A 56825-nucleotide genomic window follows, 5' to 3' on the forward strand; every position below is an offset into this window, starting at 1 on the left:
GGCGGCCAAGATCCCTGGCGACGTCACGGTGCAGAAGCTGGATCTGGGATCGCTGGCCTCGGTCCGGGAGGCGGCCGGCCAGCTGCGCGACGAGTTCGACAAGATCGACCTGCTGATCAACAACGCCGGCGTGATGTACCCGCCCAAGCAGAACACCGCCGACGGGTTCGAGCTGCAGTTCGGCACCAACCACCTGGGCCCGTTCGCGCTGACCGGGTTGCTGCTGGATCGTCTTCTGCCCGTTGCGGGTTCACGCGTGGTAGCGGTGGCCAGCATTGCCCACCGGATCCAGGCTGCCATCCATTTCGACGACCTGCAGTGGGAGCGCGGCTACAACAGGGTGGCCGCCTACGGGCAGTCCAAGTTGGCCAACCTGCTGTTCACCTACGAACTGCAGCGGCGGCTGTCCAGCCATCACAACGCGACCATCGCGGTGGCCGCCCACCCCGGGATCTCCAACACCGAGTTGATGCGGCACACCCCCGGCAACGGGTTGCCCGGCGCCGCCACCCTGACCGGACTGATGACCAACAGCCCACAGGTGGGCGCCCTGGCGACGCTGCGGGCGGCGACCGATCCGGCCGTGCGCGGTGGCCAGTACTACGGCCCGGCGTTCCCCGTCGCGTCGTTCGGGCTCATCGGGCATCCGGTGTTGGTGACCTCGACGGACCAGTCCCACGACGTCGATCTGCAGCGCCGGCTGTGGACGGTCTCCGAGGAACTCACCGGCGTCACGTTCCCGGTCTAATGCGTACGGTCGACGAACACCAGCGCGTCATCGCTGGCCTGATCACGCCGCGTGCACCCGTCGTGGTGCCGCTGGCCGACGCGCTGGGACTGGCACTGGCCGCCGACGTGGTGGCGCCGCTGTCACTGCCCGGGTTCGACAACTCGGCGATGGACGGCTTCGCCGTGTACGCCGACGACATCGCCGGCGCGAGCGCCGAACACCCGGTCAGCCTGCCGGTCGCCGACGACATCCCGGCCGGGCGCACCGACACCGGCACGCTGAAAGCCGGTACGGCGCAACGGATCATGACCGGGGCCCCACTGCCGGCCGGGGCGACCGCGGTGGTGCCCGTGGAGGCCACCGACGCCGACTTCGCGACCCCCTCCTCGGCGGTCGCGATCCGGACCGCCGCCCGGGCCGGCCAGCACATCCGGCGCGCCGGCGAGGACGTCACGGCCGGGACGACGGTGCTGCGCACCGGTCAGGTGCTCACCCCGGCGGCACTGGGCCTGGCGGCCGCGCTGGGCCTCGGCGAACTGACGGTGCTGCCGCGGCAGCGGGTGCTGGTGATGTCGACCGGCTCGGAGTTGGTGGCGCCGGGCACGGCGCTGCTGCCCGGCCAGATCTACGAGTCCAACGCCGTGATGCTGGCCGCCGCCGTCCGCGACGCCGGGGGGGAGGTGGTCGCCTGCCCGATGGTGGGTGACGACGTCGACGCCTTCCGGGACGCCCTGCGCAGCTACGCCGCGGCCGCCGACCTGATCATCACCACCGGAGGGGTCAGCGCGGGCGCCTACGAGGTGGTCAAGGATGCCCTGTCCGGTGAGGTGGAGTTCGTCAAGGTGGCCATGCAGCCCGGCATGCCGCAGGGCTCCGGCACGGTGGCCGGCACGCCCATCGTCACGCTGCCCGGCAATCCGGTGAGCTCACTGGTGTCCTTCGAGGTGTTCGTGCGGGCCCCGCTGCGCGCAGCCATGGGACTGGTTCCCGACCGGCCCCGGCGCATGGTGACGCTCACCGATGACCTGACCTCGCCGAAGGGCAAACGACAGTTCCGCCGGGGGATGCTCGCGGGTGACACCGTGACCAGTTTCGGGCCACCGGCCTCGCACCACCTGCGCTGGCTGGCGTCGTCGAACTGCCTGCTGGACATCGACGAGGACGTCGAGCAGATCGCGGCCGGATCGGCCGTCCGGGTCTGGGACCTGTCAGTCGGCTGAATCCACGTAGAATCGGGAGCCGCCATGGCCAGACCTGCCCGCCCCTCCGACGACACCGCGTCCGAAGTGGAACGCTTCGCCGACCTCGTCCGCTCGACCGTCCCTCCGATCCACCCGGCCGGCCTGCCGTTCATCGCCGGCGGCCTGGGCATCGCGCTCGCCGGCCGTAACCGGCGCTGGCTGCGCAACACCGGCCTGTCCGCCGCGAGCTTCTGCGCGCTGTTCTTCCGGCACCCGCCCCGGGTGCCGCCCACCCGGCCGGATGTCGTGGTGGCGCCCGCCGACGGCCGGATCACCCTGATCGACCAGGCGGTTCCGCCGGCCGAGCTGGGTCTGCCGGACACCCCGATGACACGGATCAGCATCTTCCTGTCGCTGTTCGACGCCCACGTGCAGCGCGCCCCGGCGGCCGGCGAGGTGGTGGCCGTGCGGCACCGCCCCGGCCAGTTCCAGTCCGCCGACAAGGACACCGCCAGCGAGGCCAACGAACGCAACAGCCTGCTGATCCGCACCCCGGACGGGGTCGACGTGGTCGCCGTCCAGATCGCCGGCCTGCTGGCCCGGCGGATCGTCTGCACCGCCCGCCCCGGCGACAAACTGGCCCTCGGCGAAACCTACGGCCTGATCCGCTTCGGGTCCCGGCTGGACACCTACCTGCCCGCCGGCGCCAAGGTGGCCGTCGAAATCGGGCAACGCGCGATCGGCGGCGAAACCGTGTTGGCGCAGCTGTGATCAAGGCCCGGATCAAGCCGCCGGCGGTGAGCCTGCGGTTCCTGCCCAGTGCGATGACCGTCGCCGCCATCTGCCTCGGACTGTCGGCGGTGAAGTTCGCCCTGGACGGCCGGCCCACCGAGGCGATGGCGCTGCTGGCCGTCGCCGCCATCCTGGATGCGCTCGACGGCCGTACCGCCCGGATGCTCAAGGCCACCTCCCGTATGGGTGAGGAGATCGACTCACTGGCCGACGCGGTGAATTTCGGTGTGGCCCCGGCCTTCATCGTCTACGCCACGCTGCTGTCGCATTCGCAGATCGGCTGGATCGTGGTGCTGTTCTACGCGGTGTGCATCGTGCTGCGGCTGGCCCGGTTCAACGCCATGCTCGACGCCGATCTGCCGGCGTACGAGAAGGAATACTTCATGGGCATGCCGGCCCCGGCCGGTGCCATCGGCGCGATCGGCCCGATCGCGGTCAAGATGCAGTTCCCCGGCGACTGGTGGAACACCCCGGCCGCCGAATGGGCGGTGATCGCGTGGATGATCGGCGTCTCGCTGCTGGTGGTCAGCGCCATCCCGATGCGCAAGGTGCACACCTTCTCGGTGCCGCCGAACATGGTGGCACCGCTGCTGGCCCTGCTGGCGATCGGCGTCGCCGCCTCGGTGCTGTATGGCTACGTCGTGATCATGGTCATCATCGTCGCCTACGTCATCCACATCCCGTTCGCGGTGCGCAGCAAGCGCTGGGTGGCCGCCCATCCGGAATCCTGGAACGACAAACCGCGCCAGCAGCGCGCGGCCCGGCGGGCCATTCGGCGCACCCAACAGCCGCACCGGCGCTCGGTCTCCCGGCTCGGCCTGCGTAAGCCGCCCGGGCGGCAGTGAGCCTCACCGGGATGACCCTGACGCTGACCGCGCGCCTGAACACCTCGGCACTGGATTCACGCCGCGGCGTGGTGCGTCTGCATCCGGAGGCCATCGCGGCACTCGGTATCCGGGAATGGGACGCGGTGTCGCTGCTGGGTTCGCGGTCCACCGCCGCCGTCGTCGGGGTGGCCCCGGACGGCACGCCCGCCGGGGTGGCCCTGCTCGACGATGTCACGCTGTCCAATGCGGGCCTGCGCGAGAACGCCGCGGTGGTGGTGGAGCCGGTGACGGTGCACGGCGCGAAATCGGTCACGCTGACCGGATCGCGGCTGGCCACCCAGTCCGTCTCCCCCGCCACCTTGCGAATGGCCTTGCTGGGCAAGGTGATGACGGTCGGTGACACCGTGTCGCTGCTGCCGCGCGATCTGGGGCCCGGCACCTCCACATCGGCGGCGACGACGGCGCTGGCCACCTCGGTGGGCATCACCTGGACCTCGGAACTGCTCACCGTCACCGGCGTCGACCCCGCCGGGACGGTCAGCGTGCAACCCAATTCGATGGTGTCCTGGGGCGACGGTGTCTCCGAGCCGGTTCCGTTGCGCACCACCGCGGCGACGGCCGCGATACCGTTCGACGATCTCAAGGGCGCCCACGTGCAGGCCGGCAAGCTGACCGAATGGCTGAAGCTGGCCCTCGACGAGCCGCAGTTGCTCGAAACCCTTGGCGCCACAGCTAATCTCGGGGTACTGGTGTCCGGGCCGGCCGGCGCCGGCAAGGCCACCCTGGTGCGCGCGGTGTGCGCGCACCGCAGGCTCATCGAACTCGACGGCCCCGAGATCGGGGCCCTGCGCGCCGAGGACCGGCTGTCCACGGTGGCGGCGACGGTGGCCAAGGTGCGCGACGGCGGCGGGGTGCTGTTGATCACCGATATCGACGCGCTGCTCCCGGCCGCCGCGGAACCCGTCGCGACCCTGATCCTGGCCGAGCTGCGCACCGCGGTGGCCACCAAGGGGGTCGCGTTCATCGCCACCTCCGCGGTACCGGACAACGTGGACAACCGGCTGCGCGCACCCGACCTGTGCGACCGCGAGCTCGGGGTGAGCCTGCCGGACGCCGCCACCCGGGCGGCGCTGCTGGAGGTGCTGCTGCGCGACGTACCGGTCACCGATCTTACGTTGGACGAAATCGCTGAGCGCACACCGGGTTTCGTCGTCGCCGACCTCGCCGCGCTGGTCCGGGAGGCCGCCCTGCGGGCTGCGGCGCGGGCCAGCGGTGACGGTCAGCCGCCGACACTGACCCAGGACGACCTGACCGGCGCACTGTCGGTGATCCGCCCGCTGTCCCGGTCGGCGACCGAGGAGGTGGCCGTCGGCTCGGTCACCCTCGACGACGTCGGCGACATGGTGGCGACCAAGCAGGCGCTGACCGAGGCCGTGCTGTGGCCCCTGCAGCACCCGGACACCTTCGCCCGGTTGGGGGTGCAGCCGCCGCGCGGCGTGCTGCTGTACGGACCGCCCGGCTGCGGTAAGACATTCGTGGTGCGCGCGCTGGCCAGCTCCGGCCGGCTGAGCGTGCACGCCGTCAAGGGCGCCGAACTGATGGACAAATGGGTGGGCGCCTCGGAGAAGGCGGTGCGCGAATTGTTCCGTCGTGCCAGGGATTCCGCGCCGTCGCTGGTGTTCCTCGACGAGGTCGACGCGCTGGCACCGCGGCGCGGGCAGAGCCATGACTCCGGTGTCACCGATCGGGTGGTGGCCGCGTTGCTGACCGAATTGGACGGTATCGAACCGCTGCGCGATGTGGTGGTGCTCGGCGCCACCAACCGGCCCGACCTCATCGACCCGGCACTGCTGCGGCCGGGCCGGCTGGAGAAGTTGGTCTTCGTCGAACCGCCGGACGGCCAGGCGCGCAAGGATATCCTGCGCACCGCAGGCAAATCCATCCCGCTGGCCCCGGATGTCGACCTGGATGCATTGGCCGTGGAACTGGACGGCTACAGCGCCGCCGACTGCGTGGCCGTGCTGCGCGAGGCCGCGTTGGCGGCGATGCGCCGTTCGATCGACGCCGCCGACGTCACCATGGACGATGTCGCCAAGGCCCGCGAGACCGTGCGGCCCTCGCTGAATCCCGAGCAGGTGGCGTCGCTGCGGGCGTTCAGCGAGAACCGCTGAACGCCGGTCCCGCACTGAAGCCAAACGTACCGCACGACTTGGCCCTAACCTGAGTAGTCCACTACTCGAATCCTCTCACCCACGACGCCAGATACTCGGTGTGGTCGCTGCTGTACCTGGTGGCAGTGACCAGAACGAGAGGAAAAGCCATGACTGCAACACAACTCGAATCAGCGATAGCTGATCCTTCGAACGGGCACGAGCCCGCGGATTCCGCTATGGAGGTCGCCTGCAGCATCAGGCGTCTGCCGCTCCGGCTGGCCGAACGTGCCGCAAAGGTGAGCATCAGTCTCAACCCAGCGAACGCACCGCTCCTGGAATTTGCGGATATCGCTTCGCCCCTTCCCGATTCGCCGCTCGCACTCACCTTGCTGACGACGAAATACTGGGGTCCTGCTCAGCGAGCGTTCTCGGTGAGCTTCATGGAGGCCACGCCTGCGGACCTGCGGACCCGCATTGTCAGCCATCTCAACGCCTGGAGTCTGCGGACCGGCGTCTCTTTCGCCGAAACCGCAGGTGTCGGCGATGTCCGCATATCTCGCGGACCGGGCGGCTACTGGTCCTACCTCGGCTCCGATATCAAGCTCGTACCGGCGAATCGGCAGACGATGAACCTGCAGGGCTTCACCATGAACACACCGGATTCGGAGTTCCGGCGAGTCATCCGCCACGAAGCAGGCCACACCCTCGGCTTCCCGCACGAACACATGCGCAAAGAGTTGGTGGAACGAATCGACCCGGCGAAGGCGTATCCGTACTTCCTGGCCAACCAGGGCTGGTCGAAGGAGATGGTCGACCAGCAGGTGCTGACGCCGCTGAACAGTGCGTCGATCCTCGGAACTGCCGCCGACCAGGACTCGATCATGTGCTATCAGCTGCCGGGAGCCATCACATATGACGGTCGCCCCATTCGGGGTGGCACCGATATCAACGCGACCGACTACTCGTTCGCCGCACGGATATACCCGAAGTCCCGTTCCGCGGGTAGCCAAGCCGGCGCCGCCGATGATTGGGGCGTAGAAGAAGACGTAGACATCTCGGTGTGACGGTAGCGTTCCGGGCATGGCCCACTACGTCGATATCGCGCGCGAGCCGGGACCACCACCGGCTCACCTCACCGTCGACGTCGACGACGTACTCCGGTTTTCGGCGTCCGGAGCCGTCGTCCGGGAGGGGGAAAGTGTCGAAATACTCGGCATTCTCAATGAGGCCATCGTCGCCACAAACGGTGAGCTGCTCGCCCCGCAGGGCCCACCGAACGTCGTCCTGGTCCGCGCATGTGCCCCCGGTAGCGCATCGCTCGAGATCATCGCCGGCGATCCCTTTCAGCCATCGGATAGCCGACGGACCGTGCGTATCGTGGTCAATTGAGCCGAAACTATCGACGACGCGCCGTGTTACCGAAAACCGGGGGCCGCTGAACCATGGTGACGTGAGCATTCGACCGCCAGATCTCCACTCACGGGCTACATTGGGCCCGTGAGCCCGCAAGGACGGCCGCTTTCCCCGTTCGAGTCGATCCACGCGTTGGTGTCCGAGACGACGGTGATGGCGATTCGGGTCACCGAACCGCTGGACCGGGATGCGCTGGGGCGCGCGTGGGAGCTACTGGTGCAGCGCAATCCGGTGCTGACCGGGCGGATCGAGTTCGGCGCGGCGGGCCTGGAGCTGACGGTGGATGGGGCCGCACCCGAGCCGGTGAGCACCGGCCGGGTCGACCCCGAGCACACCACCACCACCCCCATCGCGTTCGGTGCCCCGGTCGCGGGTCTGGATATCACCGGCGACTGGGTCAGCCTGATCACCCACCACGCGATCGCCGACGGCATCCTGATGTACCACTGGTTCCGCACCCTCTGCGAGAACTACATCCAGATCGTTTCCGGTGCAGAGATTTCGGCGCCGGATCCGGCACCGGTCCCGGCGGCCACCGAGACCCTGCTCGCCGACCGCGGTGTCACCAAGGGCAGCCGCACCGGCGCCGAGCGGCTCGACGGGGTACCCGTGCACCCGTTCCGGGACCCCGTCGGCCGGGCCCCGGGCGCGGACCCGTTCGCCCTGCACCGGTTGATCACCGTGTTCAGCCCCGACCAGACTGCCGCCCTGCGCGCGTCGGCCAAGGCCCACCACGAGACGTTGCACGGATTGATCTGCGGTGCGGTCCTTTCCGCCGAGCGTGAGTTGCTGGAGCCCGACGGTGCGCTGCCGCTCGGGCTGATCTCACACGTCAACATCCGCAGGTGGCTGACGCCGCCGGCGCGGGACGCCGACGGCACCAACGTGCAGGGCTATTCGTGCGCGCAGGTGTCCGTCGGCCGTGGCGACGACCCGCGCGTGATCGGCGAGCAGATCCTGGCGCAGCTGCACACCGACCTGGACGAGGGGGTGGTGCAACAGACCTGCCTGCACATCCCGGAGATCATCGCCCGCTGGGCCAGCAGCGACAACCTGGAACCGATCTCCGTCTCGAACATGGGCGATTTCGGATCGCTGCCGGTGCCGGCCTCCGACTTCCGCGTCCGGGGTAACGCGAACTACGCCGTGCTGGCCGCCGGCGGCCCGCCGGAGAACCTGCCGCTGTCCACCGGCCGGCACCACGCCGTGTTCAGTTACGGCGGCCGGCTCAACATCCAGACCACCTATCCCGCCGCGGTGCTCACCCCCGACCGGGCGCAAGCCTTCGCCGACCGGATCAAGGAACTGCTGCTGGCGATGCTGGATGACTGAGATACCCACCGCAGCAGGACGATTGCCGGTTCTCGGGCATGCACACCTGGTCGCCGGCGACCCGCGGAAATTCCTGCTGTCCCTACCCAGCCACGAGCCGATCCTGCGGGTCTATCTCGGCCCGCAAGCCTCCTATCTGCTCACCACTCCCGAGCTGATCCGCGATGTCAGCCTGGGTCGCGCGGGCAACTTCCACCGTGAGGCACTGCGGGAAGCCATCGGCGATCTGGTCAGCGGGGCCACCAATGTGCTCAGCGGCGACGAGCACGACCTACGCCGCAGGCTGATCGCCCCGGTGTTCCGGCAGGGCCGGCTGACCGAGTACACGCAGACCGTGGCCGCCATCGCCGAAGAATGGTCGGCGTCCCTGGCCACGGGTCCGTGCGCAGATCTGCGGATCCGGGTACACGACCTGGTGACCCGGACCATGTTCGCCACCCTCTTCCAATCCGACACCGGCGACGGTGAGATCGGCCTCATCCGGGAACGGGTGCCGTGGCTGCTGTCCGAGGTCATCATCCGCGGTGCGCTTCCCAAACCGATTCGGCGGCTTCGATTCTGGGCCGACCGCAGATTCGTCGGCCAGTCCCGCGAGGTGCGCGCCGCCATGAAATCCTTGATCCGGCAGCGCCGTGACGACCCCGACCGCGGCGATATGCTCTCGGCCCTGCTGCATCATGTCGACGCCGAGACCGGCGCGACGTTGTCCGACGACGATATGGTCGACGAACTGCTGCTGGCGCTGGCCGCCGGTATCGGCTCGCAATCCTCGATGTTCTCCTGGCTCATCTACGAGGTCGCCCGGGCGCCACAGCTGGCTGAACGGGTGTACGCCGAAGTGGACGCCGGCGCGGAACGGCCGTTGCTGCGCAATGTGCTCACCGAGACGCTACGGGTGTGGGCGCCGTGGATCAGCCTGATCACCTCCGACGGACCGGTGCGCATCGGCTCCGCCGAGTTCCCCGACGGGACCAACATCCTGTTCAGCCCCTACCTGGTGCACCACCAGGAACGCTACTTCCCGCGTGCGGCGGTCTTCGACCCGGACCGATGGGATGGCGACACCGGCGACCGGCAGGCCATGATGCCGTTCGGGCTGGGCCAACGGCATTGCCCGGGAAGCCAGTTCGCGCTGCTGTCCATCACCGCGCAGGCGTCCGCGTTGTTCTCCCGTTGGCGGGTGACACTGCCCGACGACTTCACCGTGACGGCCCAGGGCAAGGACTTCGTGCTGTCGCCGACCACCCTGCCGGTGACGTTGACGGCGCGACGCTAACCGGCGGCGGTCTTCTCGGCGATATCGCACACCCGTGGCACCCCGTCCCCGGTCGCCCGCAGCCGCTCACCCAGCGCAGCCGCCGCGGCGCGGGTCCGCTCGTCCAACAGGGTGTCGATCGCACCGCTCAAGGTGTCGGCGCCGAGCTTGGTGAACGGCACGTGCGCGCCGACACCGAGGCGCTGGACCTGGTTGCCCCACAACGGCTGATCGAAGGACACCGAGCACACCAGGGTCGGCAGGCCGGCGCGCAGACTCTCGAAGAGGGTGCCGATGCCGCCGTGGTGCACCGCGGCACCGCAATGCGGGAAGATCAGATCGTGCGCCAGGGCGTCCACGATGAGCAGGTTGGATCCGGTGTGCACGGTGTCGGCGCCCAACGTCGCGCCACCCATGCTGATCAGGGCCCGCTGCCCGGTGCGATCGCAGATCCGCTGGATCAGGCCGATCACCGATCCGAAGTCCTGGATCGGCAGGCTGCCGAACCCGAAGAAGATGGGCGGGGTACCGGCTTTCGCCCATTCCAGTACCTCGGTGTGCCGGTCGGCCAGCTCGCCGATCGCTTCTCGCGCCGACCGAGGCAGCCACAGGAATCCGACGAAAGGCCGTGCGGCGCCCCATTCCTCGGCCAGGCCGGGTACCAGCGCGGGATCGTACATCTGCAATTCGGGCACCTGGCGTCGGGCGAGCAACGCTTCGGTGCTGGATCTGGACTTCGGCAGGTCCAGCTTGGTGCGCAGGTTGTTGAGGTATTTGCCGAACACCGCGGTGCGCAGCCGCTCGACCGCCGACCACGCGGCGCGGTTCACCACGCCGGGCGTCGGCCAGTGATGCGGCAGCGCCCCCGGTGGGGCGTAGCTACCGTTGCGGCGACTGGGGTAGGTGTGCAGGGTGACCATCGGGATATCGCGCGCCTCGGCCAGAATCACCGACCTGTCCTCGCTGAAGGTGGTGCAGATGATCATCTCGGCGTCCTGCGCGATGTCCAGCAGCTCGTCGTCCATCCGGTCGGCATAGTCGGCCATCTGGCCCGACACCATCGACATCAGTTTGAACGAATTGCCGGCGGCCAGCGCACGCTGCCCCTCGGGTGACGAGTACAGGGCATGCACGTCGGGGCCGAATTGGCGGGCCGCCAGACCGGTTTTGCCGACGAAGTCGACGAAGTTCGGCGGCGCGCCGATGATGACGGTGTGTCCCCGGCGTTCCAGCTCCAGGCCCAGCGCGATCCCGGGCTGGACGTCACCGCGGCTGCCGACAAGGGGGATGAGGATGCGCATGAGATTGCACCTTTCTAGCCGATCAGGCCCGTGACGATGATGCTGAGGTAGAAGGTGATGACGAAGACCGTGGGCCAAACCACGGGATGTTCTTCTGGTCGCCGGCGCAGGAAGATCCACAGTCCCACACAGGGCAGCACCGCCGGCGCAAGCACCAGCCGGCTCCCGGTCACACCCGCCGCCAGCAACACCGCACAGACGCCGAATGCCCATGCGGCCCACGCACTCCCATTCACACCGAGGATGCGGGCATAGGAGTGCGGATCATCGGCTGCGACGCATCGCGAGGTCTTCCTGGCGAACTCCAGATGCAGAAAGGCGCCGGTGAACACCAGCGGTACGGCCGGCGCGGACAGACCGAGGCCGGGTTGGCCCACCATGATGAATCCGGTCACCAGAAACTGGGCAGGGCAGACCACCGCGAGATTGACCAGTGGGTTGTCCCGGATCGCCGGGATCCGGGATTCCGCCCACCACAACGCCAGCCCGTACCCCAGGGCCGATGCCAGCACGGCCGCCGACGGGAGTGACACCGCGGCGGCCAGCAGCAGCGCCGCCATGGCGGTCGGCGCCATCGCCACCTGCAGTTCCCGCGTGGTGATGCGCCCCTGCACCAACGGGCGCGACGGGTTGTACCGCCGGTCGTAGTCGAGATCCTTCTGATCGTCGACCATCCGCAGAAACGCCCCGGCCGCGATGAGCGCCAACGCTTTCAGCGCGGTGTCCCAGGTCGGCCGCCACCCACCCGGCATCCCGGCCGACACGTGCGTCATGCTCTCGACGGCGAGCACCCACAACGTCAGGTAGACCGGGTAGACCGGTAGGTACCGCTCGGCCAGGAATCTAGATATGGTCATCGGCGGCGAAGGCCAGTTCGATGGTCGCTCGCGTCTGCCCGGACTGGGTGACCGCCCCGCGGAAGGTCAGCGCATCCTCGCCGGCCGGCGCCATGGTGACGGTGCTGGGCGCGTCGAGTTCGGTGAACGACTGGAAATCGCAGCGTATCCGGGCCGGGCCGGTGACCGTCTCGGCACGACTGCCCAGCAGGCTGATGGCCAGCTGGCGGCCGGCTTCGATGATGAGGCCACCGGGCAGGTGGTCCAGTGCGTGATCGAAGATCGTCGGGTGCGCGATGTCGACCAACACCGGCGCACAGGCCCCGTCGGCGTGTGGCGTCGGCTCACCGATCACCACGTTCTCCCGGCAGGACCGGCCCACCCGGGCCGGATGGACCGGCACGGCCTGCGGTCCGGGATCCCAACTGGCACCGGCGCGGAACGCCGACCACTTGGCCGCCGACATCCAGCCGAAGGCGCCGGAGAGCTCCATCAGCTTGGTGCCCTCGTGGGTGGCGACCGCGGCCACGTCGAGTCCTTGCACGGGCCCGTCCTGCCCGCGACGGAATTCCCTGCGCACCATGATGCTGAATTCCAGGTCCAGTGTCTGCGGGCCGCGCCGCAGCGCGGCCGGGTCGACCACCGTCAGCTCGTAGTAACGAACCGTGTGCCGGGCGTCCAAGGCGACATCGTAGAACAGGTGACTGGCCGCGATACATGCTTGCCGGAAGGCCTCCATGACCAGCAGGGGGTCGTGGTAGCGGCCCTGCTCACCGGTCATATCGGTGTGGAAGCTGTGCCGCCGCGGCAGCTGCGCATGGCACAGCCACGGAGCAGTCGACTCGGCGGCTCCGGTAACAGAGGTGACGAGCACCTCCGAGACTGCGCGTTTGTGCACGAGTTCACGATCGATGGTCCGGGAATAGTTGCTGGCGTTCATGATTCACCGTTCTGGTTGAGCCCTGTGCATGGGCAGATAGGCCGATTGCAGGACGATGCGGTACCACGCATCCAGCGGAATGTGTTGCCGGTCGGCGGTGTCGATGGCCATCAGCCAGTCCTGACCCGTCGCGGGCCGTGCCACCTTCCCGGCGTCCCGCAACCGCCGCCAGGTGTCGTGCTGCGCGGTGGCCAGGTCCCCGCTGCGCCGCGGCACACCGGCCTCGATCTCGGCCGCCAGCCGGGCCGCTTCGGCCGACGCGTCGACGCCGGCGTGGGCTATCGAGATCACGTCGTCGAGAACGGATTCGGAAAAGTAGATGCTCAGCTCACGCAGCACGTCGTCGGGGTCGTCCGGGGAATGCACCTGGTTGAGCAGGTAGGTTCCCGACGACAGGGCATGGCGCAGCTGACCGGGTGCCCGCTGTGCCGGATCGGCCGGGCCCTTGTCCGCGGTCAGGCGAACCGACACCGGTTGGGTCCGGTCGGGATGGGTGACGATCAGCACCAGCGACGGGCTGATCTGCGCCAACTGGTCGGCCAGCCGGCGCCGGTCCGCGGTGGCCCGATGCCAGTTGAAGTACCACAGTGCACGCAGGTGCAATGGGGTGAGCCGAACCGGATGGGCCCCGACGATGCGGTAGTCGTTGCTGCGCAACCAGGCCACCGCCCGGCTCATCCCACCGGTCACCGCGGCATCGGGTTTGAGCAGCAGAACCGCACGGCCGAAGGAGAATTCGGCCGCGTCGAGGTGCAACCGGTCCAGCACGTCGTGGGTCTGGACGAAGTACGTGTCGGTGGCGTACCTGCTGACGACATCACTGTGGGTCATGCGGTGCTGCTCTCTCGCTGCCAGGTGGCCAGCACCTCGGCGATGGATGGTTGCGGCCTGCCCAGGTACCCGGTGCGCAGGCAGGAGTCGAGAATCCGGCGGAAGTAGCCGCCACCAGCATGCGGTGGTGAGATGCCGAGCCGGTCACGGGTGGTGGTGCTGTCGAAGCACACCCGCCGCGACAGATAACTGGTGTAGAGGCGGCCGACCTTGTCGTAGTAGCCGCGTTCGATCTCGTCGAGGTCGTCCGGGTCGAAGGTGCTGGGCGGCACGAAATCCGCGACCTGGAACGACGGGTACTCGGCCAGGATGTCCGACATGGTCCGCAGCGAGACCGGGGCGGCACCGACGGCGTGGAAGGTGCGACCGGCGTGATTGCCGACCTGCCCGGCCACCGCGGCGATCGTGTCGGCGACGTGGCCGATCGGCGAAAGTCCTAGTGTGGCCGCGTAATTCCCCGGAAGGGTGCGCAATTTTCCTTCGACGATCAGTTTGAGCACCTGGTAGATGTGCTTGTGTTCGCGGCTGTGCCCGGTGCGGTACTCACCAGAGACGATGCCGGGGCGCACGATCGCCCACCGCAACCCAGAGGCCCGCACCAGCTGTTCGGCCTGGAACTTGCTGCGTTCGTAGTGGTTCCCGAACCGCTGCCCGACGTCGAGCTGGTCCTCGGTGAAAGTGCCGTCGTACTCGCCGCACACGTAGGCGGTGCTGACGTAGAGCAGATCGGCGTCCCACTCGCGCGCACACGCGACGGCGTGCGCGGTGCCCTCGACGTTGAGTTCGGTGTATCGGTGTTCGGGCAGGCCGAAATCGGTGACCGCCGCGCCGTGCACGATGACGCCGATCTCGGCGGCGAGATCGCGGCGCGTGCCGGCGTCCAACCCGAAACCCGGTGCGCGGACGTCACCGCACACGACCCGGGCCGGCCGGACCAGGCGCCCGTTGTTGGCGACGATCTCGGCCCGCCGGTGCACCAGGGCCACCACGTGGTGACCGCTGCGGACCAGCCGGGCCACCGTGTCGGCGCCGACATGCCCGGCCGCTCCGGTGACCAACACACCGCGGGCGGCGGTCATGACGGATCCTTCTGGTCGCGAACCAATTCCACCAGGTCTGCCACCGTCGTCACGGCCGCCAGCGCTTCCTGTGGCAGCGGTGGCAGGACGAAGGCCCGTTCGAGGGCGATGGACAACTCCAGCAGCCGCAGCGAGTTGTACCCGAGGTCGGCGACCAGTGCACAGTGCAACCCGGGTTGCCCCGCGGGGTCCGGCGCCATCGCGGCGACCAGGGTGAGCACGTCGCGCTGCAGATCCGTCATGCCCGGCCCCGCTCCGAGGGCTGCGCTCCCCCACTGGCCAGCAGATCCCTGGCCTCGTCCAATTCCACGTAGGCGTCCAGGTATCCACCCATGCGCAGCCACTGGTAGCCGTACTTCAGGGTGTCCCGCCACTGCGCACGCGAGGCGAAGGACGAGGGGAACATCTCGCCGCCGGTGACGGTTTGCACGTCGGCGACGAGTTGGTCGAGGTCGGCCTGCAGGCGGGCCGCGTCGTCCTGGTCGCCGATCGAGCACCCGGCCAATCGACGGGCGTGGGCGACCAGTCGCGGATGCTCGGGGACCAGGGTGTCCAGGTCGGACAGCAGCACCTGGTCCCCCGGCAAGGGGGTGACACCCCACGCGCTGGCCAGGACCCGGACCGCCATGGTGACGATGCGCCGGCCGCACAGGGCGGCCACCTGCCATTGCCCGTCCTTGACCGCACCGTCGAAGTCCTCGCGTGCGTTCTCCAGCACCATGTTGGCCAGGACCAGCGCGCTCGCGGCTTCCGCGAAAGCCTTGGCCGGCAGGACCGATCTGGCGATGTCGCCATCGGCCGGTGCACCGTCGATGGTAAGCACCGGCCGCCGGACCGAAGGCGGCGGGGTCAGCGGTCGAGCCGGATCACACATCGCGGCAACGGGTCTGATGGTGCCGGCGCCGCGCCAGTGCAACGAGACGAACCCGTGCCGGACGAACAATCGTAGGTGCGCCGGCGCGGCGGCCGTCTGCGCCGGCGTCTGCCCGAACACCACCTGCCGCCAGGAGTGCGCACACGCCGGCGAGAGCACGAACAGGTCGGACTTTCCGCGCACCACATGGGTGGCCGAGCGGATCGGCCACGTGGTGACGTGCGGGACCTTCTTCAGCAGGACATGGTGCGGGTCCAGGGTGATGACCGGGCCGCCCAACCGGGCGGCCAGTGCGAGCGCGCCCTCCACGGTGGGGTCGGCGTCCAGCCGCTGATACTCGTCCAGCAGTGTGGTGTCGGCCCCGCAGCGGCGTAGCCGGTCGATCTGCAGCGGCAGCCATTTGACTTCCAGGTAGCCCTCGCCGTGCCGGGCCAGGAAGGCTTTCATGGTCTGGGTCAGGCCCTCCCGCGCCCACGCCAACGCCTCGGCGTCGATGTTGTCGCTCAGCAGGGCCAGTGCGGCGCTCTGCCGCAGGCAGTGGTCGGCGCGGCGCTGCCACCACCGCGACAGCAGCCCGGTCAACTCCGGGTATCGCACGATGTCACGGAGGTCCCCGTACCCCGGGCCGGTGCGTAGCACGGTGCCGCGCAGAAACCGCTGCACCCGGTTCAGGGTGTCTTCGGTGACGGGTGCGCCGGTGTCCAGCGCACGCCGGACCTGGTGCAGGCGTTTGCGGACCTGCGCGTGCGATTGGGCCCGGATCTCCACGCGGTGACCGTCGATGAACAGCACCGTGGGCATCACGGCTTCGGCGCCGGCTCCGGGCAACAGCAGAAGCAGATCGATATCGGAACCGTCGTTGCCGAACCCCTCGGCCAGCGAGCCCTCGAAATGCACCGTCGCGTCGTCCGGGATCACCGCGAGGTCGCGGGCCTTCTCGAACAGGGCGCGGACCGTGTCCAGCGGCCCCGGCCCGGGCGCCGACAACAGTTCGGCGCCCGCCAAGCACCCCGACCGCCACTGCTGCCACATATGGGCCCGGCGCGGCTTACCGCTGGAGGTGCGGGCCAGCCCACCGCGCGGCACACCGATGAACCACACCGGGGTGTCGGCACCGACCTGGGCGACCAGCGCGGTACGCAGCACGGAAATCGATGTACGGCACGGTTGTTCGACGAACATCGCCACCCCGGGCCGGTCGCCCTCGTTGACCGCGACGGCCACCGCCTGGCCGGGCACGTCGAGGTCTTCGGCGAACACGGTGCGGCCGTTGACCTTGAGGCTGGTGCCCATCCGCCCGAGCACGTAGAGCTGCCCGTCGAGCAGGAACCCGGCATCGCCGGTGTGCAGTTCGTCGCCGATGCGGCGGGTCGTGCTGTCCGGGTCACCGCGGTATCCCCCGAAGACCGAGGCCCCGGACAGCACGATCTCGCCGAGTTCGCCGTCGGCGGCGGCGCCCTCGATCCGCACCCGGTGCCCCGGGATGGGCACCCCGACCGAAACGACCGGACAACCGTGCTCGGCCACCGGCACCGGCGTGCCGTGTCGCAGCGCGGCTTTGTCGATGCGCACCGTCCGCAGCGGGTCGCCCAGCCGGTGTGCGGTGGCGATCAGGGTGGCCTCGGCCAGTCCGTAGGACGGCAGAAAGGCACGCGGGGAAAAGCCCAGGGGCGCGGTCAATTCGGTGAACGCACGCAAGGCGTCGGGATCGATGGGTTCGGCCCCGACCACGATGGTGCGCAACCGCGACAGGTCCAGGTCGTCGATGTTGGCCGGGCTGAGCCGGCGGGCGGTATAGGCCAGCCCGAACGGGGGCGACACGGTGTGCCCGGTCGCTACGGCCGCGCGCACCCAGCGTCCCGGATCGCGGATGAACTGGTCGGGCCGCATCAGATGCAGCCCGCGCTGCCGGGTGACCGCTTGAAAGACGGTGCCTATCAACCCCATATCGTGGTACAGCGGCAGCCAGGATGCGGTGGCGTCGCCTGCGGTCAGCTGACATACCGCGTCGATGGCGTCCAGATTCACCGCCAGATTGCGCCAGCTGATCCGCGCCCCGCGGGGCCGGCCGGTCGACCCGGAGGTCATCTGTAACAGCACATCGGCACCGGGCGCGCCCAGATCGGCCAGCGCAGCGCCGCCGGGCATGTCGTCGAGCACGATCCGGGCCGGGCCGTCCGCCGCCTGCGCGACGACGCCGGCGAACGCCGACGAGGTGATCACGGTGTGCGCCTGCGCGCTCATCAGGATGCCGCGCAGATGCCGCAGGTATTGGTCGGCGTCGTGGAACAGTGGCGGTGCGACCGGTGTCAGTGTCGCGCCCGCGGCCGTCACCGCGAACATCGCCGCCAGGCACAGATGCGAGGTGGGCATCAGGACGCACACGGTGTGCCCGGCCCCGGCCCCGCGATCCACCAGCAGCCCGGCGATCAGCCGAACCCGTTCGGCCAAGGCCGAATACGGCAGATAGTCCCAGCCGCCGTCATCGTTCGCCAGGTGTACACCGGTGTCGGCGCTGGGCGTCTCCAGCCAGCCGCGGATGGCCTGCACCTCAGACATCGGAGCGCTCCTGCAGCAGGGTGACGCTACCGGCCGCACCGTCCACGCTGACGGTCATGCCGGTCCGCACGAGGTCGGTCAGCCCGTCGATCTGCACGACGGTGGGCACACCCAATTCACGGGCGATGATCGCGACATGGGTCAGCGGAGACGCCCGTTCGATGAGCAGGGCCGAGGCGAACGGCAGCGCCGCCACCCAGCCCGGGTCGGTGCGGTAGGCCACCAGGATGCCGCTGGAGAAGTCCTCCGGTCGTTCCACCACGACCGCACGCCCGGTCACCACTCCGGGGCTCGACGGCGTCCCGGTGAGTACCGTGCCCACGGTCGCCTCGGCCACGGCACCCCGGTGCCGCCAGCCCGCCGCGGCCAATTCGGCTGCGGTGTAGCCGGATCCGGTCGTGACAAACCGTGGTGGCGCCTTCAGTTCCCGGTATCCCCGCTCCAGGGTGGCGCGCCGGGCGATGGCCGCCCGGGCCTGCGCTCGAGTGGTCGAACCGTCGTAGAGCCCGAACAGTTCGTCGCGGGTCAGCTGGAACACGTCGCCGGTGGCGTCGACGATGCCGCGCCGCTGCAGGTCCCGCGCCATCACCGCGACAAGTGATTTCAGGATCCCGAAACCTTGGGTGCGGGCGAACCGCAGGTGCTCGCGGTGGGTGGCCGCGCGCTGGATCTTGGCGCGCAACGCGTCGAAGATCCTGCGGCGCGGCCCGTGCAGGTGCGCGTCGAGGTAGGCCTGTGCGGCGTCGTTCGGGCGGTCGGCGCCGTCGGGAGCGGCCATCCGCAGCATGTGGAAGATGCCGGACGGATCCTGGCGTAGGTCCGGTGCTTCGAGCTTGAGCTCGTCCAGGCAGCGGTACCCGAACCGGTCGATGTAGTCGTCGATCTTGCGGAGCAGTAGCCACCATGCGGAACCGGGGTCGTCCTCGGCGTACTCCACCAATTGCGGGTAGGCGGTGGCCGGGTCGGTCGCGTCGATGAAGGCCCACAGCTCGGCTGTGCTGTGCGCGAACGCGGCGATGTCGGCGAGCGCCCGGGCCGGCTCGATGGACACCACGTCGGTGCCGGGATTGACGATCGCGAAGCCGAACCATTCCGGGGCGTTCGGCAGGAACGCCTTGGTCAGCACCGCGAGCAGACCGACCGAGGTCAGCAGCACGGCGTCCAGCACCATCATCGGTCCCCAGATCGAGGCGACCTCGTCGTGGATGTGCCGGAACTTCTGGTAGGCCTGCGGACCGTCCAGATCGGATACGTCGGTGAGCCCGTGCCGGGCGACGAAATCTTCGAATTTGCGGTCGAATTCGTCAACCAGTGTATCGATGGCACGGAACCGCTGGGCGTAGGTCAGCGTGGTGCGGGCCCGGTGCACGACCTTGGCGCGGGTGCCGACGAAGGTGAACGGTTTCAACCGGCGCGCCGTCGCGGCGTCCAGCGGTTCACCGACACCGAGCGCGACCTCCAGCACCCGGCGGTTCAGCGGGTAACCGGGGGCGATACCCACCATGCGGTACCAGTGCAACAGGTTGTAGTAGACGTGGCCGTGGAATTGGCCGAGCATCACCGGTAGCCACGCCTGCATCTGGTCCAGTTGTGCCGGTGGCACTTTCAGGCTGCGCGCGTATTCGCGGTAGACGTCGGCGTAGAGCGCGCGGGCGGTGGTGAAGGTCAGCGGCGACGTGACGCCGGCGAAGCTTTCGATGATATTCGAGTTGTCCCAGATCCGGAGGGCCCCGGGGTCGACGTCCTCGCCGAAATGCTCTGGGCCCTCTGGGGTTCGGTTGCCCAGGGTGGTGATCGGCCGGGACTGCAGGATCCAGGTGCGGCCGTCCTCGTCGACCGCCCATTCGATGTCCTGGGGTGTGCCGAAGTGGCGCTCCACCCGCATCCCGAGTTCGGTCAGCGTCGACCGCAGCGCGGGGTCCACGGTGTGCACGCGCTGGCGGTCGGCGGGCACCTCGGCGGTGCGAACACCGCCGCCCGCGCCGGGCAGGATCATCTGCGACTTGGTGGCGGTGGTTTCTTCGAGGACCGCTCCGCTGTGTTTGGCGACGACGACCGCGTCGGAGTCGACTGCACCCGAGACCAGGCCCTCGCCGAGCCCGTGCACGGCGTTGATGACGATCCGGTCCGGGGTACCTGCAACCGGGTCGGCGGTGAACATCACGCCGCTGGTGCGCGGCAGCACCAGCCGCTGCACGATGACGGCCAGGGCGATATCGACGCTCTCCAACCCGCGCACGTGCCGGTATTGCGCAGCGCGTCGGGAGAATGCGGAGGCCCAGCAACGTCGGACCGCCGCCTCGGCGGCGCCGATTCCCTCCACATTGAGAACGGTGTCGAATAATCCGGCAAAGGAATTCGCCGCGCCGTCCTCTTGGCAGCCCGAAGAGCGCACCGCGACATTTCCGTTTCCGGCGTATTCGAGTGCGGCGAGAATGGCTTCCCGGATCTGCGCGGGCATGACCAATTCACGTACCGCGGATTCGGCGCACGCCGCTTCGGCAAGCCGCTCCGACAACGTCATCGGCGCCGTACTGAGCTGTACACCGGCCGCGTCCAGCGCGGCCCGGAAGGCGTCGGTGCCCAGCACCGCCCAGGGCGGCACCGGGAACCCGGATCGAGTCAGTTCACAGAGGTTCTGCGCCTTACCGCCGGCCATCGCGCGCAACCGGTCACCGGGTGCCTGATCGGTGATGAGCAGTGGCATCGCGGTCCTCGGGTGACGGCGGGAAGAATGGGTGGGTACGACAAGTCAATCGCGGAACTGAGCAAATACAATCCATCTTGGCGAAAACTTGGAGCGCGTAATTCCCATTTCACATGAGATGAAGAACGGTTCCGCCGTTAGCTCGTCAGGCCGTCGCCGGTGCGGCCGCGGGTGACGGTGTTTGCCGTAAGCAAAAACGCGGTCGAATCAGGGCACCCGGAGTGCTCGTCATTTCGTTCCCCTCGTGGTGGTTGCAGTACAGACTGCGGCGCCACCGCCGATCGGGAATGCGTAGTGGACTACTCGAATCGCTACGGCGCGCTGATCGCGGCCAGTCGGTCGATCGATGCCAGAAGTTTGTCGGACGTGGTCGCCCGAGCCCGGGCCATCCGGCTCTCATCGGTCAGCCTGGTCCAGTCGTAGGTGTGGGTGACCCGGGTGGTGGTCTCGTCGATCGGTTCGAGCTCCCACCGCCACAGGTGACCGGGGGGCTCCTTGCCTTCCTCGGACGGCAGCCAGGCGATGCGCCGGCCCTCTTCGAATTCGACGATCCGGTTGACCCGCACGGCGCCCGTCGTGAGGTTCATCCGGAACACGTCCCCGACGGCGTGCACGCGCTGCCCCGCGGGGGCGTCGGCGAGATTGTCGTTGCCATCCCAGGCGGGCTGCCGCGCCGGGTCGGCGATGAGCTCGAAGATCGTGGCGGCGGGGGCCGGGATCTCCCGGCTCGCGGAGACAACCGTGTTCACGGCCAACAGCTTACGGACGGAATCGGCCAGGTCGGCTTCCAGCCGGTGCGGCGGCTCGCACCACCCAGCCGCGACCCGATCTTGACGATGGCAAGTTCCGGTGCGATAGTGAACTAGTCACTGACTAGATTCGAGGACACCATGGCCATCTTGGTAGGCGATCAGGAACGTGCCCGCACCGCCGACGATCTCGGCCTGGCCCTGACGCAGGGCTACCTGCCCATGACCGACTACGAAGAGCGGCTACGGCTGGCCTTCGCCGCGCACACCACCGACGAATTGCGCGCGGTGACCGCCGACCTGCCGACCGCCCGGCTCCGCGGGGCCGATCCGCGCCGCCGGGCCGCCCGGCAGCGCGCCGCGCGACTGGGCATGCGGATCCACCTCGGCGCCTACCTGGCCGGGTCGGCCCTCATGCTGGCGATCTGGCTTACCGTCGGGCTGACGGCGGGCGAGTGGTACTTCTGGCCGGTGTGGCCGATTCTCGGCTGGGGTATGGGCGTCGCCTCGCACATCGTGCCGGTGTCGGCGGCGCTGGCGTCAGGCGTTCGGGACGGCGTGCCAGCGCGCGGCCGCTGCCGCCGACCCTGACCGCTCCCCCGCCCACGCACACGCGACGCAACCACGCGGCCGCACCGGCACCACGGTCGGGCCGGCCCCCACCACAACGCCCTTGATCGCCAAGGGCTTTCGCTGCTTTGTCGCGCACGCTGCCGGCAGGCGCAACGGCCCAAGTAGAATGCTTGTTACGACATAGTCAGTTGAAGTTCCATAGCCGAATTGGCTGACACCCCGACCCAACCCGATCGGAGTGCCATGCTCGCCGTCCTGCTCGCCCACGCGGTCGCCACTGCGCTGGCGCCGCTTCTGGTGGCCAAGTGGGGTCGGAAGGCGTTCTACCCGCTATCGCTCGTCCCGCTGGGCTCACTGGTGTGGGTGGTGCGGAACTGGCCGGGCACAGATCACACGCCCACCCTGCACGTCCCGTGGGTGCCCGAGCTGTCGATGGACATCACGCTGCGGTTCGATTCGCTGGCCGCAATCATGAGCGTGCTGGTGCTCGCCATCGGCGCGTTGGTGCTGTTCTATTGCGCGGGCTACTTCCACCATCACGACGGCCACACCGAAAAACGGCTGCCCAGCTTCGCCGCCGAACTGGTCGCCTTCTCCGGCGCCATGTTCGGGTTGGTGGTCAGCGACAACATGCTGATGCTCTACGTCTTCTGGGAAACCACCACGGTGCTGTCCTTCCTGCTGGTCGGGCATTACGCCGAGCGCGCCACCAGCCGGCGCGCCGCCACCCAGGCGCTGCTGGTGACCACGTTAGGCGGCCTGGCCATGCTGGTGGGCATCATCGTGCTGGGCCAGCTCGCCGGCACCTACCTGCTCTCCGAACTCGTCGCCGCCCCGCCCACCGGTGCCGCGGCCTCGGTGGGCATCGTGCTGATCCTCGTCGGTGCACTGTCCAAATCCGCGATCGTGCCGCTGCACTTCTGGCTGCCCGGCGCCATGGCCGCACCCACGCCGGTCAGCGCGTACCTGCACGCCGCGGCGATGGTGAAGGCCGGTGTGTACCTGGTGGCGAGGCTGACCCCAGGGTTCGCCGACAATCCGTTGTGGCGCCCGATGGTGGTGGGGCTCGGCCTGCTGACCATGCTGATGGCCGGCTGGCGGGCCGTGCGCGAATACGATCTCAAGCTGATCCTGGCGTTCGGCACCGTCAGCCAGCTCGGCCTGATCACCGTGATGGTCGGGGCGGGCGGACCGGACATGATGCTGGCCGGCCTGGCCATGCTGTGCGCGCACGCGATGTTCAAGGCCGCACTGTTCATGGTGGTCGGCATCATCGACCATGCCACCGGCACCCGCGATATCCGCAAGCTGGCCGGCCTGGGCAGACAGAACAGACCGCTGTTGGTGATCGCCGTCGGCGCCACCGCCAGCATGGCCGCGCTGCCCCCGTTCTTCGGCTTCGTCGCCAAGGAGGCCGACCTGGAGACGGTGCTGCACAGCGCGTCGCTCGGTGGGGCCGCACCCTATGTGTTGGCCGGGATCGCCCTCGGATCCGTGTTCACCACCGTCTACAGCCTGCGCTTCCTATGGGGTGCCTTCGCCGACAAGGGTGCGTCCGGCCCGAGCGTCCGGGTGGGCGAGATGCACCGGCCGTCGCGGTCGTTCCTGGCCGCGCCGGCCATCCTCGCCGCGGCCGGCCTGCTGTTCGGGCTGTTCCCCGCGCCGATGGACGACAAGCTCGACGACTACGCCGAGACCGTCCCGGGCGAGTCGGATTACCACCTGGCGCTGTGGCACGGGGTGGGGTTGCCGCTGCTGTTGTCGGTCGTGGTGCTGGCCGCGGGCACCGCACTGTTCTTCGGCCGCGGGCGGCTGCCACGGTCCCGCGGCGCCTACTTACCGCTGGGCAATGCCGACCGCTTCTACGACGCGGTGATCCGGGGTCTCGACATCGCCGCCGTCCGGCTGACCGGCCAGACCCAGCGCGGGTCCATTCCGGCGACCCAGGCCGTCATCCTCAGCACGCTGGTGGTGTTGCCGGTGGGCGCGCTGCTGTCCGGCGCCCGCGACCACCCGCAGCTGCGGTTGTGGGACTCCCCGCTGCAGGTGGTCGTCGGCCTGCTGATGCTGGCGGCGGCCATCGGTGCGACCGTCATGCGCAACCGGCTGGCCGCGGTGCTGCTGGTCGGGGTGACCGGGTACGGCTGCGGTGTCATCTTCGCGTTCCACGGCGCACCGGACTTGGCGTTGACCCAGTTCCTGGTCGAGACGCTGGTACTGGTCATCTTCGTGCTGGTGCTGCGCACCCTGCCCGCCGAGGCCGATCGCACCAACATCAAGCGCAACCGGCTGCCGCGCGCGGCGCTGGCGATCGCCGTCGGCGCGTCGGTCACCGGGCTGGCGGTGTTCGCGATGGCCGCGCGCAGCACCACCCCGATCGCGGCGCTGCTGCCCGACGCCGCGTACTACCGCGGGCACGGCGCGAACACGGTCAACGTGCTGCTCGTCGACATCCGGGCGTGGGACACCATGGGTGAGATCTCGGTGCTGCTGGTCGCCGCGACCGGCGTCGCGTCGATGGTGTTCCGGCACCGGCGTTTCGGCGCGGCGCCCCGGGTACCGCAGGTCGGCACCAGCACCGCGGGACAACCGGACATCGGACCGGTCAGCGCCTACAGCCCGGCCGTCGGGGATATCACCTGGCTGCGGGGCAGCGACCTGCGCGACCCGAGACACCGCTCGCTGGTGCTCGAGGTGGCCACCCGGCTCATCTTCCCGCTCATCATGGTGCTGTCGGCGTACTTCTTCTTCGCCGGGCACAACACCCCCGGTGGCGGTTTCGCGGGAGGGCTGACCGCCGGGCTGGCGCTGGTATTGCGCTATCTGGCCGGTGGCCGCTACGAATTGGGTGAGACGCTGCCGCTGGACGCCGGCAAGGTGCTCGGCACCGGTCTGGCGCTGTCCGCGGGCACCGCGATCACCTCGCTGTTCCTCGGCGCACCGGTGCTGTCCTCGGCGGTGATCCACCTCGACATCCCGGTGCTGGGCCCGGTCAAGATGGTGACGGCGCTGTTCTTCGATCTCGGGGTCTATCTGATCGTGGTGGGCCTGGTTCTCGACATCCTGCGCAGCCTGGGTGCCCGCGTCGACGTGGAGATGGCCCGCTCATGACAGCTCATCTGCTCCCCTTGGTGATGATCGGCGGCCTCACCAGCGCCGGGGTCTACCTGCTGCTGGAACGCAACCTGACCCGGATGTTGTTGGGGCTGTTGCTCATCGGCAACGCGGTCAACCTGCTCATTCTCACCGTCGGCGGCAACGCGGGTAACCCGCCGATCCGCGGCCGCGTCAGCGACGGACAGACCACCACCGCCGACCCGTTGGCGCAGGGCATGATCCTGACCGCCATCGTCATCAGCATGGGCATCGCGGCGTTCGTGCTGGCGCTGGCCTACCGGTCGTATCAGCTGAACACCGTCGAAGAGGTGGAGACCGATCCCGAGACGGTGCGGGTGGCCGAGGGCGCGGAACTGGATGCCGACGATGTCCCCGACGTGGTGCCCTCCCGCGACACCGATGCGCCCGACGAACTGGACGCGCTGCCGGGTGCGGAGGGTTCGCGATGACCCTCTCGCACATCCTTACCCCGCTGCCGGTGCTGATCCCGACCATCGCCGCGGCGGTCACCCTGTTCGCCGGGCGCGCCCCGCGGCTGCAGCAACTGGTGGCATTGGGGGCGTTGACCGCGGTGGTGGCCGTGTGCGGAACGCTGCTGTACCTCGTCGACCGCGACGGTACCGCCGCCGTGCAGGTCGGCGGCTGGGGGCAGAGCGAACCCGGGATGGGGCCGTTGGGGATCACCCTGGTCGCCGACCGTCTGTCGGCTCTCATGTTGGTGGTGTCGGCAATCGTGTTGCTGGCGGTGGTCTTCTACGCCATCGGGCAGGGTATCCGCGACGGCAACGACCGCCAGCCGGTGTCGATCTTCCTGCCCACCTATCTGATCCTGTCGGCGGGGGTGTGCACGGCGTTCCTGGCCGGCGACCTGTTCAACCTGTTCGTCGGGTTCGAGGTGCTGCTGTCGGCGAGTTTCGTGCTGTTGACCATCGGCGCCAGCGCCGACCGGGTGCGCGCGGGCATCGCGTACGTGATGGTGTCGATGGTGTCCTCGCTGGTGTTCCTCATCGGCTTGGCGATGGTGTACGCCGCGGCGGGCACCCTGAACATGGCCGAGCTTGCGGTGCGCCTGGACGATGTGTCCGCCGGTACCCGCACCGCGTTGTTCGCGGTGCTGTTGGTGGCGTTCGGTATCAAGGCCGCGGTCTTCCCGCTGTCGTCATGGCTGCCCGAGTCCTACCCCACCGCGCCGGCCCCGGTGACCGCGGTGTTCGCCGGCCTGCTCACCAAGGTCGGTGTGTACGCGATCATCCGGGCGCATTCACTGCTGTTCCCCGGTGGCGTCCTGGACAACGTGCTGTTGGTCGCCGCGCTGCTCACCATGGTGGTCGGCATCCTCGGCGCGCTGGCCCAGAACGACATCAAACGGCTGCTGTCCTTCACACTGGTCAGCCACATCGGCTACATGATCTTCGGTATCGCGCTGTCCAACCAGCTGGGCATGTCGGGCGCCATCTACTACGTGGCGCATCACATCGTGGTGCAGACGACGCTGTTCCTCGTCGTCGGCCTCATCGAACGCCAGGCCGGGGCGTCGACCCTGCAGCGCCTCGGCGGACTGGCCGCGGCCAGTCCGCTGCTGGCGTTCGTGTTCGTCATCCCGGCACTGAATCTGGGTGGTATCCCGCCGTTTTCGGGGTTCATCGGCAAGGTGGCGCTGCTGGAAGCCGGAGCGGCGGGGGGCTCCGTACTCGCCTGGGTGCTGGTGGCCGGCAGCGTGGTGACCAGCCTGCTGACCCTCTACGCGGTGGCGCGGGTGTGGACCAAGGCGTTCTGGCGGGCCCGCGCCGATGCGCCCGAGGGCAACCTGTCGGCCGCGGCCCCCACCGCGCTGCTCGACGATTCCGACGATATCGAGTTCGTCGACCGCGACGACGTCGGCCGGATGCCGGTCGCGATGTTGATCCCCACCGGGGCACTGATCGTCGTGGGTTTGGTGCTCACCGTTGCGGCCGGACCCATCTTCGCCTACAGCGAGCGCGCGGCGGCGCAGGTGCTCGACCGTGGGCAGTACATCACCGCGGTGCTGAGATGAGGGCGGTACTGAAGTGACGAGACGAGTGGCGCTGCGGATCTGGACACTGTGCTGGCTGACGCTGGTGTGGATCCTGTTGTGGGGCTCCATCTCGGTGGCCAACATCGTCAGCGGTCTGGTGGTCGCGCTGATCATCACGGTGCTGCTGCCGCTGCCCCCGGTGCCGGTGGATGGGCGGCTGCGGCCGCTGTCCTTCGTGGTGCTGGTCGCCTATGTCAGCTGGTCACTGGTGGTGTCCTCGACGCAGGTGGCCTGGCTGGCGATCAAACCCGGGCGGGTTCCGCCGACCGCCGTACTGCGGGCCCGTCTGGACATCAAGTCCGATCTGGTGCTGGCGCTGGCGGTCAACGTCATCAACCTCATCCCCGGTTCGATCGTGTTGGAGATCGACCAGACCCGCCGGCTCATCTACGTGCACGTCATCGATGTCGGATCGCAACGCGCGGTGGACCGGTTCTACCGCCAGACCGCCACGGTGGAACGGTTGATGGTGGCCGCGTTCGAGCGGGACACCGACTGGCAGGGAGTTCGAGGATGACTGTCCGGCGAGAAGCGAAACGAGATCGCGCATGAACACGGTCTGGGTGATCGCGGCGGTGATGCTGTCGGCCGCGGCGGCGGTGACGATGTACCGGCTGCTGGCCGGGCCCAGCACCCTGGACCGGCTAGTGGCACTGGATACGTTTGTGGCCGTGTCGATGTGCGCGGTCGGCACCTGGGCAGCGTTCAGCCTGGACACCACCGTGACCTACAGCCTGACCGCGCTGGCGCTGATCAGTTTCGTCGGTTCGGTCAGCGTCGCCCGATTCCGGGTGCGGGACAAGGAGGACGGCTGATGATCCTCGACGTGCTCGCCGCCGCCCTGGTGCTGGGTGGTTCGGCGCTGGCGCTGACCGCGGCGATCGGCGTGGTGCGGTTCCCGGACACCTTGTCCCGCATGCACGCCGCGTCCAAGCCGCAGGTGCTGGGACTGCTGCTGGTGTTGGCCGGTGCGGCAATCCGGTTGCGCGGCAACGCCGATGTCGGCATGCTCATCCTGGCCGGGTTGTTCACCCTGATCACCGCGCCGGTGGTGGCCAACCGGGTGGGCCAACTGGCCTACCGGGAGCAGAATTTGAAGGACCGGTTGGCCTCCGATGAGCTGCGCGAAGTGTCGGATTGACTATTCCGCGAGCTGGAACTCCACCATCGCGCGCAGTGTTTCGACGGACTCGGTCAGCACCGCCAACCGGTCCGAAGCGGACGGCGCGGCCAGCACCGCGTACCGGTCGGCCTGGCCGATCGGCAACCGGGCAGCCAGTGCATACAGACGCTCACCGGCGTCCTGCCCGGGCTCGACCGAGCCGAGCAGCTCCTCACGGGAGGGCAATTCCTGCTGTTTGGCCTCGGCGACCCGCGAAAAGACGTCCAGCACAGCGTCTTCCACGTCGGTGATGTCGGAACCGGTGACCGGGTTACCCGGCTCGTCCGGCCAGGGCGCCACCTCGGCCCGGGGATAGGGATCATCGCTGAGCCACTGGGTCACCCGTAGTCGTTCGGCCATCTCGGCGCGCAACCGGTACCGGCCACCGCCCTGCTCGGACACCTCGGCGATCCGGGCCAGCGCGCCGACATCGTTGCGGGCGTCCCCGCCGCCGACCTCACGGCCCGCGGCGATCAACACCACACCGAACGCGCGGTCGGACGCCAGACAATCGGCGATCATCGCCGAATACCGGGGTTCGAAGATCCGCAGCGGCAACTGCTCCCCGGGCAGCATCGCCACCTCGAGCGGGAACATGGGCGTCACGGTCACCGGAATCCCTGTCCCGCAACGGCATCGCGGACGAGCGTGGTCTTCGGGGTGAAGGCGCACATCGCGCTGGCCAACCCGAGCCACAGTTCCGGATTCATCTGTACCAGCTGGTTGTCCTTGCCGATCGCGTCGATCACCTGGCGCTGCTGGGTCTTGTCCATGGTCTGGTAGTCACCGCACGTGGTGGCGGCCAGCCCGGTCGGCGGCGGTCCGCCCGGTGTCGGGATCGGCAGGCTCGGGAACGACGGAATCGGGATTTGGATGGTCCTGGGCGGGCGTGTGGTGGTGGGTGTTTCGGACACCGTCGCGGCCGGGTCGGCCATCGGCGTTCCGGTGATCTCCGTGCTGCAGCCCGCCAACGCCAGCGCGGCGAGCACCAGGGCGACGACGGCGCGGACCTTCACAGCACCAACTCCCCGATCAACCCGTCGACCACGGCCCGCAGGTCACCGTCGTGTTCCTCGGCCACCCGGCGCTGCCGTTGATACGACCCGCCCCGCCGGTAGATCGACTCGACCCTGGCCAGCTCGTCGGCGCACCCCAGCGAGGCCGCCACGGGCTGCAGTCGGGTCAGCAGATCGTCGAGGTCATCGGTGACCAACCGCTCGTTGCTGTCGGCGTCCAGGATGATCTCGGCATCCAGCCCGTACCGCGCGGCGCGCCACTTGTTCTCCTGCACATGCCACGGCGGCATCGTGGGCAGTTGCTCGCCGGCATCGAGACGCCGGTCCAGGTCCACGATCAGGCTGTGGGTCAGCGCCACCAGCGCACCGAGTTCGGCCAGATTGGACACCCCGTCGAAGATCCGTACCTCGATGGTGCCCAGATGCGGCGAGGGCCGGATATCCCACCGGATCTCGTTCATGTGGTCGATGATGCCGGTCTTCTTCTGGTCGTAGACGAATCGTTCGAAATCCGACCACTTCTGGAAATGGAACGGCAGCCCGGCCGTCGGCAGCTGTTGGAACATCATCGCCCGGTTGCTCGCGTACCCGGTGTCCTCGCCGTCCCAGTACGGCGAGGACGCCGACAGTGCCAGCAGGTGCGGGTACTGGTTGAGCAGCGAGGTGATGATCGGCATCACCTTGTGCGCCGAAGAGATCCCGACGTGCACGTGCACACCCCAGATGAGCATCTGGCGGCCCCACCACTGGGTGCGCTTGATCAGTTCGGCATACCGCGCGCCCTCGGTGAGCTGCTGCATCTCCCATTCGGCGAACGGGTGGGTGCCCGCGCAGAACAGTTCCATGCCGCGGGCGTGCACGATGCGCTGCACGGTGGTCAACGTGCCGTGCAAATCGTCGATGGCCTGCGGGACGGTGTCACAGATGCCGGTGACGACCTCGACGGTGTTGCGCAGCAATTCCTTGTGTACGTGCGGGGTTTCGCCCAGCTCTGCGATGACGGCCGCGGCCTCGTTGGCCAGGTCGCGGGTCACCGGGTCGATGAGGGCGAACTCCCACTCGACACCAAGGGTCGGCCGGGGTGACCCGGCGAAGTCGATCCTGGACCTATTCGGCGCCGATGACACCGCAAGCTACCCGCTTGCCGGCATCGCCGGTCGCCATGGTGGTCTCATCCGGACCCGGGGTGCCGTTGATCTGCTGGTAACGCTCGGCAGGAATGTTGGCGAAGTTGTCGGCCTTCTCGTGAATGATGATCGCGGTCTGGGTCCCCGCCAGCAGCTGCTCGGCGGTGAACGCATCCGTTGTCGTCACGAGCTTGCCGGTGCCGTCGCTGCGCACCTGCAGGGAGGCCAGGTCGCCACTGGCCGGGTGGGCGGTGTGCCCGGGCACCTGCAGATGCCCACCGGCGCTGGTGAAGTCGCCCTCACACTTGCCGACCGAGTGGATGTGCAGGCCGTGGAAGCCCGGGGCCAGCTTGCCGGGGGTGGTGGTTTCCACGGTGACGGTCGCGAAGCCGTCGGCGAACTCGAAATCGGCGGTGGCGACGGTGGTGCCGTCGGCCAGCTTCAGTTGCGCGCCGAGTTTCTCGCCGTGCGCAGCGGCTGGGGCCTCGCTGCCCTCGCCGTGGCCGGCCTCGGCCGACGGGGCGGGCGAACCGGTCCAAATCGCCGGGGTGGTCCCGGGCTGAGTGGCAACCGGCTCGGAGGGCGAGCAAGCAGCGGCGATCGGGACCAGAAAGGCTGCGGCGGCAATGGCACGAAGCGGAGCTGAGATCGGCATGCCGAGAGCCTAGCCGGTGACCGCCACGATCACGCCTGGCGGTTGCTCGGCGAGTGCGGGCACCCGCGGTTCGACGGGCGCGTCGAGGAGCTTGCCCACCGCCTCGGCGGCTTCCTTCTCCCCGGGGGCCTCGCCGAAGTACACCGTCGTCGTGGTCACACCATCGAGGGTGAGGTTGCCGGTCTCGGCCACGTTCCACTGCGCGTCACGCAGCTTGGTGGCCGTGTTCTCGGCGGCGCCGGCCACATCCGAGATGTTGAACACCCGGACGTCGGCCTTCGGCGCGGGTGCCGCCGAGGTGTTGGTGGTCGTGGTGGCGCTGGTCGTCGCGCTGGCCGAGGTGGAGTCGCTGCCGTCACTGTCGTCGTCGGGGCCCAGATACTGGAATGCCACCAGCAGGAAGACCACGCCGAGGAAGAGCAGCACCATCACCATGGCGCGCAAGGGCAGCCCGGAGGAGTCACGCTGGTTCATCGGAGCCCAGACTAGCGGTCTAGGTGACCTCGAACCCGAGCCGCCGGGCGGCCTTGGCCTTCTGCCGGCTGGCGCGGACCCGGCGCAGCCGCTTGACCAGCATCGGGTCCGCCGCGAGCGCCTCCGGCCGGTCCACCAGCGCGTTGAGCACCTGGTAGTAGCGCGACGGGGACAGCCCGAACAGTTCCTTGATGGCTTCTTCCTTGGATCCCGCGTATTTCCACCACTGGCGTTCGAAGGCCAGGATGTCGTGTTCGCGGCGCGTCAGGCCATCGGCGGGCTCGGAATCATCCCCGGATTGCTCAGTCCGCGCGATAGCGCCGTCCATCTCGCTCCTTGGGCCCTTCCGACATGATCTAAAGAATTACAAGACTGTTGTTCGGCGCTCATTCAATCATGGCTGCGGTAATGCGGGCGTGATCGTTACCCGCGAGTCGGCTGACTTAAGCTTGCCAACCGTGGCTGTTGTACCGATTCGCATCGTGGGCGATCCCGTCCTGCACTCCGCGACCACCCCGGTTCCCGTCGGACCTGACGGCACGCTGCCCGCCGAACTGGCCGAGCTGATCACCGACATGTACGACACCATGGACGCCGCCAACGGGGTTGGCCTGGCCGCCAATCAGATTGGCCGCACCGAGCGCGTGTTCGTCTATGACTGTGCCGACGAACGCGGCAAGACCCAGCGGCGGCGCGGTGTGGTGGTCAACCCGGTGCTGGAGACCTCGGAGCTGCCCGAGACCATGCCCGACCCCGACAATGACGACGAAGGGTGCCTTTCGGTGCCGGGCGAGTCGTTCCCGCGGGGCCGCGCCGACTGGGCGCGCGTCACCGGTCTGGACGCCGACGGCACCCCGATCACCCTGGAGGGCACCGGCCTGTTCGCCCGGATGCTGCAGCACGAGACCGGCCACCTCGACGGTTTCACCTACCTGGACGGGTTGATCGGCCGGCACGCCCGCGCCGCCAAGCGGATGGTGAAGGCCAACAAGTGGGGTGTCCCCGGTCTGAGCTGGATGCCCGGCGAGGATCCCGACCCGTTCGGCCACTGATGGCCCGCTAGATGGCGACCGTCGGTGATCGGGTGTCGCTGCGGTATCGCGTGCCCGACGGCCTCGCCGACGTCGTAGGCGAGATCGAAGCTCTCACGCCCCTCGTGTCGGTGCGCACCAAGTCCGGTGAGACACACCACATCGTCCCCGGCGATGTGGTGTCGGTGCGCGAACTGTCCCATGTCACGGTGCGCAATTCCGAGATCCGCGCGCTGGAACACGCCGCGGCGCTGGCCTGGCCGGGCACCGAGCAGCACTGGCACGACGGCTGGCTGCTGCGCGCCGGTGGCGGCCACACCAGCCGCGCCAATTCGGCGGTGCCCCTGTTGTTCGAAGCGGACCTGCGTGCGCTGCCGACGATCGTGGACTGGTATGCCCACCGCGACCTGCCCGCGTGGCTGGCGCTGCCCGAGCGTCTGCTGCCCGTCAAGACGCCGGGCACCAAACCGACCCGCGTCCTGGTGCGCGATATCACTGCCGACATCACTCCCGAGGATGTCCCGGTCCAGGACACCGTGCGCCCCACGCCGGACGCCGCGTGGCTCCGCATCTACGAACGCGCCGTCCCCGTCGATGTGTTGACCGCCGTCGGCACCGGGGAGGAGACCGGCCAGGTGGCTTTCGCCACCCATTCCGAGGCCGCGGTCGGCCGCGGCGCGGTGACGACGGCGCCGGACGGTACCGTCTGGGCGGGCATCTCCTGTGTGCGGGTCACCGAGCATCGGCGGCGCCGCGGTCACGCCCGCACGGTATGTTCGGCACTGCTGGGCTGGGCGGCCGGGCGCGGGGCCACCCGGGCCTACGTACAGGTGCTCGCCGACAACGAGCCCGCCGCCACGCTGTATCACTCGATGGGTTTCCGCCTGCACCACACGCTGCGGTACCTGCGCGCAGAAAGCCTCCTTCCCGATGCATGAGTTACTCCAACTCAACCGCGACGTGCAGTCCACCCGCGCGGTTCGGCTGCTGGCCACCCAGAACCTGGCCATCTACGCCACGCTGATGGAGCGGCACCTGCTCGACGGCGTGGTGCCCGAAACCGATCTGGTGGTGCGGCTGGACCGCGACCTGGAGGACCTCGACGAGGTCGAGCAGACGGGACTGGCGCTGATCAAGACGTGGGCCAGCCAGGGCTGGCTGCACCGCGTCGTGAAGGGCGACCGCAACGTCTGCTATCTGACCCAGGACGCCCGGCGGGCGCTGGATTTCGTCCGTGGCATGCGCCGCAACGACACCATCGCGACGGGCGGTTCCATCAACGGGATCGCCTCCCGGCTCAAGCAAGTCGCCGTCCGCGTCGACAACAATCCGGCACGCATCCGGGCCGGGATCGAAGCCGAGATCGCGGCCCTGCACCGCGAACTCGAGGAACTCGACGCCGGGTTGCGTCCCGAGCCCGATGTCACCTCGATGTACGACGAAGCGCGTGCCATCGCCCTGCAGATGGAACGGCTGATCACCGATATCGGCTTGTACGGCACCATGATCGAGCAGGCCACCGCCGCGCTCGACGACCCGATCGAGACCAACACCGAGTACCGCGACCGGCAGCGGCAGATGTACGCCGACTATCAGCAGGCCTGGGAGTCCGCCGGCCGGGATTCGCACCGGGCTTTCCTGCGGATGATCAACGACCCCGAGCAGCGGATGGCGTTCGAGGGTGATATCGCCGCGGTGGCCGGCGCCCTGCCCGAACTGGATCCGGCGCTGCGCAAGGTGATGGCCGGGTTCTTCGAACTGGTCGGGCACCAGATCGACGAGGTGGAACGCATCCAGCAGCGCTGCGCGCAGCGGGTCAAGCGGTTCACCGCGTTCGGCACGCTGGAACAGAGCCGCGGGATCGCGCGGCAGCTCAACGAGGCCATCGGCGCGGCCCGGGCGCTGCTCAAGGTGTCGCTGACGGACTCCCGGCTGGACATCGACGTGCCGCTGGCCCGGCACACCATCAGTTCGGTGGGCGCCTTGAGCTTCCGCATCAACGATCTGTCCGCACCGAAACCGGCGGCCGTCGCCGAGGGCGACGTGGATCTGTCCACGTTCGCGGCGCTGACCACCCAGGTGGACGCGCCCGCGATGTCGGCGATGATCAACACCGCGCTGCGCCAGGCCCCGCTGTCCCTGCCCGATGCGGTCTCCATGCTGAACACCCCCTATCTGGGGCACGTGATCGTGCTGTGGTCGTGGGCACTCAAGCAGCCCGCCGCCGGAGGCGGCAATCCAGACACCGCCCAGACGCCCCAACCGGCGCGCGTCCGGTTCCATTCGCTCGACGGCCGCGACCGCGAGATGGAGGTTCCGCACCTGATGTTCACCGAACCGATTGCGGGAGTTGCATCGTGACCGATAGCCCAGTTGATTTCGCCTCACTGCCCGAGGTCGACCGTGCCGGCCGCGCCGCGGCGCAGCAGCCGCGCCGTCCCCGCTTCGAGGGTGATGTCAGCGCGATGCCCGACCGTGCCTGCTGGGCGCTGCAGCACCTGCTCACCCGCCGGTACATCAGCAACGAATCCGACAGCGATATCTACAGCTGGATCAAGGAGTACCGGGCCGACCTGGCCGTCCGGTTGTCCGAATTGGACCTGCAGTTGCAGATCGCCGAGGGCGTGGAGATCGCGTTCATCGAGCAGGCCCGGTACGAATCGGCCCGGGGCGTCAAGCTGCTGCGCCGGGAACCGCTGGGCACCTACGACTCCATCCTGGCTCTGCACCTGGCGCAGATGATGCGCGCCGCCGGTGATGCGAGTTTCGTCATCAGCCGCGACGAGATCCACGGCCTGTTCGCCGGGGTGCTCAACGACACCGACCGCGACGCCGTCACCTTCGCGGCGCGCATCGACGCGGCCGTCGCGCGACTGGCCGGGTTGGAGATCCTGCGTAAGACTCGCGACGACGAGGACAGCTACACGGTCAGCCCGGTGATCAGCGCCATCATGACGGCCTCGGTGATCACCGAACTACAGCAGCAGTTCGAGGCACTCCTGAAGGGCGGCGCAGGCGATGAGTGAGCAGTTCCACCTGTCGCGGCTGCAGGTCATCAACTGGGGCGTGTTCGACGGCTACCACGACATCGGCTTCGGGCCAGGGGGCGCGCTGATCGCGGGCGCCTCCGGCAGCGGTAAATCCTCACTGCTGGACGCGATCTCGCTGGGCTTCCTGCCGTTCAACCGGCGTAACTTCAACGCCTCCGGCGACAACACCGCCGCCGGGTCCAGCGCCGGACGGCGCACCGTGGACAAGTACGTGCGCGGGGCCTGGGGCCAGCGCAGCGACGCCGGCACCAGCCAGGTGATGTACCTGCGCGGTGAGGGCACCACGTGGTCGGCGGTGGCGGTCACCTACCGCAGCAACACCGGACGCACCATCACCGGTCTGGTACTGAAATGGCTGACCGGTGAATCCCGTTCGGATTCGTCCAGCCGCTACGTGCTGGGCGACGGCGACCTGAGCATCGAGGACGTCTGCAACCGGTGGGCGGCGGGGCGTTTCGACGCGGGGGTGTTTCGCGGTGGGGGCGAGCGAAGCGACGGAGAATACCAGGGCGGCTGGCGGTTCTCCACCAAGGTGGAGTCCCAGTACCTGGCCCAGTTGTACTCCGCCATCGGCATCCGGTCATCCGATGCCGCCCAGCAGCTGCTCGGCAAGGCCAAGTCGCTGAAAAGCGTTGGCGGGCTGGAACAGTTCGTCCGTGACTTCATGCTCGACGAACCGGACAGCCTGGCCCGGCTGCCCGAGGCGCTCAAGCAGATCGACCCGTTGGTGGAGGCACGCGATCTACTGGCGGTCGCCCAGCGCAAGCGCAAGATCCTCGGCGATATCGAGGCGATCCAGGTGCGGTACGCCTCGGAGTCCAGCGATCTGGGCATCATCGATCTGGTCGACGCACCGATGGTGCGGGCCTACACCGACCACGTCCGGCTGCGCGAATGCCCGGCCCAGATCGAGGCGCTGGACGCCACCATCACCCAGTTGGACAACGAGTACGCCGACCTGACCCGCCAGCTGAATCTGGCCAAGGCCGAGGGAGATTCGCTCAACGCCCAGATCAGCGGTGCCAGCGCCAACGTGGGCCCGCTGCAGGCCCAGGTCACCGCCGCCGAATCGCAGGCCGAGGAGGTGTCCCGCCGGCGCGCCGCGTTCGAGGAGCTGGTCGTCGCGCAGGGCATCGACGTGCCGGACAGTGCCGACGAATTCTGGGAGCTGCGCGAGGCCCTCACCAAGCAGGCCACCGAGATGCTCGGAAAGCTCGAGTGGGGCCGCGAGGCCTCGACCGACGCCGAATACGCGCAGAAGTCGGCCCGCATCTTGCGCGACAGCGCAGCCAAGGAACTCAAGCGGGTGGAGCAGGTGGGTTCGGCGCTGCCCGAGTTCGCCGTCGCGATGCGCGACCACATCTGTACCGCGATCGGTGTCGATCCGGCCGAGTTGCCGTATGTGGCGGAGCTTTTCGATCTGCGACCGGACCAGCAACGCTGGCGGGTGGCGGTCGAGAAGGTGCTGCGCGGCGTGGGCCTGCGGCTGCTGGTGCCCGACCGGCACCACGCCAAGGTGTTGCGGTTCGTCAACGAGACCAACATGCGCGGCCGGCTGGCGCTGCACCACGTCCGAAACAGTGCGAGCGGCACCGAACCGGAGCCGAACACGCTCGCCGGCAAGCTCTTCCTGGTCAACCCGGACCACGCCTGCGCCGCCGAGGCGCTCGATGTGATCACCGCCGCCGGTGACCACATCTGCGTCGACACCCCGGACGTGTTCGCCCGGTTCCGCCGCGCGGTCACCGATTCGGGGCTGTACAAGGAATCCGACCGGGTTGCCGTCAAGGACGACCGGCGGCCGCTGAAACCGTCGGAGTACATCTACCAGGGTGATATCAGCGCCAAGCTGGAGGCGTTGCACACCGAACTGGCCGAGGCCGAGGAGACCTTCGCGCGGGCCCGCAAGGCCGCCGATGACATTGCCGCGCAACGCCAGCAGTGGCGGGACCGGGCCGCGGCGTGCAAGGCCATCTACGAGCAGTTCCCGCAGTGGAGCCAGATCGACATCGAGACCGCCGACGGGCACGCCGACCGGCTGCGCGAACAGTACGAACTGCTGCTGGCCGACCACCCGGACATCGAAGCCCTGAGCGAGCGGGCCGAGGAATGCTGGACCGACATCCAGACGCTGATGACCCGCCGCGGTGCGATCCAGACCCGGCGCGACGATCTGGACAGCCGCCGCACCCAGCTGCTGGAACTGGCCGACCGGCTTTCGCCGCCCGCGGTCTCCGAGCCGGCGACCGAGCTGCTGCGCCGGTTCGCCGCCGAGGTGCCGGTCCCCCTCGAGCTGCTCAACCCCGAGCCGCACCGCGACGCGCTGCTCGCCGCGATCCGCCGGGAACGCGATCAGCTGACCGAAAGCCGCAGGCGCTCTTACGAAGAACTGTCCCGCATCATCACCACCTTCGACACCTCGTTCCCGGACGCCATCCCGAACGACTCCGACGACCTCGATGAGCGGGTGCACGATTACGTGGCGGTGTGCCGGCACATCGACGAACGCGAGTTGCCGGACGCCTACGACCGGATGATGCGGTTGATCACCGAACAGGCCCCCGACGCCATCCTCACGCTGCACCGGGTGGCCGAACAGGAGACCCGGCGGATCAGCGAGCAGATCGACCGCGTCAACGGCGGGTTGAGCGCGGTGGAGTTCAACCGTGGCACCCGGCTGACACTGCGGGCCACCCCGCGCAGCCTGGCCGCCGTCTCCGAGCTCACCGAGATCGTCAAGGCGATCTCCCGCCGGGTGACCGAGGTCAGCATGGGCGACAAGAAGGCGATCCTGGAGCAGTACGCCGATATCCTGCGGCTGCGCAACCGGTTGGCCAGCACCGCCCCCGAGGACCGTAACTGGACCCGCGACGCGCTGGACGTGCGCAACCGGTTCACCTTCGACTGCGCCGAATGGGATGTGCGCAGCGACGAACTGATCCGCACGCACAGCAATGCCGGGGACAACTCCGGCGGCGAGCAGGAGAAGCTGATGGCGTTCTGTCTGGCCGGTGCGTTGAGCTTCAACCTGGCCAATCCCGAAAGCGGGGACAACACCCCGGTTTTCGCGCAGTTGATGTTGGACGAGGCGTTCTCCAAGTCCGATCCGCAGTTCGCTTCCCAGGCCCTGGAGGCGTTCCGCAAGTTCGGCTTCCAGCTGGTGATTGTGGCCACCGTGCAGAATGCCACCACCATCCAGCCCTATATCGACGGGGTGGTGATGGTGTCCAAGACCGAAGCCACCGGGCGCAACGCCCGCCCGGTCGCGTCGGTGGCCACCAAGACCATCACCGATTTCACCGCCCTGCGTAAGGATCTCGCGTGCGTGTAGCCACATGGAACGTCAACTCCATCCGCACCCGCGTGGACCGGGTGACCGACTGGCTGGCGCGTGCCGACGTCGACGTGCTTGCCATGCAGGAGACCAAGTGCACCGACGCGCAGTTCCCGGCCATGCCGTTCGCCGCGCTGGGTTATGAGGTCGCCCATATCGGGCTGAACCAGTGGAACGGGGTGGCGATCGCGTCGCGGGTCGGCCTCGACGACGTCGAGATCGGATTCCCCGGCCAGCCGCTGTGGGACGGGCTGACCGAGGCGCGGGCCATCGGGGCGACCTGCGGCGGGGTCCGGCTGTGGAGCCTCTACATTCCCAACGGCCGCACGCTGGCCGACAAGCACTACACCTACAAGCTGGAATGGCTTGACGCCCTGCGTGTTTCGTCTGCCAACTGGCCTGGCCCGGTGGCGCTGATGGGCGACTGGAACATCGCACCCACCGACGAGGACGTCTGGGATCCCGCGTTCTTCGAAGGGGCCACGCATGTCTCGGAGCCGGAGCGGGCCGCATTCCGCGCGTTCGAGGACGCCGGCTTCGCCGACGTGGTGCGGCCCTACACACCCGGCCCCGGCGTCTACACCTACTGGGATTACACCCAACTGCGCTTCCCGAAGAAGCAGGGCATGCGCATCGACTTCATCCTCGGCTCGGCGGAATTCGCGGCCCGCGTCACGCACGCCGAGATCGTCCGCGAAGAACGCAAGGGCAAGCAGCCCAGCGATCACGCGCCGGTGCTGGTGGATCTGGCGTGACCGGGGGATTGAGCGCCCCCCTCCCACGGCTGCTGCTGCTCCTGACGGTCGTCACCGGCGTCGTGGACGCCTTCAGCTACCTGGCCCTCGGGCACGTTCTGGTGGCCAATATGACCGGCAACGTGGTGTTCAGCGGGTTCGCGCTCGCGGGAGCACCGGGTTTCGTGTGGTGGGCCTTGCTGCTCGCCGTCGCCACCTTCCTGGTCGGCGCCGCGTTCGGCGGGTCGCTGCGCAAGCGTCTGGGCGAGGACCGACGAAAGCACCTGTTGACGTCGACGGTCATCGAATTGGTGTGCGTCGCAGCCGCTTTGGCGGTGGTGGTCGTCGCACCGACACCCTACCGAAGCTGGATCTTGAGTGCGCTGATCGTCTTACTGGGCATCGGCATGGGTCTGCAGAATGCAACGGCGCGGGCGCTGGCGGTGCCCGACCTGACCACCACGGTGCTCACCCTGACCCTCACCGGGATCGCCTCGGATGCCGCGTCCGGGCATGGCAGCAAGGCGGGCCGCAGGCTGGTGCCGGTGCTGGCCATGTTCCTCGGCGCGCTGGCCGGTGCCGCGCTGGTGGTGCACGGGTATCACGCCTGGGCGCTGGGGCTGGCCACGGTGCTGTTGGCCGCCGTGGCTACGGTTGCGGGGGTTTCACGCCGACTGTGAGGAGGTCCGAGATCGGTGTCCACATGGGCCGGCGCACCCCGCGCTGATCGGCGATCGTGAATCCGGCGTCGGTGAACAACGTCCGGACGGCTCGCGCGCCGGGGCTGATGGTGGTGGCCACCACCAGGCCGCCGGGCGCCAGCACGCGGCGGAACTCCTTCAGCGCCGCCGGCTGGTCGAAGAAGTGGAAGGCCGACGTCGTCACCACGGCGTCCAGGAAACCGTCGGTGAACGGCAGCTTCTCGGCGGGAGCGGACATCCAGCGCACCCGGTCGGAGCGTTTGCGCGCCTGCGCCAGCATGCCGTCGGCCATGTCGATGCCGTACACCTCGTCGGGCTGTAGCTCGCGCTGAATCCGGCTGGTGAGAATGCCGGTACCGCAGGCGATATCGGCGATCTGACGAGACCCGTGGCGGCGCAGCTGGGCGATCACCTCGTCCTGGGCGGGCTGGTACACCCAACGCTGCAGGCAGCGCTGATCGTACAGCGGCGCGGCCAGGCTCCAGAACCGGGCGATCACGGCAGTCGCGTTCACGTCTCCTGCTCCCCCTGTTGGTAACGCCGTAGCTCGGCGCGCACCGCCTCGTCCAGTGCTCGGTCCAGACTGGCGTGTGCCGACCGTCGCGCCACCCGGCGCATGACGTCGATCAGGTCGGCGGCCCAGGCCAGTTCCACATCGTTGCCCGGATACCAGCCGGTGCCCCGTTGCCGGACCACTTCGGTGTGGCCGGCCCCGGCCAGCGCTCGGGCCGCCTCGTCGAGCTTCTTGTCCACTGCCGCCGTGGTCTTCAGGATCGCCGTCAGCGGCATGCCGCGGGAGACCAGTTTGCCGAAGTCGTCGACGACCCGGCGGTCGCGCACCCGATAGGTGTCGGCATCCTCGGTCGGCTCGATGATCCCGTTGGTGATCAGCTTGCGCACGGTTGCCGCGTTGAGCTCGCCGAGCCGGGCCTGCAGCTGCGCCCGGGTCATGGTCTCGGGCACCGGGTGCGACCACGGCTCGGTGACCAGCTCACCGAGGTCTTCCAGGTTCAGCACCTCCACCAGGCCCTCGCCGCGCTGCAGCCCGGTCAGGAACTTCAGGATGTGTTTGACGGTGAAGCCCTCGCTGAGCAGCCGGACGATGGCCTGCAACTGGCGCAGGTGCTTGTCGGTGTAGATGGCGACCCGGCCGCGGCGCTGCGGCCGCGGCAGCAGGCCGCTCTCTTGGTAGACGCGGACATTCCGGGTCGTCGTCCCCGCCTCTCGCGCGAGGTCGTCAATCCGGTATTCGGCCACCATCGGAGTCTAGGCGGCGGTGATCCGGTAGTCCCGCAGATCCAGTGCCTTCAACTGGTTGACGTACTGGGTGGCGAAGCCGGGGAACATCGTCGCGTTGAATCCGTCCTCGGTCAGATACCAACTCTGGCATCCGGAGTTCCACGTCGTGGACCGCAGCCGGCGCTGGATCTGCTCGTTGTAGCGGGCCTGCACGTCGGGACGGACGTCCAACGCCTTCCAACCGAACTGCAGCAGCTTGCCGATCGCTTCGGTGATGTAGTCGATCTGCGCCTCCATGTACACCAGCGCCGAGCTGTGCCCGGGGCCCGAGTTGGGTCCGAAGGTGAAGTACAGGTTGGGGTAACCGGAGACCGCGACGCTGCGGTAGGCGTAGGCACCGCGGCTCCATTCCGATGCCAGCACCCGCCCGTCGACACCGGTGACCGGGAACGGCGTACCGGTCTTGGACACGTCGAAACCGGTGGCGAACACGATGGCGTCGAACTGGTGCTCGATACCTTCCACGGTCCGAATCCCCTTGGGGGACAGCCGCGCTATCGGCCAGGTGACCAACTTGCAGTTGTCCGCCTGCAGGGCAGGGTAGTAGTCACTGGTCATCAGCAGGCGTTTGCAGCCCGCGGAGAAGTCCGGCGTGAGCTGTCGGCGCAGCCACGGATCCTTCACCTGGGCACGCAGATTCGCCCTGCTCACGGTCTCCACCAGCCGGGTGAACGGGGTGTCCCAGACCACGCCGAGCGCCACCGACTCGTGTCCCCAGAACCAGACCGAGCGCATCAGCTTCTCCGCCAGCGGCACGGTCTTGTAGATGTCCTTGAGCCAGTCGGCGGTCGCGGTGTTGTACCGCGGCAGCACCCATCCGGCGGTGCGCTGGAACACCTTCACCGACTCGGCGACCTTCACCAGTTCCGGCACGATCTGCACGGCACTGGCGCCGGTGCCCACGACGGCGACCTTCTTGCCGGTGAAGTCGTACTCGTGATCCCAACGGGCGCTGTGGATTGTCTTGCCCTCGAAGGTATCGACGCCCGGGATGTCGGGCAGGCTGACGTTGGCCAACGGACCGGAGGCCACGATCACGGCCCGCGCGCGCACCGGGTCGCGGCCGGTGAAGCTGACCGTCCACTCCCCCGCCGCCTGGTCGTAGACCACGCCGGTGACGGTGTGCTCGAACCGGATGTGCGGCTCGATGCCGGCCTCGGCGACCATGCCCTCGATGTATCGCAGGATCTCGGCGCTGCCCGAGTAGGTGTGCGACCAGTCGGGGTTGGGCGCGAAGCTGTAGGAGTACAGCCGCGACGGGATATCGCAGGCGGCACCGGGATAGGTGTTGTCCCGCCAAGTCCCGCCCACCCGGGTGTCCCGCTCGTAGATCACGAAGTCGGTGATACCGCGGTCCTTGAGCCGGATGGCCGCGCCGACACCGGCGAAGCCGGCGCCGATGATGGCGACAGAAACAGTCATCAGCGTCTCCTAGGCAACGGGCTCGTAGGTCAGTTCCTGCGACCAGGTCGGGTTGTTGCGCACCAGCGAGATCGGGATCACGCCGGTGATCTTGACCAGCGAATCGGCCATCCAGTGGTACTTCGACGTCCGGTCGATCACCTTGCGGCCCTGCCAGGAGATGATTCGGTACATCGGCACCCGGCGCGCGAACTGGCTTCGCTCACCGACACTTTGGAACCGGCGCATGGCCTGGTACAGACGCTCCTCGTCGACGCCCATGGCCACGATGTTGTCGCGCATCTTGTTCAGCAGCGGAACGTAGCTGAGCACGCCGACCAGGAAGGTGGGCTTGACCCAGCCGCCGACCAGTTTGATCAGCAGCTTGCGCGCATCGGCGTGGCCGATGATGTCCATCACCTCGAAATCCACGGCCAGGTGCCGGGACTCGTCGGAGTTGATGCGTTTGAACACCTCCTGGGCCACCGGGTCCTTGACCTCGTCGGTGATGAACTTGATCAGCGCGCCGTCGAGTGCCACCTCCAGCATCGGGATGACGGTGCCCAGGAAGGTCAGGTCCATGCCGTCGGAGTACTTGTCCAGCCAGTTGATCACCAGCTGCACGTTCACGCTGGGCGGCGGGATCTCGTCGTCCTCGAGCATGCCCCAGCGGCGCATCAACGCCAGTTCGGCATTGGCGTGCTTCTGCTCCTCGGCGTGGAAGTGTTCGTAGATGCTCTTGAGCGTCGGGGTGGGGGCCTTCTTGGCCAGTGCGGCGAATCCGCGGGCGCCGACATTCTCGATCCACATCAGGTCGGTCATGAACGGCTTGAGCTTGGCCCACAGGTCGGCGTCGATGAGCTCGGCGCCCGGTGCGTCCCAGTCGATATCGACCAGTGCCCACTGCTTGTCCTTGATCATCTGCAGCATGTTGTCGAGATCCATCGCCATGATTGAGCCTTTCAGTTAGCCGGGAGCAGACGGCCGAGTAATCCCGCGCCGCGGACGTACAGGGACGGGAAGTGCCGTTTCAGATGCCAGATGACGGTGGCGTCCAGTTGCGGGACCACGTAGAGCCGGCCGTCGTCGTGGGCGTTGAGGGTGCGGGCGGCGACGTTGTCGGCGGACAGGCCGGTCCAGCGGGCCAGCTGCTGGCTCAGGTTCATCGAGCCAGGGGTGATCCGCCCGTCTTGGAACACATTGGTTTTCACGAACGTCGGGCACAGCACGGTCACCGTGATATCGGTGCCGTCCAGTTCGGCGGCCAGGGTTTCCGACAGGGACATGACGCCGGCCTTGGAGACGTTGTAGGCGGCCATCGACGGGGCCGCGGCGAAGCCTGCGGCCGAGGCGACGTTGATGATCCCGCCGCGGCCGGCCTTGCGCAGGATGGGCGTGAAGACCTCGCAGCCGTACACCACGCCCCACAGGTTGATCCCGAGTGCCCAGTCCCAGTCGTCGAAACCGATGTCGCCGACCGGTTTTCCGCCGATCCCGACCCCGGCGTTGTTGATCACCAGGGTGGGTGCCCCACCGAAGACGTCCTGCGCGTGCTTGGCCAGCAGTTCGATCGCGCTGCGATCGGAGACGTCGCACTGCACGGCGTGGCCCTTGCCCGTCCAGAGCCGATCGATCAGGCCGACGGTTTCGGCGGCGCGGTCGGCGTCGATGTCCGCGCAGATGACCTCACCGCCGCGGCGGGCGAGCTCGAGCGCGAACGACCGGCCGATTCCGCTGCCGGCGCCGGTCACCACCGCCTTCGCGTCGGTGGTGCGTTTACGCCCGCCGAACAGATTGAATATCAACAGATCTCCTGCAGGTCGTCGGAAAATTGGCCGGCGATGAAGTGCGCTGCTCGGCGCAGTGCGGCCTTGGCCTCGGGCGCGACATTGGGCAGCGCCTGGAAGACGTGCACCATGCCGGGCCAGATCTCGAGGGTGCTGCGGCCGCCGGCCTTGCGCAGTTCGGCGTCCAGGTGGCGGGCGTCGGCGCGTAGCATCTCGAAGCCGCCGGCCTGGATCAGGATGGGCGGCAGGGCCCGCGCCTTGGTGAAGTCGAGGCGCAGCCGCGGATGCGCAGGGTCCTGGCCGTGCGTGTACAGGCCGACCATCTTGCGGGCCGCTCCCGCCGACATCGCCGGATCACGATGGGTGCGCTCCAGCTGTTCGGCCAGCCCGAGCGTGAGGTCGATCAGCGGGGAGAACAGCACCACGCCGGCCGGCTGGAACGCGGGATCGTCGGCGTGAGCCAGCAGCAGGTCGCACGTCAGGTGCCCACCCGCGGAATCGGCCCCGATGACGATGTCGGACGCCCGGTAGCCCTGTGCGAGCAGCCACCGGTAGCCGGCTTCGACGTCGCGCGCGGCGGTCGGGAACCGGTGTTCGGGCGCCAGCCGATAGTCGACCACGAAGAAGGGCAGGCCGGTGGCTTCCGACAGCCGGGCGACCAGCTTGCGGTGGGTTTTCGCCGAGCAGATGACATACGCGCTGCCGTGCACGTAATACCCGGCGCGCCTGCCGAATTCGACACCGGGCCCGAGCACCCATTCGCCGCCGGATGCCGGGATGATTCTGGCACCCGCGGGCATCGAGCCCCCGACGGCCATGATGGTGGCGATCAGCTGCCTGCCGAACCACACCCCCGGTGCCGTCATCGGGATCACGCTGGTCAGGCAGCCCAGCGTCCAGCGGGTCGCCGTGGCCGAGACCACCGCACGCAACGTGGCGCGGGCCGGTACCTCAGTGTCCGTCACACCGACTAGGTCATCATCAACTGTGTCATTTGTCAATGGCACAGTTGAGGCTGGGATTCCCCGCCAGGGCGTGACGTCTCTTGTGCGGCTGGGCAACGCCGAGATCGACGAAATGCCGAAATGTACGCGCACAAGGCGGCCGAAAGAGTTCGGGCGAGTAGCTAGCGAATCAGGCCGCGTTGTCCGCGCCCGGCTCCGTGCCGTAGCGGCCCGGGTTGAACAGCGAGGCGATCGCCCCGATGACCATCATGACCGCCGCGGCGCTGAACACGACGACCAGGCCGGAGTGGAACGGTTCGGTGATCAACTGCGGGAAGAAGGTCTGCCCGGTGAGCACGTCGGCGTTCACACCGGGTTGGTGCAGGGCGTCATAAGGCGCCAGCAGTTCGGCCATCGGGTTGTAACCGAGGAACGCGGCGAACAGGCTGCCGACCGGCGGCAGATTTGCCACATCATGCGCAACCGAGGCCGAAACCCCTTGGCCGGTAAGGCCATTACTGAGCGCCAATGGCAGCGTGCCGGCCAGGCCGACGATCATCAGCGAGAAGAAGATGCCGATGGACAACGACGATCCCGCGTTGAAGAAGGTGGCCCGTACCCCGGAGGCGGCGCCGCGCTGATTCGCCGGCACGCTGGACATGATGGCCGCGGCGTTGGGCGCGGTGAAGATGCCGCCGCCCAATCCGTTGAGGAACACCAGCACCGCGAACACCCAGTAGTCGAAGTTGACCGGGATGAGCAGCAGCGCCACGAAAGTGGCTGCCATCAACAGCATTCCGCCGACCGTGAGCGGCCGCGCACCGAAGCGGTCCGACAACGACCCGGCCGCCGGCGCGGCCACCAGGAATCCGACGGTGACCGGCAGCAGATATATGCCGGCCCACAGCGGCGTCGACTCGAAGCTGTAGCCGTGCAGTGGCAGCCAGATGCCCTGCAGCCAGATGATGAGCATGAACTGCAGACCGCCGCGGCCCACCGAGGACATCAGACCGGCCAGGTTGCCCATCCCGAACGCCGCCGACCGGAACAGCCGGATGTCGACCATCGGCGAATCGACGTGTAGCTCGACGAGGCAGAACGCCACCAGCAGCAGCAGACCGCCGGCGATGGCTCCCAACACCCACGGGTTGGTCCACCCGGTGGTGGACTCCCCGTACGGCTGGATGCCGTAGGTGATGCCGATCAGCAGCACCGTCAGGCCCAGGCCGAACGTCAGCGTGCCGGCCCAGTCCAGCCGGCCCGCGGTGCGCACGCCGAGCTCGCGCAGCGAGCGGTAGCTCCAGACGGTGCCCAGCACGCCGATCGGCACGCCGACCCAGAACACCGCCTTCCAGTGCCACTCGGACAGGACTCCGCCGATCAGCAGGCCCAGGAAGGAGCCGGCGACGGCGGCGACCATGTTCACCCCGAGCGCCATCCCGCGTTGATTGGCCGGGAACGCGTCGGTGAGGATCGCCGACGAGGACGCCATCAGCATGGCCCCGCCGATGCCCTGGATCACCCGCCAGGCGATCAGCCACACCGCGCCGCCGCCCAGGTGGAACGGATCGAAGGACAGCGCGATGGCGGCCAGGGTGAAGACCACGAACCCGAGGTTGTAGATGCGGACCCGGCCGAACATGTCACCGAGCCGCCCGAACGGCACCACCAGCACGGCCGTCACCACCAGGTAGCCCATGAGCATCCAGAGCAGGTAGCTGACGTTGCCGGGGGCCAGCGGGTTGAGCCCGATACCGCGGAAGATGGCGGGCAGCGAGATCAGCACGATCGACGCGTTGATCGAGGCCAGCAGGATGCCCAGCGTCGTGTTGGACAGCACCACCCACTTGTAGAAGGGGTGATCGTGGTCCATCCGCGTGCGGCGGCGGGCGGTTTCGGCCTCGGCAGTCAGCTCAGTCTCAGTCGTCATCCGTCTTCAGCTCTACGCATCGGGGAAAAACATATATTAGCTATCCAAATGATCTCCCTGCAATTCACATTCCCGGCGAGGTCGGCTAACTTGGAACCCGTCCAACACGGGAGCGCACCCAAGTGCGCTGAGAGGACGGCTGGATGGGCCGTCGACCGTACGAACCTGACCGGGTAATGCCGGCGTAGGGAGATCTGTTGATGACTGTTTCTGTTTCTGTCGATTCCGTGACGACCGGCCCCATCGCGGGCAGCTCCAAGGTCTACACCGAACGCGGCGTTCCGCTGCGCCGCGTGCATCTGACCACCGGGGAGCATTTCGACCTGTACGACACCTCCGGGCCGTACACCGATGCCAACGCCACCATCGACCTGGAGAAGGGCCTGCCGCCCAGGCCAGGGGTGGTTCGCGAGCGAGGCACCCAGCTGCAGCGAGCCCGCGCCGGCGAGATCACCGCGGAGATGGCGTTCATCGCCGAGCGCGAGGGAATGCCGCCCGAGCGGGTCCGCGACGAGGTGGCCCGCGGCCGCGCCGTCATCCCGGCCAACCACAACCACCCCGAATGCGAACCGATGATCATCGGCAAGGCGTTCGCGGTGAAGGTCAACGCCAATATCGGCAACTCCGCGGTGACCAGCTCCATCGCCGAAGAGGTGGACAAGATGGTGTGGGCCACCCGGTGGGGCGCCGACACCATCATGGACCTGTCCACCGGCCGCGATATCCACCTGACCCGCGAGTGGATCCTGCGCAACTCCCCCGTGCCGGTGGGCACCGTGCCGATCTACCAGGCCCTGGAAAAGGTCAACGGCGATCCCACCAAACTCACCTGGGAGATCTACCGCGACACCGTGATCGAGCAGTGCGAGCAGGGCGTCGACTACATGACCGTGCACGCCGGGGTGCTGCTGCGCTACATCCCACTGACGGTCAAGAGGGTCACCGGCATCGTCAGCCGCGGCGGATCGATCATGGCCGCCTGGATGCTGGCCCAGCACCGGGAATCGTTCCTGTACGAGCACTTCGGTGACCTGTGCGACATCCTGGCCCGCTACGACGTCACCTTCTCCCTCGGCGACGGGCTGCGTCCGGGTTCGATCGCCGACGCCAACGACGCGGCGCAGTTCGCCGAGTTGGAGACCCTCGGCGAACTCACCAAGATCGCGAAATCCCATGGCGTGCAAGTGATGATCGAAGGCCCCGGTCACGTACCGATGCACAAGATCGTCGAGAACGTGCGGCTGGAGGAAGAACTCTGCGAGGAGGCCCCGTTCTACACGCTGGGCCCGCTGGCCACCGATATCGCGCCGGCCTACGACCACATCACCAGCGCGATCGGGGCGGCCATCATCGCCCAGGCCGGCACCGCGATGCTGTGTTACGTGACGCCCAAGGAACATCTGGGCCTGCCCGACCGCAAGGACGTCAAGGACGGCGTGATCGCCTACAAGATCGCCGCGCACGCCGCCGACCTGGCCAAGGGGCACCCGCGGGCGCAGGAGCGCGATGACGCTCTGTCGCTGGCGCGCTTCGAGTTCCGTTGGCACGACCAGTTCGCGCTGTCGCTGGATCCGGACACCGCCCGCGAGTTCCACGACGAGACGCTGCCGGCCGAACCGGCCAAGACCGCGCACTTCTGCTCGATGTGCGGGCCGAAGTTCTGTTCGATGCGGATCACCCAGGATATTCGCGACGCGATGGACCAGAAATCGGAGGAGTTCGCCGAGCACGGCAACCGGGTGTATCTACCCTTGAACTCATGAGTTTTCTGCCGTTGACCCCACCCGGGCAGACGCCGCACCGGGTGATGACCATCGCCGGAAGCGATTCCGGCGGCGGGGCGGGCATCCAGGCCGACCTGCGCACGTTCGCCATGCTCGGGCTGCACGGGTGCGTTGCGGTGACCGCCGTCACCGTTCAGAATTCGGTGGGCGTCAAGGGCTTTCACGAGATCCCGCTGGATGTCATCGCCGGCCAGATCGACGCGGTGGCCGGTGATATCGGCATCGAGGCGGCCAAGACCGGGATGCTGGCCTCGGCCGACATCATCGGCACCGTGGCCGCCACCTGGCGCGGGCTCGACGGCGATATCCCCCTGGTGGTCGATCCGGTGTGCGCGTCCATGCACGGTGACCCGCTGCTGCATCCGTCGGCACTGGATTCGGTGCGTCGCGACCTGTTCCCGATCGCCACCCTGGTGACGCCGAATCTCGACGAGGTGCGCCTGATCACCGGGATCGACGTGGTGGACACCGCCAGCCAGCGCGACGCCGCCAAGGCCCTACACGCCCTGGGGCCGCGCTGGGCCCTGGTCAAGGGCGGGCATCTGCGCTCCTCGGCGCACAGCCCCGATCTGCTCTACGACGGCACCGATTTCTACGAGTTCGACGTCGAACGCGTCGACACCGGGCATGACCACGGCGCCGGCGACACCCTGGCAGCGGCCACCACCTGCGCGCTGGCGCACGGCTACACCGTGCCCGACGCGGTGGCCTTCGCCAAACGCTGGATCACCGAATGTCTCAGGGCCGCATACCCGTTGGGGCACGGTCACGGCCCGGTGAACGCGCTGTTCAGGTTGCAACGTGAGTCTTGAGGACCTGTCCGGGATCGCGCACGAGCCCGACGGCGCGCCGAAGGGGGTCGTGCTGCTCACCCACGGCGCCGGCGGCAATCGGGACTCCCCGCTGCTGATCCGGATCTGCGACGAGTGGGCGCGCAACGGGTTGCTGGCTGTGCGCTACAACCTGCCTTACCGGCGGCGCCGCCCCAAGGGGCCGCCGTCGGGTTCGGCCACCGCCGACCAGGACGGTGTCGCCGAGGCGATCGGGTGGGCCCGAAGCCTGGGCCACGGGCCGGTGCTCGCCGGCGGGCATTCCTACGGCGGGCGGATGACCTCCATGGTCGCCGCCGGGCCGGACGGGCCGGATGTGCTCACCCTGTTCTCCTACCCCCTGCACCCGCCGGGAAAGCCCGAGCGGGCCCGCACCGAGCACCTGCCCCGGATCACCGTGCCCACGGTGTTCACCCATGGCACCGCCGACCCGTTCGGCAGCATCGACGAGATCAGGGCGGCGGCGGCACTGGTCACCGGGCCCAGCAGCGTCGTCGAGATCACCGGCGCCCGGCATGACCTGGCCTCCAAGACCTTGGACGTTCCTGTGCTCGCGGTCGCCGCCGCGGTTATCGTCATTCCATGACGCAGCCGCCCTACGGGGCACCGCCACCGCCGCCGCAGCCGTATTCGTACGGGTACGGCTACCCGTACCAGGCGCCGGTACCACCGCCGCGCAAGACCCGGTGGGGCCTGATCATCGGGTTGATCGCCGGGGGGTTCGCGCTGCTGGCCGCCCTCGGTGTGGTGGGAATCGTGTTGCTGGTCAAGAACTCCGATGTGGTGGACGCCGCCGAGATCGGCATGGGCGACTGCCTGGGCGAGATCCCGTCGGACTCCAGCCTGGTGTCGTCGGTGAAGACCGTCGCCTGCACCGAGCCGCACAAGGGCGAGGTGTTCGCCGTCGTCACCGTGCCGGGCGACGACTTCCCGGGGCAGGACAAGATCATCGGCTACCAGGACAGGTGCCAGCCCGCGCTGGAGGCCTATTCGGCCGCGGCCATGGAGGACCCCGAGGTCGGCATGTTCGTGCTGTACCCGACCGAGGCGTCCTGGAAGCGCGGCGACCGCGCCGTCACCTGCATCGCGACGACCGACACCCCGAGGACCGGATCGCTCAAGAATTGACGTGCGGTACCGTCGGTACCGTGTCCGAGAAGAAGAAGTCCCCGGCCGTCGTCCTCACCGGACTGGCCTTCGCGGGAACCGGTGTCGCACATTTCATCGCCCCGCAGTTGTTCGAGTCGATCACCCGGCCCGCGTTCCCGCGTGACACCGATCGCCACATCAAGACCAACGGCAGCATCGAGACCGCCATCGGCGTCGGACTGCTGATCCCGAAGACCCGCAAGCTGGCCAAGATCGGCTCGCTGGGCTACGTCGGCTACCTGGCCGCCAACGCGATTCGCAACCGCTGATCGGTCTGCTGGCCGCCCTGGCGGCATGCTTCAGCTACGGAACCGCGTCCGTGCTGCAGGCCTACGGCGCGCGCAGCTCACGCGATCCCGCCGACTCCGGTGCAGCGACCCTGCACTCGACCGTCAGGGCGGCCCTCACCCCGGCCTTCCTGGCCGGCATGGTGCTCGACGGCCTGGGCTTCCTGAGCAGCCTCGTCTCGGCGCGGCTGATCCCGCTTTTCCTGTCGCAGACCATCATCAGCGCCAACCTGGTGGTCACCGCGCTGCTCGGTGTCGCGGTGCTGGGCGTGCGCCTGCGCGGCGGGGACTGGCTCGCCATCGGCACGGTGGTGGTCTCGCTGGTGGTCCTGGGTTTCACCACCGGCCATCTCGGCACCGGAACCGGACCGCCCTGGCTGCACTGGGCGCTTCTCGTTGCCGCGCTGGTGATCCTGGCCGGCGGCGTGATGCTGGCCAGGCTGCTCGGAGCCCGCGCGGCGATTCCCGCCGGCCTGATCGCCGGTGTGCTGTACGGCACCATGGCCGTCGCCGTGCGGGTGGCCGACGGCCTGGACCCGTTCCGTGTGGGCGCATTGCTCACCGACCCGGCCGCCTGGACCGTCGCCATCGCCGGGATCGGCGGGTTCTATCTGTTCACCGTGGCACTGCAACTCGGTTCGGTGAACGGAGCGGCCGCCGCTCTGGTGGTCGGCGAGACGGTGATCCCGGGCATTCTGGGCATCCTGCTGTTCGGCGACACCGCCCGCCCCGGTTTCGACTGGCTGCTCGTCGTGGCGTTCTGCACCGCCGTGGCGGGCGCGGTTGCGGTTGCCGGCCGGGTCCCCAACGCGGGCTGATCACCGGTTGCGAAACGCCTCCACCGCGGTGGGCAGCGTCGGGTACATCGGGGCCTGGAAACCCGCGGCCCGCAGATCGTCGAGCAGATCCTGTTTGACCCGCGCCATGGCGAACACGATGCCGCGCGCGGTCAGGTCGGCCCGCAGCTGTTCCAGCGCGTCGACCGCGGTGAGGTCGGGATCCACGTTGGCCTCGGCGTTGTAGACGAACCACTCGACGGGAGCGCCGGCCTGCTCCACCGCCGCCATCGCCCGGGACCGGAAATCCTCGGCGTTGGCGAAGAACAGCGGTGCGTCGTAGCGGTACACCACCAGTCCCGGCACCGGTTCGGCGTTGGGGTAGTCGTCCACATCGTGCATGCCGGGCAAGCCGGGCACATAGCCCAGCACGCTGTCATGCGGGCGGGCGATCCGGCGCAACGTGTCCACCAGAGACAGCGCAATCGCCACCAGTACCCCGTAGAGCACCCCCAGGCTCAGCACCGCCACGGTGGTCGCCACCGCGAGAATCAGCTCACTGCGCCGGAACCGTGCCAGCCGGCGGAACTCCCCGGTATCGACCAGCCGGACCGCGGCATAGACCACCAGGGCGCCCAGGGCGGCGGTCGGAAAGTGCTCCAGGAGTCCGCGCCCGGCAATCATCACCACGATCACGGTGGCCAGCATCACCAACGAGTACATCTGGGTGCGGCTGCCGACGGTATCGCCCAACGCGGTGCGGCTGCCGCTGGAGCTGACCGGAAAGCCTTGGCTCAGACCGGCACTCAGGTTGCAGACACCCAGCGCCCGCAGCTCGGCGTTGGCATCGATGGACTCACCCTTACGGGCGGCGAAAACCCTTGCGGTCAAGGCATTGTCGGAAAACGCCACCACCGCGATACCGCACGCCGGTACCAGCAGCGTCGTGAGGTCGGCCACCGAGACATCCGGCAGACCAGGCACCGCGAACCCGGCCGGGATGGCGCCGACGACGCGGATCCCATACTCGCGCAATCCCAGTGCCCACACCGCCGCGGTGGCCAGCAACACCGCCACCAGCGGGCCGGGAAACCGCGGCGACAACCGGTGCAACACCAACAGCAAGGCCAGCACGGCGGCCGAGAGGGCCAGGGTGGGCCACTGCACACCGCCGAGGCCACCGGCGAAAGACCGTATCTGATCCACGAATTCGTCGCCGCGCACCTGCACCCCGGTGACCTTGCCCAGCTGGCCGCCGATCATGATGACGGCGACACCGGTCATGTATCCGACCAGGACGGGCCGCGACAGCAGGTCGGCCAGGAAGCCCAGCCGGCACCATCCCGCGATCAGGCAGAGCGCGCCCACCAGCAGCGCCAAGCCGGCCGCCAGGGCGGCGTAGCGGGAGGCGTCGGTGATCGCCAGCGGGGCCAGCGCGGTGGCGGTCATCAGCGCCGTGGTGGATTCCGGCCCCACCGACAATTGGCGCGATGATCCCAGGATCGCGTACACCGCCAGCGGCAGCAGCGAGGCCCACAGCCCGGCAACGGGTGGCAGCCCGGCCACCGTGGCATAGGCCATCACCTGGGGCACCAGATACGCGGCGACGGTGACACCGGCGAGCGCGTCACCGCGCAGCCACTCCCCCTGATACTGTGCGCGGCGCCCGCTCATGGTGTGTAGTCAACTACGTGAGCACACTCCGTTGGAAGTACGTCGAGTCCCGCAACGACGGTCAGTTCGTCGTCGCCCCCGATGAGAGGCTGAGCTGGCCGCGGACCATCGGCATCGGCGCCCAGCATGTGGTGGCGATGTTCGGCGCCACCTTCCTGGTGCCGGTGCTGACCGGCTTCCCGCCCGCCACCACCCTGCTGTTCTCCGGGGTGGGCACCATCGCCTTCCTGCTCATCACCGGCAACCGGCTGCCCAGCTATCTGGGTTCCAGCTTCTCGGTGATCGCGCCCGTCACCGCGGCCGTCGCCGCCCACGGAACCGGCAGCGCGCTGGGCGGTTTGGTGGCGGTGGGTCTGCTGCTCATCGTGATCGGCGTGGTCGTGCACGTGGTCGGCACGCACTGGATCGACGTGTCCCTGCCGCCGGTGGTGACCGGTGCCATCGTCGCGCTGATCGGTTTCAACCTGGCGCCGGCGGCCAAGAACAACTTCGAAAAGGGCCCGCTGGTCGGCATCGTCACGCTGGTGCTGCTGGTCGGCACGCTGGCGTTCTTCAAGGGACTGGTCGGGCGGCTGGCGATCTTCCTGGCGGTGGTGATCGGCTATCTGCTGGCGCTGGCGCTCGGCGAGGTGGACACCGCGGCGATCGCGGCAGCGCCCTGGATCGGGCTACCGCAGTTCCAGACGCCCTCGTTCGACGTGTCGGTGCTGCCGCTGTTCCTGCCCGCGGTGATCGCGCTGGTCGCCGAGAACATCGGGCACGTCAAGTCGGTCGGCCAGATGACCGGTACGGACCTGGATCCGGTGCTGGGCCGCGCGCTGGCCGCCGACGGGGTGGCCACCGTGCTGGCCGGTGCCGGCGGCGGATCGGCCACCACCACCTACGCCGAGAACATCGGCGTGATGGCGGCGACGCGGATCTATTCGACCGCCGCGTACTGGGTGGCCGCCGCGGTGGCGATCATATTGTCGTTGTGCCCCAAGGTCGGTGCCACCATCTCGGCCATTCCGCCCGGTGTGCTGGGCGGCGCGACGATCGTGCTCTACGGCCTGGTCGGGGTGCTGGGTATCCGGATCTGGCTGACCAACCACGTGGACTTCTCGCTGCCGGTGAACCAGATGACCGCGGCCATCCCGTTGATCATCGGGATCGCCGACTTCACCTGGCAGATCGGCTCATTGACGTTCACCGGCATCGCGCTGGGCGCCATCGCGGCGCTGGTGGTGTACCACGGGATGCGACTGCTGGGCGCGCCCAGCCGCCGCGAATCTAGTGCGCCAGTGCATTGACGATCCGGGAGAACACCGCCGGCAGCGCCGCCGAGGCCGGGGTGACGCCGGTGCGGATCGGCCCGATGGCGGTGGCCTGCAACAGGGCCGCCGTCAGGAACCGGTAGCGCCGGGTCAGCGCCCGCCATCGACGGTCGTAGTCGGCGGTGCTGCCGGTCACCAGGCAGTCGACCAGGAGTTCGGCCGCGCCGAACGCCAACCCCATCCCCTCACCGGTCAGCGCGTCGACGTACCCCGCGGCGTCACCGACCAGCAGCACCCGCCCGGCGGTGCGGTGCCGGACCCGTTGGCGCAGCGGCCCGGCCGCCCGGTCCTGGCCGTGCGGCAGCCCGGCGATCCGGTCCGCCAGGGCGGGGAACTGGCGCAGGTGTTCGTCGAATCCGCCACGGGTCGACTTCAGGATGGCGACTCCGACGCAGACCGGGCTCACCGGGGTGACATAGGCTTCCGCTGCCTGGGGCCCCCGTCCCCAGTACACCTCGACGCAATCCGACCACGGCGCGATCTGCACGTGCCGCCGGATTCCCCACCTGCGTGTGGATGCCTCGCCCGCCGACAATCCCATCGCCCGCCGGATCGGTGAATGCAGGCCGTCCGCGGCGGCCAGGTAGCGGGCGCGGAAGCCGGCCGCCGAGACCGATTCGCCGTCCTGGGTGACGGTCCCGACGTCACCGTGCACCACCCGCACCCCGGCCGCGGCCGCCGCGTCGGCCAACCCGGCATGCAGCACCGTCCGGCGCACGCCGCGGCCGGGGCCGTGCCGGAACCGTGCCTCGGCGGTGCGCTTGCCGTCCAGATAGCGGATGCCGTAGAACGGTTCGCCCTGCGGCTCGACCCCGATGCGCCGCAGGTGTGCCAGCGAATGCGGCATCAGGCCTTCCCCGCACGCCTTGTCGATCGGGCCGCGGCGGTGTTCGACCACCACCACCTCCAGACCCGCCCGGGCGGCGTGCACCGCCGTGGCCAGCCCGGCCGGCCCGCCGCCCGCAACGAGCAGATCGATCACGACAAGCTCTGCAACGCCGCGTTCTCGACGCGGATCCTGGTGCGCAGCAACGCCGCATTGGCGGCCGAGAAGATCAGCGC

The 56825-nt window shown here is 68.6% G+C and carries 55 protein-coding genes and 1 riboswitch (2 of these 56 running past the window's edge); of the genes, 30 read left to right on the top strand and 25 right to left on the bottom strand.

From position 1 onward, the window contains the following. The 9 genes from AWB94_RS28565 to AWB94_RS28605 form a co-directional block, all read left to right on the top strand. A protein-coding gene (locus tag AWB94_RS28565) for an SDR family NAD(P)-dependent oxidoreductase (RefSeq protein WP_062658763.1) crosses the window boundary here: on the top strand, window positions 1–748 show its 3' portion. The gene continues 179 nt to the left of window position 1, outside the view; the window shows 748 of its 927 coding nt (coding positions 180–927); its start codon lies beyond the left edge, outside the window; the stop codon is at window positions 746–748. Beyond that, window positions 748–1950, top strand: coding sequence for a molybdopterin molybdotransferase MoeA (gene moeA, locus AWB94_RS28570; protein WP_062658573.1), 1203 nt, complete (start codon window positions 748–750; stop codon window positions 1948–1950). The genes AWB94_RS28565 and moeA overlap by 1 nt, the downstream gene beginning before the upstream one ends. Before the next feature lie 24 nt (window positions 1951–1974). Then, window positions 1975–2682, top strand: coding sequence for a phosphatidylserine decarboxylase (locus tag AWB94_RS28575; RefSeq protein ID WP_062658574.1), 708 nt, complete (start codon window positions 1975–1977; stop codon window positions 2680–2682). After that, window positions 2679–3548 (top strand): CDP-diacylglycerol--serine O-phosphatidyltransferase, encoded by an 870-nt coding sequence (pssA, locus tag AWB94_RS28580; RefSeq protein ID WP_062658575.1) that lies wholly within the window; start codon window positions 2679–2681, stop codon window positions 3546–3548. The genes AWB94_RS28575 and pssA overlap by 4 nt, the downstream gene beginning before the upstream one ends. A gap of 11 nt (window positions 3549–3559) precedes the next feature. Next, on the top strand, window positions 3560–5701 hold the full coding sequence (locus AWB94_RS28585; RefSeq protein ID WP_062658764.1) for an AAA family ATPase: 2142 nt from the start codon (window positions 3560–3562) through the stop codon (window positions 5699–5701). A gap of 98 nt (window positions 5702–5799) precedes the next feature. Then, window positions 5800–6747, top strand: a complete 948-nt coding sequence (locus AWB94_RS28590; RefSeq protein WP_234811916.1) for a M12 family metallopeptidase — start codon at window positions 5800–5802, stop codon at window positions 6745–6747. Between the two features lie 16 nt (window positions 6748–6763). Further along, a complete protein-coding gene (locus AWB94_RS28595) occupies window positions 6764–7072 on the top strand; it encodes a hypothetical protein (protein WP_062658577.1) in 309 nt (102 codons plus the stop codon). Window positions 7073–7180: 108 nt separating this feature from the next. After that, window positions 7181–8428, top strand: coding sequence for a phthiocerol/phthiodiolone dimycocerosyl transferase family protein (locus AWB94_RS28600; protein WP_062658578.1), 1248 nt, complete (start codon window positions 7181–7183; stop codon window positions 8426–8428). Continuing rightward, a complete protein-coding gene (locus AWB94_RS28605; RefSeq protein ID WP_084395370.1) occupies window positions 8421–9704 on the top strand; it encodes a cytochrome P450 in 1284 nt (427 codons plus the stop codon). Before AWB94_RS28600 ends, AWB94_RS28605 begins: the two co-directional genes overlap by 8 nt. On the opposite strand, the gene AWB94_RS28610 is transcribed toward AWB94_RS28605, so the two are convergent. The 9 genes from AWB94_RS28610 to AWB94_RS28650 all read right to left on the bottom strand — a co-directional run bounded on the left by AWB94_RS28610 (window position 9701) and on the right by AWB94_RS28650 (window position 21559). After that, complete coding sequence (locus tag AWB94_RS28610; RefSeq protein WP_062658580.1) at window positions 9701–10984, bottom strand: glycosyltransferase; 1284 nt, start codon at window positions 10982–10984, stop codon at window positions 9701–9703. The genes AWB94_RS28605 and AWB94_RS28610 overlap by 4 nt on opposite strands. 14 nt (window positions 10985–10998) lie before the next feature. Beyond that, on the bottom strand, window positions 10999–11841 hold the full coding sequence (locus tag AWB94_RS28615; RefSeq protein ID WP_062658581.1) for a UbiA family prenyltransferase: 843 nt from the start codon (window positions 11839–11841) through the stop codon (window positions 10999–11001). Beyond that, window positions 11828–12760, bottom strand: coding sequence for an AfsA-related hotdog domain-containing protein (locus AWB94_RS28620; protein WP_062658582.1), 933 nt, complete (start codon window positions 12758–12760; stop codon window positions 11828–11830). Before AWB94_RS28620 ends, AWB94_RS28615 begins: the two co-directional genes overlap by 14 nt. 3 nt (window positions 12761–12763) lie before the next feature. Next, window positions 12764–13591, bottom strand: coding sequence for a nucleoside-diphosphate kinase (locus AWB94_RS28625; protein ID WP_062658583.1), 828 nt, complete (start codon window positions 13589–13591; stop codon window positions 12764–12766). Beyond that, window positions 13588–14670, bottom strand: a complete 1083-nt coding sequence (locus tag AWB94_RS28630; RefSeq protein WP_062658584.1) for an SDR family oxidoreductase — start codon at window positions 14668–14670, stop codon at window positions 13588–13590. Before AWB94_RS28630 ends, AWB94_RS28625 begins: the two co-directional genes overlap by 4 nt. Continuing rightward, window positions 14667–14912 carry an acyl carrier protein gene (locus AWB94_RS35300; RefSeq protein ID WP_062658585.1) on the bottom strand — a complete coding sequence of 82 codons (246 nt, stop codon included), beginning with the start codon at window positions 14910–14912 and terminating at the stop codon, window positions 14667–14669. Before AWB94_RS35300 ends, AWB94_RS28630 begins: the two co-directional genes overlap by 4 nt. Beyond that, the gene (locus AWB94_RS28640) at window positions 14909–18103 is read right to left on the bottom strand and encodes an AMP-binding protein (RefSeq protein ID WP_064961358.1); all 3195 of its coding nucleotides are present in this window, start codon (window positions 18101–18103) and stop codon (window positions 14909–14911) included. The genes AWB94_RS35300 and AWB94_RS28640 overlap by 4 nt, the downstream gene beginning before the upstream one ends. Further along, on the bottom strand, window positions 18096–20810 hold the full coding sequence (locus AWB94_RS28645; protein WP_062658587.1) for a phosphoenolpyruvate synthase: 2715 nt from the start codon (window positions 20808–20810) through the stop codon (window positions 18096–18098). The genes AWB94_RS28640 and AWB94_RS28645 overlap by 8 nt, the downstream gene beginning before the upstream one ends. A 311-nt stretch (window positions 20811–21121) precedes the next feature. After that, complete coding sequence (locus AWB94_RS28650) at window positions 21122–21559, bottom strand: SRPBCC family protein (RefSeq protein WP_409365987.1); 438 nt, start codon at window positions 21557–21559, stop codon at window positions 21122–21124. Between the two features lie 141 nt (window positions 21560–21700). Here AWB94_RS28650 and AWB94_RS28655 point away from each other — a divergent pair, with 141 nt between their 5' ends. From AWB94_RS28655 to mnhG, 7 genes are all read left to right on the top strand, one after another. After that, on the top strand, window positions 21701–22150 hold the full coding sequence (locus AWB94_RS28655; RefSeq protein ID WP_062658589.1) for a DUF1707 domain-containing protein: 450 nt from the start codon (window positions 21701–21703) through the stop codon (window positions 22148–22150). Between the two features lie 225 nt (window positions 22151–22375). Then, on the top strand, window positions 22376–25243 hold the full coding sequence (locus AWB94_RS28660) for a Na+/H+ antiporter subunit A (RefSeq protein ID WP_062658590.1): 2868 nt from the start codon (window positions 22376–22378) through the stop codon (window positions 25241–25243). Beyond that, the gene (locus tag AWB94_RS28665; protein ID WP_062658591.1) at window positions 25240–25698 is read left to right on the top strand and encodes a Na(+)/H(+) antiporter subunit C; all 459 of its coding nucleotides are present in this window, start codon (window positions 25240–25242) and stop codon (window positions 25696–25698) included. Before AWB94_RS28660 ends, AWB94_RS28665 begins: the two co-directional genes overlap by 4 nt. After that, a complete protein-coding gene (locus tag AWB94_RS28670; RefSeq protein ID WP_062658592.1) occupies window positions 25695–27284 on the top strand; it encodes a Na+/H+ antiporter subunit D in 1590 nt (529 codons plus the stop codon). Before AWB94_RS28665 ends, AWB94_RS28670 begins: the two co-directional genes overlap by 4 nt. Window positions 27285–27297: 13 nt before the next feature. After that, window positions 27298–27822 carry a Na+/H+ antiporter subunit E gene (locus AWB94_RS28675; protein WP_062658593.1) on the top strand — a complete coding sequence of 175 codons (525 nt, stop codon included), beginning with the start codon at window positions 27298–27300 and terminating at the stop codon, window positions 27820–27822. Window positions 27823–27853: 31 nt separating this feature from the next. After that, on the top strand, window positions 27854–28120 hold the full coding sequence (locus AWB94_RS28680) for a monovalent cation/H+ antiporter complex subunit F (RefSeq protein WP_062658594.1): 267 nt from the start codon (window positions 27854–27856) through the stop codon (window positions 28118–28120). Then, a complete protein-coding gene (mnhG, locus tag AWB94_RS28685; RefSeq protein ID WP_409365988.1) occupies window positions 28120–28446 on the top strand; it encodes a monovalent cation/H(+) antiporter subunit G in 327 nt (108 codons plus the stop codon). The genes AWB94_RS28680 and mnhG overlap by 1 nt, the downstream gene beginning before the upstream one ends. Here mnhG and AWB94_RS28690 read toward each other — a convergent pair whose 3' ends face one another. The 6 genes from AWB94_RS28690 to AWB94_RS28715 are packed head-to-tail and all read right to left on the bottom strand — an operon-like array spanning window position 28447 to window position 32067. Then, window positions 28447–29079: an LON peptidase substrate-binding domain-containing protein gene (locus tag AWB94_RS28690; protein ID WP_109762466.1), complete on the bottom strand. Its 633-nt coding sequence runs from the start codon at window positions 29077–29079 to the stop codon at window positions 28447–28449. Further along, the gene (locus tag AWB94_RS28695) at window positions 29076–29483 is read right to left on the bottom strand and encodes a hypothetical protein (protein ID WP_234811917.1); all 408 of its coding nucleotides are present in this window, start codon (window positions 29481–29483) and stop codon (window positions 29076–29078) included. The genes AWB94_RS28690 and AWB94_RS28695 overlap by 4 nt, the downstream gene beginning before the upstream one ends. Next, window positions 29480–30610 carry a glutamate--cysteine ligase gene (locus AWB94_RS28700; protein ID WP_062658595.1) on the bottom strand — a complete coding sequence of 377 codons (1131 nt, stop codon included), beginning with the start codon at window positions 30608–30610 and terminating at the stop codon, window positions 29480–29482. Before AWB94_RS28700 ends, AWB94_RS28695 begins: the two co-directional genes overlap by 4 nt. Beyond that, window positions 30591–31265: a superoxide dismutase[Cu-Zn] gene (sodC, locus tag AWB94_RS28705; RefSeq protein ID WP_062658596.1), complete on the bottom strand. Its 675-nt coding sequence runs from the start codon at window positions 31263–31265 to the stop codon at window positions 30591–30593. The genes AWB94_RS28700 and sodC overlap by 20 nt, the downstream gene beginning before the upstream one ends. 9 nt (window positions 31266–31274) lie before the next feature. Continuing rightward, a complete protein-coding gene (locus tag AWB94_RS28710) occupies window positions 31275–31739 on the bottom strand; it encodes a LytR C-terminal domain-containing protein (RefSeq protein WP_062658597.1) in 465 nt (154 codons plus the stop codon). 19 nt (window positions 31740–31758) lie between these two features. Continuing rightward, a complete protein-coding gene (locus tag AWB94_RS28715; protein ID WP_024451719.1) occupies window positions 31759–32067 on the bottom strand; it encodes a nucleoid-associated protein NapA in 309 nt (102 codons plus the stop codon). Between the two features lie 130 nt (window positions 32068–32197). Between AWB94_RS28715 and AWB94_RS28720 the strand changes: the two genes are divergently transcribed. Genes AWB94_RS28720 through AWB94_RS28750 form a run of 7 tightly spaced genes read left to right on the top strand, consistent with a single transcriptional unit; the run spans window position 32198 to window position 40568 of the window. Then, complete coding sequence (locus AWB94_RS28720; protein WP_062658598.1) at window positions 32198–32791, top strand: peptide deformylase; 594 nt, start codon at window positions 32198–32200, stop codon at window positions 32789–32791. Window positions 32792–32802: 11 nt separating this feature from the next. Further along, window positions 32803–33708 carry an N-acetylglutamate synthase, CG3035 family gene (locus tag AWB94_RS28725; RefSeq protein ID WP_062658599.1) on the top strand — a complete coding sequence of 302 codons (906 nt, stop codon included), beginning with the start codon at window positions 32803–32805 and terminating at the stop codon, window positions 33706–33708. Continuing rightward, complete coding sequence (locus AWB94_RS28730) at window positions 33701–35131, top strand: DUF3375 domain-containing protein (protein ID WP_062658600.1); 1431 nt, start codon at window positions 33701–33703, stop codon at window positions 35129–35131. Before AWB94_RS28725 ends, AWB94_RS28730 begins: the two co-directional genes overlap by 8 nt. After that, window positions 35128–35796, top strand: a complete 669-nt coding sequence (locus AWB94_RS28735; protein WP_084395371.1) for a DUF4194 domain-containing protein — start codon at window positions 35128–35130, stop codon at window positions 35794–35796. Before AWB94_RS28730 ends, AWB94_RS28735 begins: the two co-directional genes overlap by 4 nt. After that, window positions 35789–39151 (top strand): ATP-binding protein, encoded by a 3363-nt coding sequence (locus AWB94_RS28740; RefSeq protein ID WP_062658601.1) that lies wholly within the window; start codon window positions 35789–35791, stop codon window positions 39149–39151. Before AWB94_RS28735 ends, AWB94_RS28740 begins: the two co-directional genes overlap by 8 nt. Then, complete coding sequence (locus AWB94_RS28745; protein ID WP_062658602.1) at window positions 39142–39909, top strand: exodeoxyribonuclease III; 768 nt, start codon at window positions 39142–39144, stop codon at window positions 39907–39909. Before AWB94_RS28740 ends, AWB94_RS28745 begins: the two co-directional genes overlap by 10 nt. Beyond that, window positions 39906–40568, top strand: coding sequence for a YoaK family protein (locus AWB94_RS28750; protein ID WP_201029588.1), 663 nt, complete (start codon window positions 39906–39908; stop codon window positions 40566–40568). Before AWB94_RS28745 ends, AWB94_RS28750 begins: the two co-directional genes overlap by 4 nt. On the opposite strand, the gene AWB94_RS28755 is transcribed toward AWB94_RS28750, so the two are convergent. The 7 genes from AWB94_RS28755 to AWB94_RS28785 form a co-directional block, all read right to left on the bottom strand. Next, window positions 40537–41103 carry a class I SAM-dependent methyltransferase gene (locus AWB94_RS28755; RefSeq protein ID WP_062658603.1) on the bottom strand — a complete coding sequence of 189 codons (567 nt, stop codon included), beginning with the start codon at window positions 41101–41103 and terminating at the stop codon, window positions 40537–40539. The genes AWB94_RS28750 and AWB94_RS28755 overlap by 32 nt on opposite strands. After that, a complete protein-coding gene (locus tag AWB94_RS28760) occupies window positions 41100–41846 on the bottom strand; it encodes a MerR family transcriptional regulator (RefSeq protein ID WP_062658769.1) in 747 nt (248 codons plus the stop codon). Before AWB94_RS28760 ends, AWB94_RS28755 begins: the two co-directional genes overlap by 4 nt. Before the next feature lie 9 nt (window positions 41847–41855). Next, on the bottom strand, window positions 41856–43310 hold the full coding sequence (locus tag AWB94_RS28765; protein ID WP_062658604.1) for a flavin-containing monooxygenase: 1455 nt from the start codon (window positions 43308–43310) through the stop codon (window positions 41856–41858). 9 nt (window positions 43311–43319) lie between these two features. Further along, a complete protein-coding gene (locus AWB94_RS28770; protein ID WP_062658605.1) occupies window positions 43320–44240 on the bottom strand; it encodes a hypothetical protein in 921 nt (306 codons plus the stop codon). Window positions 44241–44251: 11 nt separating this feature from the next. Continuing rightward, window positions 44252–45094, bottom strand: coding sequence for an SDR family NAD(P)-dependent oxidoreductase (locus AWB94_RS28775; RefSeq protein ID WP_234811918.1), 843 nt, complete (start codon window positions 45092–45094; stop codon window positions 44252–44254). Further along, window positions 45091–46041 carry an alpha/beta hydrolase gene (locus AWB94_RS28780; RefSeq protein WP_062658606.1) on the bottom strand — a complete coding sequence of 317 codons (951 nt, stop codon included), beginning with the start codon at window positions 46039–46041 and terminating at the stop codon, window positions 45091–45093. The genes AWB94_RS28775 and AWB94_RS28780 overlap by 4 nt, the downstream gene beginning before the upstream one ends. Window positions 46042–46210: 169 nt before the next feature. Continuing rightward, window positions 46211–47950: an MFS transporter gene (locus AWB94_RS28785; protein WP_062658607.1), complete on the bottom strand. Its 1740-nt coding sequence runs from the start codon at window positions 47948–47950 to the stop codon at window positions 46211–46213. 96 nt (window positions 47951–48046) lie between these two features. After that, window positions 48047–48159, top strand: a riboswitch (TPP riboswitch). On the opposite strand from AWB94_RS28785, the gene thiC reads away from it, so the two are divergent. The 6 genes from thiC (at window position 48151) to AWB94_RS28815 (ending at window position 52818) form a co-directional block, all read left to right on the top strand. Continuing rightward, window positions 48151–49713, top strand: coding sequence for a phosphomethylpyrimidine synthase ThiC (gene thiC, locus AWB94_RS28790; RefSeq protein ID WP_062658772.1), 1563 nt, complete (start codon window positions 48151–48153; stop codon window positions 49711–49713). Its footprint overlaps the riboswitch before it by 9 nt. After that, window positions 49710–50546, top strand: a complete 837-nt coding sequence (gene thiD, locus AWB94_RS28795; protein ID WP_062658608.1) for a bifunctional hydroxymethylpyrimidine kinase/phosphomethylpyrimidine kinase — start codon at window positions 49710–49712, stop codon at window positions 50544–50546. The genes thiC and thiD overlap by 4 nt, the downstream gene beginning before the upstream one ends. Continuing rightward, window positions 50536–51150, top strand: a complete 615-nt coding sequence (locus tag AWB94_RS28800; RefSeq protein WP_062658609.1) for an alpha/beta hydrolase family protein — start codon at window positions 50536–50538, stop codon at window positions 51148–51150. The genes thiD and AWB94_RS28800 overlap by 11 nt, the downstream gene beginning before the upstream one ends. After that, the gene (locus tag AWB94_RS28805; protein ID WP_062658610.1) at window positions 51147–51692 is read left to right on the top strand and encodes a septum formation family protein; all 546 of its coding nucleotides are present in this window, start codon (window positions 51147–51149) and stop codon (window positions 51690–51692) included. The genes AWB94_RS28800 and AWB94_RS28805 overlap by 4 nt, the downstream gene beginning before the upstream one ends. A gap of 20 nt (window positions 51693–51712) precedes the next feature. Next, window positions 51713–51982, top strand: a complete 270-nt coding sequence (locus AWB94_RS28810) for a DoxX-related protein (protein ID WP_062658611.1) — start codon at window positions 51713–51715, stop codon at window positions 51980–51982. Continuing rightward, window positions 51979–52818, top strand: coding sequence for a DMT family transporter (locus tag AWB94_RS28815; RefSeq protein ID WP_062658612.1), 840 nt, complete (start codon window positions 51979–51981; stop codon window positions 52816–52818). The genes AWB94_RS28810 and AWB94_RS28815 overlap by 4 nt, the downstream gene beginning before the upstream one ends. Here the strand turns inward: AWB94_RS28815 and AWB94_RS28820 are convergent, their stop codons facing one another. Further along, window positions 52819–54450, bottom strand: coding sequence for a SulP family inorganic anion transporter (locus AWB94_RS28820; RefSeq protein WP_062658613.1), 1632 nt, complete (start codon window positions 54448–54450; stop codon window positions 52819–52821). It abuts the gene before it with no gap. 17 nt (window positions 54451–54467) lie between these two features. On the opposite strand from AWB94_RS28820, the gene AWB94_RS28825 reads away from it, so the two are divergent. Beyond that, window positions 54468–55739 carry a uracil-xanthine permease family protein gene (locus AWB94_RS28825; RefSeq protein WP_062658773.1) on the top strand — a complete coding sequence of 424 codons (1272 nt, stop codon included), beginning with the start codon at window positions 54468–54470 and terminating at the stop codon, window positions 55737–55739. Here AWB94_RS28825 and AWB94_RS28830 read toward each other — a convergent pair. After that, complete coding sequence (locus AWB94_RS28830) at window positions 55720–56745, bottom strand: NAD(P)/FAD-dependent oxidoreductase (RefSeq protein ID WP_062658614.1); 1026 nt, start codon at window positions 56743–56745, stop codon at window positions 55720–55722. The genes AWB94_RS28825 and AWB94_RS28830 overlap by 20 nt on opposite strands. Further along, window positions 56742–56825, bottom strand: the end of a protein-coding gene (locus AWB94_RS28835) for an isoprenylcysteine carboxyl methyltransferase family protein (RefSeq protein WP_024451694.1). The gene runs 411 nt beyond the window's last position; only the last 84 of its 495 coding nucleotides appear in the window; its start codon lies beyond the right edge, outside the window; the stop codon is at window positions 56742–56744. The genes AWB94_RS28830 and AWB94_RS28835 overlap by 4 nt, the downstream gene beginning before the upstream one ends.

Origin of the sequence: Mycolicibacterium canariasense (assembly GCF_002101555.1) — a bacterium.
In the GTDB taxonomy this organism is placed as follows: domain Bacteria; phylum Actinomycetota; class Actinomycetes; order Mycobacteriales; family Mycobacteriaceae; genus Mycobacterium; species Mycobacterium canariasense.

What these genes read in the sequence shown, in the direction of transcription:
- moeA (WP_062658573.1), top strand. Translation starts at nt 748, where the DNA reads ATGCGTACGGTCGACGAACACCAGCGCGTCATCGCTGGCCTGATCACG.
- AWB94_RS28575 (WP_062658574.1), top strand. Translation starts at nt 1,975, where the DNA reads ATGGCCAGACCTGCCCGCCCCTCCGACGACACCGCGTCCGAAGTGGAA.
- AWB94_RS28585 (WP_062658764.1), top strand. Translation starts at nt 3,560, where the DNA reads ATGACCCTGACGCTGACCGCGCGCCTGAACACCTCGGCACTGGATTCA.
- AWB94_RS28595 (WP_062658577.1), top strand. Translation starts at nt 6,764, where the DNA reads ATGGCCCACTACGTCGATATCGCGCGCGAGCCGGGACCACCACCGGCT.
- AWB94_RS28605 (WP_084395370.1), top strand. Translation starts at nt 8,421, where the DNA reads ATGACTGAGATACCCACCGCAGCAGGACGATTGCCGGTTCTCGGGCAT.
- AWB94_RS28610 (WP_062658580.1), bottom strand. Translation starts at nt 10,984, where the DNA reads ATGCGCATCCTCATCCCCCTTGTCGGCAGCCGCGGTGACGTCCAGCCC.
- AWB94_RS28615 (WP_062658581.1), bottom strand. Translation starts at nt 11,841, where the DNA reads ATGACCATATCTAGATTCCTGGCCGAGCGGTACCTACCGGTCTACCCG.
- AWB94_RS28620 (WP_062658582.1), bottom strand. Translation starts at nt 12,760, where the DNA reads ATGAACGCCAGCAACTATTCCCGGACCATCGATCGTGAACTCGTGCAC.
- AWB94_RS28625 (WP_062658583.1), bottom strand. Translation starts at nt 13,591, where the DNA reads ATGACCCACAGTGATGTCGTCAGCAGGTACGCCACCGACACGTACTTC.
- AWB94_RS28630 (WP_062658584.1), bottom strand. Translation starts at nt 14,670, where the DNA reads ATGACCGCCGCCCGCGGTGTGTTGGTCACCGGAGCGGCCGGGCATGTC.
- AWB94_RS35300 (WP_062658585.1), bottom strand. Translation starts at nt 14,912, where the DNA reads ATGACGGATCTGCAGCGCGACGTGCTCACCCTGGTCGCCGCGATGGCG.
- AWB94_RS28640 (WP_064961358.1), bottom strand. Translation starts at nt 18,103, where the DNA reads ATGTCTGAGGTGCAGGCCATCCGCGGCTGGCTGGAGACGCCCAGCGCC.
- AWB94_RS28645 (WP_062658587.1), bottom strand. Translation starts at nt 20,810, where the DNA reads ATGCCACTGCTCATCACCGATCAGGCACCCGGTGACCGGTTGCGCGCG.
- AWB94_RS28655 (WP_062658589.1), top strand. Translation starts at nt 21,701, where the DNA reads ATGGCCATCTTGGTAGGCGATCAGGAACGTGCCCGCACCGCCGACGAT.
- AWB94_RS28660 (WP_062658590.1), top strand. Translation starts at nt 22,376, where the DNA reads ATGCTCGCCGTCCTGCTCGCCCACGCGGTCGCCACTGCGCTGGCGCCG.
- AWB94_RS28665 (WP_062658591.1), top strand. Translation starts at nt 25,240, where the DNA reads ATGACAGCTCATCTGCTCCCCTTGGTGATGATCGGCGGCCTCACCAGC.
- AWB94_RS28670 (WP_062658592.1), top strand. Translation starts at nt 25,695, where the DNA reads ATGACCCTCTCGCACATCCTTACCCCGCTGCCGGTGCTGATCCCGACC.
- AWB94_RS28680 (WP_062658594.1), top strand. Translation starts at nt 27,854, where the DNA reads ATGAACACGGTCTGGGTGATCGCGGCGGTGATGCTGTCGGCCGCGGCG.
- mnhG (WP_409365988.1), top strand. Translation starts at nt 28,120, where the DNA reads ATGATCCTCGACGTGCTCGCCGCCGCCCTGGTGCTGGGTGGTTCGGCG.
- sodC (WP_062658596.1), bottom strand. Translation starts at nt 31,265, where the DNA reads ATGCCGATCTCAGCTCCGCTTCGTGCCATTGCCGCCGCAGCCTTTCTG.
- AWB94_RS28710 (WP_062658597.1), bottom strand. Translation starts at nt 31,739, where the DNA reads ATGAACCAGCGTGACTCCTCCGGGCTGCCCTTGCGCGCCATGGTGATG.
- AWB94_RS28715 (WP_024451719.1), bottom strand. Translation starts at nt 32,067, where the DNA reads ATGGACGGCGCTATCGCGCGGACTGAGCAATCCGGGGATGATTCCGAG.
- AWB94_RS28725 (WP_062658599.1), top strand. Translation starts at nt 32,803, where the DNA reads ATGGCGACCGTCGGTGATCGGGTGTCGCTGCGGTATCGCGTGCCCGAC.
- AWB94_RS28730 (WP_062658600.1), top strand. Translation starts at nt 33,701, where the DNA reads ATGCATGAGTTACTCCAACTCAACCGCGACGTGCAGTCCACCCGCGCG.
- AWB94_RS28740 (WP_062658601.1), top strand. Translation starts at nt 35,789, where the DNA reads ATGAGTGAGCAGTTCCACCTGTCGCGGCTGCAGGTCATCAACTGGGGC.
- AWB94_RS28765 (WP_062658604.1), bottom strand. Translation starts at nt 43,310, where the DNA reads ATGACTGTTTCTGTCGCCATCATCGGCGCCGGCTTCGCCGGTGTCGGC.
- AWB94_RS28770 (WP_062658605.1), bottom strand. Translation starts at nt 44,240, where the DNA reads ATGGCGATGGATCTCGACAACATGCTGCAGATGATCAAGGACAAGCAG.
- AWB94_RS28785 (WP_062658607.1), bottom strand. Translation starts at nt 47,950, where the DNA reads ATGACGACTGAGACTGAGCTGACTGCCGAGGCCGAAACCGCCCGCCGC.
- thiC (WP_062658772.1), top strand. Translation starts at nt 48,151, where the DNA reads ATGACTGTTTCTGTTTCTGTCGATTCCGTGACGACCGGCCCCATCGCG.
- thiD (WP_062658608.1), top strand. Translation starts at nt 49,710, where the DNA reads ATGAGTTTTCTGCCGTTGACCCCACCCGGGCAGACGCCGCACCGGGTG.
- AWB94_RS28805 (WP_062658610.1), top strand. Translation starts at nt 51,147, where the DNA reads ATGACGCAGCCGCCCTACGGGGCACCGCCACCGCCGCCGCAGCCGTAT.
- AWB94_RS28820 (WP_062658613.1), bottom strand. Translation starts at nt 54,450, where the DNA reads ATGAGCGGGCGCCGCGCACAGTATCAGGGGGAGTGGCTGCGCGGTGAC.